The sequence below is a fragment of the Allosphingosinicella sp. genome (genome assembly GCF_059502505.1).
In genome coordinates this window covers 1-55,134 of record NZ_JCACEU010000014.1, presented here as the reverse complement: position 1 = coordinate 55,134, position 55,134 = coordinate 1, and the positions used below count along the sequence as shown (strand labels likewise).

Annotated in this window: 56 protein-coding genes, 2 tRNA genes and 1 pseudogene (1 of these 59 only partly in view); 29 read left to right on the top strand and 30 right to left on the bottom strand. The window is 65.8% G+C overall.

Translation table 11 applies throughout. The features are described 5' to 3' along the window. The 10 genes from metH to AC5JBD_RS02320 form a co-directional block, all read right to left on the bottom strand. On the bottom strand, positions 1 to 180 hold the 5' portion of the coding sequence (gene metH, locus AC5JBD_RS02365; protein WP_495721168.1) for a methionine synthase. It extends 2,469 nt beyond the left edge of the window; 180 of the gene's 2,649 nt are visible here — the first part of the coding sequence; its start codon is at positions 178 to 180; its stop codon lies off the left edge, out of view. 47 nt (positions 181 to 227) lie between these two features. Beyond that, a complete protein-coding gene (locus AC5JBD_RS02360; RefSeq protein WP_495720158.1) occupies positions 228 to 1,280 on the bottom strand; it encodes a homocysteine S-methyltransferase family protein in 1,053 nt (350 codons plus the stop codon). After that, positions 1,255 to 2,181: a methylenetetrahydrofolate reductase gene (gene metF, locus AC5JBD_RS02355; protein ID WP_495720157.1), complete on the bottom strand. Its 927-nt coding sequence runs from the start codon at positions 2,179 to 2,181 to the stop codon at positions 1,255 to 1,257. Before metF ends, AC5JBD_RS02360 begins: the two co-directional genes overlap by 26 nt. After that, positions 2,178 to 3,116, bottom strand: coding sequence for an ArsR/SmtB family transcription factor (locus tag AC5JBD_RS02350; RefSeq protein ID WP_495720156.1), 939 nt, complete (start codon positions 3,114 to 3,116; stop codon positions 2,178 to 2,180). The genes metF and AC5JBD_RS02350 overlap by 4 nt, the downstream gene beginning before the upstream one ends. Before the next feature lie 66 nt (positions 3,117 to 3,182). Then, on the bottom strand, positions 3,183 to 3,422 hold the full coding sequence (locus AC5JBD_RS02345; protein ID WP_495720155.1) for a hypothetical protein: 240 nt from the start codon (positions 3,420 to 3,422) through the stop codon (positions 3,183 to 3,185). A gap of 16 nt (positions 3,423 to 3,438) precedes the next feature. Continuing rightward, a complete protein-coding gene (locus AC5JBD_RS02340; RefSeq protein WP_495720154.1) occupies positions 3,439 to 4,194 on the bottom strand; it encodes a DUF899 domain-containing protein in 756 nt (251 codons plus the stop codon). A 34-nt stretch (positions 4,195 to 4,228) separates the two neighbouring features. Next, on the bottom strand, positions 4,229 to 4,777 hold the full coding sequence (locus AC5JBD_RS02335; protein WP_495720153.1) for an SRPBCC family protein: 549 nt from the start codon (positions 4,775 to 4,777) through the stop codon (positions 4,229 to 4,231). Beyond that, a complete protein-coding gene (locus AC5JBD_RS02330; RefSeq protein WP_495720152.1) occupies positions 4,774 to 5,082 on the bottom strand; it encodes an ArsR/SmtB family transcription factor in 309 nt (102 codons plus the stop codon). Before AC5JBD_RS02330 ends, AC5JBD_RS02335 begins: the two co-directional genes overlap by 4 nt. 151 nt (positions 5,083 to 5,233) lie before the next feature. Further along, positions 5,234 to 5,647, bottom strand: a complete 414-nt coding sequence (locus tag AC5JBD_RS02325; RefSeq protein WP_495720151.1) for a holin family protein — start codon at positions 5,645 to 5,647, stop codon at positions 5,234 to 5,236. 44 nt (positions 5,648 to 5,691) lie between these two features. Continuing rightward, positions 5,692 to 6,231 (bottom strand): glycoside hydrolase family 108 protein, encoded by a 540-nt coding sequence (locus tag AC5JBD_RS02320; protein WP_495720150.1) that lies wholly within the window; start codon positions 6,229 to 6,231, stop codon positions 5,692 to 5,694. Positions 6,232 to 6,354: 123 nt separating this feature from the next. On the opposite strand from AC5JBD_RS02320, the gene AC5JBD_RS02315 reads away from it, so the two are divergent. Beyond that, positions 6,355 to 8,982, top strand: coding sequence for a DUF2339 domain-containing protein (locus AC5JBD_RS02315; RefSeq protein WP_495720149.1), 2,628 nt, complete (start codon positions 6,355 to 6,357; stop codon positions 8,980 to 8,982). Here the strand turns inward: AC5JBD_RS02315 and AC5JBD_RS02310 are convergent. Then, positions 8,969 to 9,133, bottom strand: coding sequence for a hypothetical protein (locus tag AC5JBD_RS02310; RefSeq protein ID WP_495720148.1), 165 nt, complete (start codon positions 9,131 to 9,133; stop codon positions 8,969 to 8,971). The two genes, AC5JBD_RS02315 and AC5JBD_RS02310, sit on opposite strands and share 14 nt — an antisense overlap. Before the next feature lie 224 nt (positions 9,134 to 9,357). Between AC5JBD_RS02310 and AC5JBD_RS02305 the strand changes: the two genes are divergently transcribed. After that, complete coding sequence (locus AC5JBD_RS02305) at positions 9,358 to 9,645, top strand: hypothetical protein (RefSeq protein WP_495720147.1); 288 nt, start codon at positions 9,358 to 9,360, stop codon at positions 9,643 to 9,645. A 54-nt stretch (positions 9,646 to 9,699) separates the two neighbouring features. Here AC5JBD_RS02305 and AC5JBD_RS02300 read toward each other — a convergent pair. Beyond that, positions 9,700 to 9,776 (bottom strand) — tRNA-Pro (locus AC5JBD_RS02300). A 130-nt stretch (positions 9,777 to 9,906) separates the two neighbouring features. Between AC5JBD_RS02300 and AC5JBD_RS02295 the strand changes: the two genes are divergently transcribed. From AC5JBD_RS02295 to AC5JBD_RS02275, 5 genes are all read left to right on the top strand, one after another. Beyond that, positions 9,907 to 10,380 (top strand): PaaI family thioesterase, encoded by a 474-nt coding sequence (locus AC5JBD_RS02295; RefSeq protein ID WP_495720146.1) that lies wholly within the window; start codon positions 9,907 to 9,909, stop codon positions 10,378 to 10,380. A 140-nt stretch (positions 10,381 to 10,520) separates the two neighbouring features. Further along, entirely contained in the window at positions 10,521 to 10,856 is a 336-nt protein-coding gene (gene yajC / locus AC5JBD_RS02290; protein WP_495720145.1) for a preprotein translocase subunit YajC, read from the top strand. Next, positions 10,856 to 12,451, top strand: a complete 1,596-nt coding sequence (gene secD, locus AC5JBD_RS02285; protein WP_495720144.1) for a protein translocase subunit SecD — start codon at positions 10,856 to 10,858, stop codon at positions 12,449 to 12,451. The genes yajC and secD overlap by 1 nt, the downstream gene beginning before the upstream one ends. 21 nt (positions 12,452 to 12,472) lie before the next feature. After that, positions 12,473 to 13,444, top strand: a complete 972-nt coding sequence (gene secF, locus AC5JBD_RS02280; RefSeq protein WP_495720143.1) for a protein translocase subunit SecF — start codon at positions 12,473 to 12,475, stop codon at positions 13,442 to 13,444. 9 nt (positions 13,445 to 13,453) lie between these two features. Then, the gene (locus AC5JBD_RS02275; RefSeq protein ID WP_495720142.1) at positions 13,454 to 13,831 is read left to right on the top strand and encodes an Mth938-like domain-containing protein; all 378 of its coding nucleotides are present in this window, start codon (positions 13,454 to 13,456) and stop codon (positions 13,829 to 13,831) included. Here AC5JBD_RS02275 and AC5JBD_RS02270 read toward each other — a convergent pair. The 4 genes from AC5JBD_RS02270 to AC5JBD_RS02255 all read right to left on the bottom strand — a co-directional run bounded on the left by AC5JBD_RS02270 (position 13,823) and on the right by AC5JBD_RS02255 (position 18,612). Beyond that, positions 13,823 to 14,977, bottom strand: a complete 1,155-nt coding sequence (locus tag AC5JBD_RS02270; protein ID WP_495720141.1) for a glycosyltransferase — start codon at positions 14,975 to 14,977, stop codon at positions 13,823 to 13,825. The two genes, AC5JBD_RS02275 and AC5JBD_RS02270, sit on opposite strands and share 9 nt — an antisense overlap. Before the next feature lie 34 nt (positions 14,978 to 15,011). Then, on the bottom strand, positions 15,012 to 16,841 hold the full coding sequence (gene cobT, locus AC5JBD_RS02265) for a cobaltochelatase subunit CobT (RefSeq protein ID WP_495720140.1): 1,830 nt from the start codon (positions 16,839 to 16,841) through the stop codon (positions 15,012 to 15,014). Positions 16,842 to 16,993: 152 nt separating this feature from the next. Further along, the gene (gene cobS, locus AC5JBD_RS02260) at positions 16,994 to 17,998 is read right to left on the bottom strand and encodes a cobaltochelatase subunit CobS (protein WP_495720139.1); all 1,005 of its coding nucleotides are present in this window, start codon (positions 17,996 to 17,998) and stop codon (positions 16,994 to 16,996) included. A 20-nt stretch (positions 17,999 to 18,018) separates the two neighbouring features. Beyond that, positions 18,019 to 18,612, bottom strand: coding sequence for a J domain-containing protein (locus tag AC5JBD_RS02255; RefSeq protein WP_495720138.1), 594 nt, complete (start codon positions 18,610 to 18,612; stop codon positions 18,019 to 18,021). Between the two features lie 39 nt (positions 18,613 to 18,651). Here AC5JBD_RS02255 and AC5JBD_RS02250 point away from each other — a divergent pair, with 39 nt between their 5' ends. Beyond that, a complete protein-coding gene (locus AC5JBD_RS02250; RefSeq protein ID WP_495720137.1) occupies positions 18,652 to 18,939 on the top strand; it encodes a BolA family protein in 288 nt (95 codons plus the stop codon). Positions 18,940 to 19,125: 186 nt separating this feature from the next. On the opposite strand, the gene AC5JBD_RS02245 is transcribed toward AC5JBD_RS02250, so the two are convergent. Continuing rightward, the gene (locus tag AC5JBD_RS02245; RefSeq protein WP_495720136.1) at positions 19,126 to 19,398 is read right to left on the bottom strand and encodes a hypothetical protein; all 273 of its coding nucleotides are present in this window, start codon (positions 19,396 to 19,398) and stop codon (positions 19,126 to 19,128) included. 205 nt (positions 19,399 to 19,603) lie between these two features. Between AC5JBD_RS02245 and AC5JBD_RS02240 the strand changes: the two genes are divergently transcribed. Together AC5JBD_RS02240 and AC5JBD_RS02235 are read left to right on the top strand one after the other, a co-directional pair. Next, the gene (locus AC5JBD_RS02240; RefSeq protein ID WP_495720135.1) at positions 19,604 to 20,506 is read left to right on the top strand and encodes a pirin family protein; all 903 of its coding nucleotides are present in this window, start codon (positions 19,604 to 19,606) and stop codon (positions 20,504 to 20,506) included. Beyond that, entirely contained in the window at positions 20,503 to 21,399 is an 897-nt protein-coding gene (locus tag AC5JBD_RS02235; RefSeq protein ID WP_495720134.1) for an alpha/beta fold hydrolase, read from the top strand. The genes AC5JBD_RS02240 and AC5JBD_RS02235 overlap by 4 nt, the downstream gene beginning before the upstream one ends. Here AC5JBD_RS02235 and AC5JBD_RS02230 read toward each other — a convergent pair. Continuing rightward, positions 21,383 to 22,375, bottom strand: coding sequence for an LLM class flavin-dependent oxidoreductase (locus tag AC5JBD_RS02230; protein ID WP_495720133.1), 993 nt, complete (start codon positions 22,373 to 22,375; stop codon positions 21,383 to 21,385). The genes AC5JBD_RS02235 and AC5JBD_RS02230 overlap by 17 nt on opposite strands. A gap of 93 nt (positions 22,376 to 22,468) precedes the next feature. On the opposite strand from AC5JBD_RS02230, the gene nusB reads away from it, so the two are divergent. The 4 genes from nusB (at position 22,469) to AC5JBD_RS02210 (ending at position 27,574) form a co-directional block, all read left to right on the top strand. Beyond that, the gene (gene nusB / locus AC5JBD_RS02225) at positions 22,469 to 22,921 is read left to right on the top strand and encodes a transcription antitermination factor NusB (protein WP_495720132.1); all 453 of its coding nucleotides are present in this window, start codon (positions 22,469 to 22,471) and stop codon (positions 22,919 to 22,921) included. 134 nt (positions 22,922 to 23,055) lie between these two features. Further along, positions 23,056 to 24,006 carry a thiamine-phosphate kinase gene (thiL, locus tag AC5JBD_RS02220; RefSeq protein WP_495720131.1) on the top strand — a complete coding sequence of 317 codons (951 nt, stop codon included), beginning with the start codon at positions 23,056 to 23,058 and terminating at the stop codon, positions 24,004 to 24,006. A gap of 173 nt (positions 24,007 to 24,179) precedes the next feature. After that, complete coding sequence (locus tag AC5JBD_RS02215) at positions 24,180 to 26,348, top strand: sodium-translocating pyrophosphatase (protein WP_495720130.1); 2,169 nt, start codon at positions 24,180 to 24,182, stop codon at positions 26,346 to 26,348. A gap of 155 nt (positions 26,349 to 26,503) precedes the next feature. Further along, complete coding sequence (locus tag AC5JBD_RS02210) at positions 26,504 to 27,574, top strand: aspartyl protease family protein (protein WP_495720129.1); 1,071 nt, start codon at positions 26,504 to 26,506, stop codon at positions 27,572 to 27,574. Positions 27,575 to 27,601: 27 nt separating this feature from the next. Here AC5JBD_RS02210 and AC5JBD_RS02205 read toward each other — a convergent pair whose 3' ends face one another. After that, the gene (locus tag AC5JBD_RS02205; protein WP_495720128.1) at positions 27,602 to 28,810 is read right to left on the bottom strand and encodes a chymotrypsin family serine protease; all 1,209 of its coding nucleotides are present in this window, start codon (positions 28,808 to 28,810) and stop codon (positions 27,602 to 27,604) included. Positions 28,811 to 28,934: 124 nt separating this feature from the next. Here AC5JBD_RS02205 and infA point away from each other — a divergent pair, with 124 nt between their 5' ends. The 6 genes from infA to AC5JBD_RS02175 all read left to right on the top strand — a co-directional run bounded on the left by infA (position 28,935) and on the right by AC5JBD_RS02175 (position 32,400). Then, on the top strand, positions 28,935 to 29,153 hold the full coding sequence (gene infA, locus AC5JBD_RS02200) for a translation initiation factor IF-1 (RefSeq protein WP_495720127.1): 219 nt from the start codon (positions 28,935 to 28,937) through the stop codon (positions 29,151 to 29,153). A gap of 16 nt (positions 29,154 to 29,169) precedes the next feature. Further along, complete coding sequence (locus AC5JBD_RS02195; RefSeq protein ID WP_495720126.1) at positions 29,170 to 29,742, top strand: Maf family protein; 573 nt, start codon at positions 29,170 to 29,172, stop codon at positions 29,740 to 29,742. Next, the gene (locus AC5JBD_RS02190; RefSeq protein ID WP_495720125.1) at positions 29,735 to 30,727 is read left to right on the top strand and encodes a ribonuclease; all 993 of its coding nucleotides are present in this window, start codon (positions 29,735 to 29,737) and stop codon (positions 30,725 to 30,727) included. Before AC5JBD_RS02195 ends, AC5JBD_RS02190 begins: the two co-directional genes overlap by 8 nt. Continuing rightward, the gene (locus tag AC5JBD_RS02185) at positions 30,705 to 30,899 is read left to right on the top strand and encodes a DNA gyrase inhibitor YacG (RefSeq protein ID WP_495720124.1); all 195 of its coding nucleotides are present in this window, start codon (positions 30,705 to 30,707) and stop codon (positions 30,897 to 30,899) included. The genes AC5JBD_RS02190 and AC5JBD_RS02185 overlap by 23 nt, the downstream gene beginning before the upstream one ends. Positions 30,900 to 30,938: 39 nt before the next feature. Beyond that, positions 30,939 to 31,014: transfer RNA gene (locus AC5JBD_RS02180), tRNA-Phe, on the top strand. Positions 31,015 to 31,176: 162 nt separating this feature from the next. After that, positions 31,177 to 32,400: a tyrosine-type recombinase/integrase gene (locus tag AC5JBD_RS02175; protein WP_495720123.1), complete on the top strand. Its 1,224-nt coding sequence runs from the start codon at positions 31,177 to 31,179 to the stop codon at positions 32,398 to 32,400. A 93-nt stretch (positions 32,401 to 32,493) separates the two neighbouring features. Here AC5JBD_RS02175 and AC5JBD_RS02170 read toward each other — a convergent pair whose 3' ends face one another. After that, the gene (locus AC5JBD_RS02170; protein WP_495720122.1) at positions 32,494 to 32,727 is read right to left on the bottom strand and encodes a helix-turn-helix transcriptional regulator; all 234 of its coding nucleotides are present in this window, start codon (positions 32,725 to 32,727) and stop codon (positions 32,494 to 32,496) included. A gap of 1,132 nt (positions 32,728 to 33,859) precedes the next feature. Between AC5JBD_RS02170 and AC5JBD_RS02165 the strand changes: the two genes are divergently transcribed. From AC5JBD_RS02165 to AC5JBD_RS02155, 3 genes are all read left to right on the top strand, one after another. After that, positions 33,860 to 42,142 (top strand): cadherin-like domain-containing protein, encoded by an 8,283-nt coding sequence (locus AC5JBD_RS02165; RefSeq protein WP_495720121.1) that lies wholly within the window; start codon positions 33,860 to 33,862, stop codon positions 42,140 to 42,142. Beyond that, positions 42,139 to 42,726 carry a PEPxxWA-CTERM sorting domain-containing protein gene (locus tag AC5JBD_RS02160; protein ID WP_495720120.1) on the top strand — a complete coding sequence of 196 codons (588 nt, stop codon included), beginning with the start codon at positions 42,139 to 42,141 and terminating at the stop codon, positions 42,724 to 42,726. Before AC5JBD_RS02165 ends, AC5JBD_RS02160 begins: the two co-directional genes overlap by 4 nt. Positions 42,727 to 43,395: 669 nt before the next feature. Continuing rightward, positions 43,396 to 43,818 (top strand): SOS response-associated peptidase family protein, encoded by a 423-nt coding sequence (locus AC5JBD_RS02155; protein WP_495720119.1) that lies wholly within the window; start codon positions 43,396 to 43,398, stop codon positions 43,816 to 43,818. Between the two features lie 33 nt (positions 43,819 to 43,851). On the opposite strand, the gene AC5JBD_RS02150 is transcribed toward AC5JBD_RS02155, so the two are convergent. The 5 genes and pseudogenes from AC5JBD_RS02150 to AC5JBD_RS02130 all read right to left on the bottom strand — a co-directional run bounded on the left by AC5JBD_RS02150 (position 43,852) and on the right by AC5JBD_RS02130 (position 46,594). Continuing rightward, entirely contained in the window at positions 43,852 to 44,076 is a 225-nt protein-coding gene (locus tag AC5JBD_RS02150; protein ID WP_495720118.1) for a hypothetical protein, read from the bottom strand. A gap of 126 nt (positions 44,077 to 44,202) precedes the next feature. Continuing rightward, positions 44,203 to 44,963 (bottom strand): annotated as a pseudogene (locus tag AC5JBD_RS02145) (sulfite exporter TauE/SafE family protein). Continuing rightward, positions 44,956 to 45,378: a DUF6356 family protein gene (locus tag AC5JBD_RS02140; protein ID WP_495720117.1), complete on the bottom strand. Its 423-nt coding sequence runs from the start codon at positions 45,376 to 45,378 to the stop codon at positions 44,956 to 44,958. Before AC5JBD_RS02140 ends, AC5JBD_RS02145 begins: the two are co-directional and overlap by 8 nt. Positions 45,379 to 46,065: 687 nt before the next feature. After that, positions 46,066 to 46,254: a hypothetical protein gene (locus AC5JBD_RS02135; RefSeq protein ID WP_495720116.1), complete on the bottom strand. Its 189-nt coding sequence runs from the start codon at positions 46,252 to 46,254 to the stop codon at positions 46,066 to 46,068. Positions 46,255 to 46,333: 79 nt separating this feature from the next. Next, positions 46,334 to 46,594 (bottom strand): hypothetical protein, encoded by a 261-nt coding sequence (locus AC5JBD_RS02130; RefSeq protein WP_495720115.1) that lies wholly within the window; start codon positions 46,592 to 46,594, stop codon positions 46,334 to 46,336. A 91-nt stretch (positions 46,595 to 46,685) separates the two neighbouring features. Here AC5JBD_RS02130 and AC5JBD_RS02125 point away from each other — a divergent pair, with 91 nt between their 5' ends. From AC5JBD_RS02125 to AC5JBD_RS02115, 3 genes are read left to right on the top strand one after another with little or no spacing between them, the layout of a single operon-like run. After that, on the top strand, positions 46,686 to 46,874 hold the full coding sequence (locus AC5JBD_RS02125) for a hypothetical protein (RefSeq protein WP_495720114.1): 189 nt from the start codon (positions 46,686 to 46,688) through the stop codon (positions 46,872 to 46,874). Further along, complete coding sequence (locus AC5JBD_RS02120; protein ID WP_495720113.1) at positions 46,871 to 47,110, top strand: hypothetical protein; 240 nt, start codon at positions 46,871 to 46,873, stop codon at positions 47,108 to 47,110. The genes AC5JBD_RS02125 and AC5JBD_RS02120 overlap by 4 nt, the downstream gene beginning before the upstream one ends. Continuing rightward, positions 47,094 to 47,396: a helix-turn-helix domain-containing protein gene (locus AC5JBD_RS02115; protein WP_495720112.1), complete on the top strand. Its 303-nt coding sequence runs from the start codon at positions 47,094 to 47,096 to the stop codon at positions 47,394 to 47,396. The genes AC5JBD_RS02120 and AC5JBD_RS02115 overlap by 17 nt, the downstream gene beginning before the upstream one ends. Positions 47,397 to 47,539: 143 nt before the next feature. Here AC5JBD_RS02115 and AC5JBD_RS02110 read toward each other — a convergent pair whose 3' ends face one another. Both AC5JBD_RS02110 and AC5JBD_RS02105 read right to left on the bottom strand, forming a co-directional pair. Then, positions 47,540 to 47,779, bottom strand: a complete 240-nt coding sequence (locus AC5JBD_RS02110) for a DUF6894 family protein (RefSeq protein ID WP_495720111.1) — start codon at positions 47,777 to 47,779, stop codon at positions 47,540 to 47,542. A 114-nt stretch (positions 47,780 to 47,893) separates the two neighbouring features. After that, positions 47,894 to 48,190, bottom strand: a complete 297-nt coding sequence (locus tag AC5JBD_RS02105; RefSeq protein ID WP_495721167.1) for a DUF6894 family protein — start codon at positions 48,188 to 48,190, stop codon at positions 47,894 to 47,896. A gap of 291 nt (positions 48,191 to 48,481) precedes the next feature. On the opposite strand from AC5JBD_RS02105, the gene AC5JBD_RS02100 reads away from it, so the two are divergent. Then, positions 48,482 to 48,661: a hypothetical protein gene (locus tag AC5JBD_RS02100; RefSeq protein ID WP_495720110.1), complete on the top strand. Its 180-nt coding sequence runs from the start codon at positions 48,482 to 48,484 to the stop codon at positions 48,659 to 48,661. Between the two features lie 766 nt (positions 48,662 to 49,427). On the opposite strand, the gene AC5JBD_RS02095 is transcribed toward AC5JBD_RS02100, so the two are convergent. The 3 genes from AC5JBD_RS02095 to AC5JBD_RS02085 form a co-directional block, all read right to left on the bottom strand. Beyond that, complete coding sequence (locus tag AC5JBD_RS02095) at positions 49,428 to 49,952, bottom strand: hypothetical protein (RefSeq protein WP_495720109.1); 525 nt, start codon at positions 49,950 to 49,952, stop codon at positions 49,428 to 49,430. Positions 49,953 to 50,034: 82 nt separating this feature from the next. Then, positions 50,035 to 50,631, bottom strand: a complete 597-nt coding sequence (locus AC5JBD_RS02090) for a DUF5946 family protein (protein WP_495720108.1) — start codon at positions 50,629 to 50,631, stop codon at positions 50,035 to 50,037. Between the two features lie 137 nt (positions 50,632 to 50,768). After that, on the bottom strand, positions 50,769 to 51,059 hold the full coding sequence (locus AC5JBD_RS02085) for a hypothetical protein (protein ID WP_495720107.1): 291 nt from the start codon (positions 51,057 to 51,059) through the stop codon (positions 50,769 to 50,771). A 1,100-nt stretch (positions 51,060 to 52,159) separates the two neighbouring features. Here AC5JBD_RS02085 and AC5JBD_RS02080 point away from each other — a divergent pair. Continuing rightward, positions 52,160 to 52,297 carry a hypothetical protein gene (locus AC5JBD_RS02080; RefSeq protein ID WP_495720106.1) on the top strand — a complete coding sequence of 46 codons (138 nt, stop codon included), beginning with the start codon at positions 52,160 to 52,162 and terminating at the stop codon, positions 52,295 to 52,297. A gap of 99 nt (positions 52,298 to 52,396) precedes the next feature. Then, complete coding sequence (locus AC5JBD_RS02075) at positions 52,397 to 52,558, top strand: hypothetical protein (protein ID WP_495720105.1); 162 nt, start codon at positions 52,397 to 52,399, stop codon at positions 52,556 to 52,558. The last annotated feature ends 2,576 nt before the right edge of the window (positions 52,559 to 55,134 follow it).

Genomic DNA, 55,134 nt, shown 5'->3' with positions numbered 1-55,134 from the left:
CTCGACCTGCTGGCGCGCGACCTCGACCGCGGCGGCATAGTCGCCGGCCATGATCAGCTTCTTGAACGCCGCCGACCCGGTAACATTGGTCCGCTCGCCGATATTGACGAAGGTAGAACTGGCGGCTCCGGCCTCTTGCGCAGGAGCGGGCGCGGGAACGTCACGTCGGGCAGTGGCAATCGAAACAGACACTCAAGAATACCTTCGAAGTCGAAACGTCAGCCGGATCAGGCGGCGAGCACCATCGGCGCAATGCCCGCGAGGACAGTGCGGCGGCTGCGCTCTGAGGGAAGCTGGCGCGCCGGATAGTTCTTCACCTGCTCCGCAATGGCGCGGATATGCTCGGGCGTGGTGCCGCAGCAGCCGCCGACGATGTTGACGATGCCCTGCTCGGCCCAGTCGCGCACCTGGGTCGAGGTGGTGTGCGGGCACTCGTCATATTCGCCCAGATCGTTGGGCAGGCCGGCATTGGGATACGCCATGATCAACGTGTCTGCGATGTTGGAGAGCGTCGCGACATGCGAGCGCAACTGGGCGGCGCCGAACGAGCAATTGAGGCCGATCGAAAGCGGCCGCGCGTGGCGGACCGAGGCCCAGAAGGCCTCGATGCAGTGGCCGGAGAGGTTGCGCCCTGAGAGGTCAGTGATCGTCATTGACAGCATGATCGGCAGCTCGCGGCCGATCTTCTGCTCGACGACCTTGGCGGCGTGGATCGCGGCCTTGGCGTTCAGCGTGTCGAACACGGTCTCAATCAGGACGATCTCGGCGCCGCCTTCGACCAGGCCTTCGATCTGCTCGACATAGACGTCGGAGAGGAAGTCGAAGTCGATCTCGCGAAAGCCGGGATCGTTGACGTTGGGCGACAGCGACAGCGTCTTGTTGGTCGGCCCGAGCGCGCCGACCACGAAGCGGCGGCGGCCGTCCTGCGCCTCGAACTTGCGCGCCGTCTCGGCGATGATGCGGGCGGCGGCGGCGTTGATCTCGCGGACGAGATGCTCGGCGCCGTAATCGGCCTGGCTGATGCGGTTGGCGTTGAAGCTGTTGGTGGCGAGCAGCTCGGCGCCCGCCGCGGCGAAGCGGTCGGCGATCGAGCCGACCACGTCCGGCCGGGTGAGGCTCAGGAGGTCATTATTGCCCTTCTGGTCGCGCGACAGGTCGAAGCCGCCGCGATAGTCGGCTTCGACGAGCTTCTGCGCCTGGATCTGCGTCCCGTAGGCGCCGTCCTTGATCAGGATGCGCTCGGCCGCGGCGGCCCTAAGCTGTGAGGCGGTGTTCGACATGGCTTTCCTTCGGCCTCAGGCCCAGCAGGTGGCAGATCGCATAAGCGAGCTCCGCCCGGTTGAGGGTGTAGAAATGGAAGTGGCGGACGCCGCCGGCATAAAGCTGGCCGCAGAGCTCGGCCGCGACGGTGGCGGCGACGAGCTGGCGCGCGGCGGGGAGGTTGTCGAGGCCCTCGAACAGGCGATCCATCCAAGTGGGGATGGCGGCGCCGCACATCGCCGCGAATTTGCGCGTCTGGGCGACGTTCGAGACCGGAAGGATGCCCGGCACGATCTCGGCGTCGATGCCCATTGCCGCGGCGGTGTCGCGGAAGCGGAAGAAGCAGTCGGGCGAGAAGAAGAATTGGGTGATCGCCCGGTCGGCGCCGGCGTCGATCTTGCGCCAGAGATTGTCGAGGTCGGCCGCCTTGTTGGCCGAATTCGGATGGCATTCGGGATAGGCCGCGACCGAGATCTGGAAGGGTGCCACGGCCTTGAGGCCGCGGACCAGCTCCTCGGCATTGGCATAGCCTTGCGGGTGCGGCTGGTAGGGCTCGCCCGGCACCGGCGGATCGCCGCGCAGAGCGACGATGTGGCGGATGCCGATATTCCAATAGTCGCGCGCGATCTCGTCGATCTCGGCCTTGCTCGCGCCGACGCAGGTGAGGTGGGCAGCGGCGTCGAGGCTGGTCTCGCGCTGGATGCGCTCGACGGTCGCGTGGGTGCGCTCGCGGGTCGAGCCGCCGGCGCCGTAGGTGACCGAGACGAAGCGGGGGCCGAGCGGCTCCAGCGTCTTGATCGACTCCCAGAGCGTCTCCTCCATCTTCTCCGTCTTGGGCGGGAAGAATTCGAAGCTGACGTCGATGTCGCCGGCGACATCCTCGAACAGGGGCTTGCCTGAGATGGCGGAAATGGGGCTCATGCGACGACTTTCAGGCGGGCTTCGGTGCGTTCGCCGAGCCAGATGGTGACGGTGAGATCGCCGCCTTCGAGACGGTCGACGACGCGCGCTTCGAGCGCGGCTTCCTCCATCCACTTGCAGACGGCCTCGTCGGCGAAACCCAGGCGGGCATGGGCGTCGCGGATGCGCAGCTCCTCATGGTCGTGCGGCGCGAAGTCGACGATCAGCAGGCGGCCGCCCGGCGCGAGCAGGCGTGCGGCCTCGGCGACCGCGGCGGCGGGCTGCTGAGCGTAGTGGAGCACCTGGTGGAGGATCACCGTGTCGGCGGAGCCGCTGGCGATCGGCAGGGCGTACATGTCGCCCTGGCGAAGCTCGGCCGACTGGATACCGGCCTGGGCGAGCTTGACGCGGGCGAGGCGCAGCATCTCGGGCGAGCGGTCGACGCCGAGGGCGCGGCGGGCGGCGCGGCCGAACAGTTCGAGCATGCGGCCGGTGCCGGTGCCGATGTCGATCAGCTCGCCGACCGGTTTGTCGCCGAGCGCGCGGGCGACGGCGGCCTCGACCTCGCTCTCGGCGATGTGGAGCGAGCGCAGCTCGTCCCAGTCGGCGGCGTGGCTGGCGAAATAGCGCTCAGCGGCGGCGGCACGGTCGGCCTGGACGGCGGCGAGCCGCGCCATGTCCGCCTCTCCGCCGGCGCAGCCCCAGGCGTCGAGAAGGGTGAAGAGCGGCTGGGCCCGCTCGGCGCAGAGGCTGAGGAACACCCAGCTTCCTTCCTTGCGCCGCTCGGCGAGGCCGGCGTCGATCAGGATCTTGACGTGGCGCGACACGCGGGGCTGGCTCTGGCCGAGCACCTGCGCCAGTTCGCCGACCGACAACTCCATCGCCCTGAGAAGGGCGAGGATGCGCAGCCGCGTCGGATCGGCGAGCGACTGGAACATGGCGGGTGCGTTGACCATCGAGATAAGGATATAAAGATATCTTTATATGATGGTCAAGCATTCTCGGCAAAGTGTTAGCGCTGCCTATTCGGCGGGATGAGCGCCGTTTCGACGGCTGGAGATCAGCTTCAGCCACGCCGCCGAATGGAATGCACTCATCAGCAGGTACATCAGTGCCATTCCGTGCAGCGGCGACGCCTCGTGCGCGGGCGAGCAGAGCATGTCGGGCGGGCCGCCCAGCGCCGTGAGCAGCGCGAGCAGGGCAAAGGTCGGCGCTGCGGCAAGGCCGAGCCAGTCGGCCAGGCCGGTACGAAGCTCGGTCATGCTTTCCCTCCTGCGGCTACGCGTCGGCGCGGTCGCGGAACGCGGCCTCTCCGGCGTCCGACACCTCGACCCATTTCCTGTCGGGCGCGGCGCCGTCGACATAGCTGTCGTGCCAGTTCCACCATTTGTAGGTCGGGGTCTGAGGATAGCCTTCGGGCGAGTCCTCCCATACCTCCTGTCGGCCGAGCGCAGTGATGTCGAGGTAGCTCCAGGTGCTGCCCATCGCCTCGTCGCCGCGATTGTTGACGAAGTAAGTCCGAAACACTTGGGCGCCGTCGCGAATGAACGCATTGGTGCCGTGCCACTCGTCGACGTCGAAGTCGGCATCGAACTCGTCCGTTACGGTGTACCAGGGCATCTCCCAGCCCATCCGCGCCTTGAGACGCGCAATGTCCGACTGCGGCGCGCGCGAGACGAAGACGAGGGTCGTATCGCGGGCATTGAGGTGGGCGAGATGGGCGACCTGGTCCGCCACCATCGAGCAGCCGCGGCAGGCCTGGTCGGGCCAGCCGAACACGCCTGGCTCGAAGAAGGCACGGTAGACGATCAGCTGGCGGCGGCCGTCGAACAGATCGAGCAGGCTCGCCTGGCGCTCAGGGCCTTGGAAAACATAGTCCTTCTCGACCGCCAGCCACGGCATCCGCCGCCGCTCGGCCGCCAAGGCATCACGGGCGCGGGTCTGTGTCTTCTCCTTGACCAGCAGCCGCTCCCACGCGTCCTGCCACTCCTGCCGCGATACGACGGGCGGCGCGTTTTCAAATGTTCTGCTCATGGTTTCCAACCTCCGGATGGCGAGGATCTGGGTCTCATTCGGCCGGGATGCGGCGCTCATAGTCCTGCTCGATCCCCTCGTGCGTCTTCCAGAAAGGCGGCGGGTCGCGGCCTTCCAGGCGGGCCTGGAGGATGTCGAGATGCGTGTGCCAGCCGGCGCCGACGCTGAGCATCCCGGCACGGCCGGACAGACGGCGGTGAGTGAGGGTCAGCAGGACCTTGTCGCCCCGCTCCGCCAGCTCGAGCGTCACTTCGTTCGGCGTCGTGCCATATTCGTCGAACGTGTGGACGAGGCGGCGCGGCGGATCGGCTTCGACGACGTGGCCCTTCATTCGGTGCTCGGCATGACCGGCATATTTTTCGGGCGCGGGATCGTCATGCTCGGTGAGCTCGGAATTGCGCCAGACATATTCGAATTCGCCGCCGGGGCGGACGTCCATCGGCCCGTCGGCAAGCCAGGTGCGGCGCTTCTCCGGATCCACCAGATATTCCCACACCCGTTCGATCGGGCCGGGGAGCAGCCGTTCGAAGCGGATCGCGCCGGCTTCGGTGATCACGCCATGTTCCGCCGTGGCCGTCGTCATTTCTCGTCCTCCTTCTTGAGTTCGCGCTCCAGCGCATCGAGGCGGCCGCTCCAGAAGCGGCGCATCTTCTCGAACCAGGCCTCCATCTCCGCGAAGCCGTCGGGATCGAGGCTGTAGAGCCGGCGCTGCCCGTCCACGCGGACGCGGACGAGGCCGGCGTCGCGGAGTGTCTTCAGATGCTGGGAGACGGCGGGCGCGCTCACCGGAAAGTGGGCGCCGATCGCCCCGGCTGCCTGCTCGCCGGCGCCGAGCATCTCGACGATGTGCCGGCGCGTCGGATCGGAAAGGGCTGCGAATCTGTCCATGAAGGAGATATTAAGTTATGACTTAATTAAGTCAACAATGAAATACGGGTGTCATCCCGGCGCAGGCCGGGATCTCGGCGAGCTTCGAGCACGAGCCTTTCACCCGCTGAGACCCCGGCCTTCGCCGGGGTGACGCGAATGAGGGGACGCGTTACTTCTCCACGCCCTTTGCTTTTCCCCAGGCGCGGGCGGCGGTGTAGCCGAGGTAGCCGGTGCCGAAGAGGGCGTAGAGTTCCTCGGGGATGCCGGCCAGGTAGGCGTTCATGCCGCGGGCGATGCCTTGGGCCATGCCGGGGTTCACCGCCGCGATCAGGCCCATCGGGATCGACCAGAGCAGCAGCACATACATGACGTAGAGGAAGCTGGGACGGGCGCGGCTGGTCCAGGGATCCTGGCTGTTCGCCTCGGCGACGATTGCCTTCATCTGGGTCTCGAGCGCCAGCATCTCCTGGCTGCCCTGGACCTTGATCAGCTCGAGCTTGGCGCGGTCGCGCGCTTCGGGATCGGGGATGATCTTGTCGAGCAGCTTGGCGATGGGGCCGATGACGGCTTCGATGAGTGCCATGTCGCTTCTCCGAAGTTGGCAAAGTTGAAACGAGAAGAGGAAAATCAGCCGAGGCGGTTGGCGAGCCAGCCGTAGAGGAAGGCCTCGTTGGCCGGGCGCTGCTCGGCGAGGCGGAGGTAGCGCTCGCCCTGGAGCGCCTCGATCGCCTTGAGGAGCACGGCTTCGCCGCCGGCGCCGCGCCGGGCGATGAAGCCGCGGAGCGCCGCGATTGTCGCGTTGCCGATGCGGCGGTCGATGGCGATGTCGCCATAGTCGCTGGCGCCGCGGTTGAGCGCGTTGAGCGCCCGCTGGAGGAAGCCGGCGGCGACTTCGGGACCCATATTGACGCCGGTGTCGAACAGTTCGGCGGCGACGAGCGGCGCGTGCTCCGCAACCCGGTCGAAACCCGGGCGCAGCCAGTAGAGGCGGCGATAGACGGCGACCGCCTCCTCGCGCGGAAAAGCGCGCATGTCGCCGGCGAAGCCGTGCGCGCGGGCGACGGCTTCGGTGATGCCCCAGCGAGTCGGCCCGCCGCGATCGGCGGGATGGTTGGAATAGCCGCCCTCGCGGCCGATCACGTCGTCGATCAGCTCGTCCACATCCATGTCACGTCTCCTTCGAGGCGCCACTAGATAACCAAACCGGTTATCTGTAGGAAATAGCCTTTACCGGTGGCGCCGCAATTTTTGCGGCATGACAGGGGCGGCGGCGCAGTTTAGCCTTGGGATATGGAGTTCGCTGTCGTTCTCATCCTCCTTGCCGGGCTCCTGTTCGCGATCGCGCCGCTGAGGCGGCTGGAGGCGCGGGTGGATACGCTCGAAGCAGAGGTCGACGCGCTCCGGCGCCGCGCCAGCGAACAGCCGCTGGCCGCACAGCCGCCCGTGTGGACGCCGTCTGAAGCCGCCCGTCCACCCGTCGCGCCGGCCGCGCCTCCGCCGCGAGACGCCGCCCGTTACGTCACCTTCAGGTCCAGTCATGCAGATGCCGCGCCTGCACCGAGCGGCGAGGAGGTCGCGGCCGAAACCGGGCCGATCCCCGAAGCGGAGCCGGAGGCCGCGGACGACACCTTCGCTACTCTTTTCGAGCGGCTGGTCGGCGGGCGGCTGCTGATCTGGATCGGCGGGATCGCGCTCGCCGTCGCCGGCGTCTTCCTGGTCCGCTACTCGATCGAGACGGGGCTCGTCGGACCGCGGGTGCGGATGGGTATGGCGGCGATCTTCGGCCTGCTGCTGGTCGGTGCGGGCGAGGCGGCGCGGCGCCGGAGCGACCTGGCCGATGACCCGCGGATCGCGCAGGCCCTGGTCGGCGCCGGCATCTTCGTCCTCTACGCCGCCACTTACGGATCGCTCTATCTCCACGCTTTGATCTCGCTCGGCACCGCCTCGGCGCTGATGGCGCTGATCACGGCGGCAGCTTTGGTCCTCGCGCTCCGCCACGGCGCGCCGACGGCGGTGATGGGCCTGGCCGGTGGCTTCGTGACGCCCTTGCTGGTCGGCGATCCCGACAGCAGCGCGGTGCCGCTGATCGCCTACCTCGCCTTGCTGAACGCGGCCCTGTTCGCGCTCGCCTATCGCCGCGGCTGGACCTGGCTGGCGGCGAGCGCGGTGCTGCTGAGCTTCCTCTGGACCGGCTATCTGCTGTTCGGGGAGCCCAACGACGCGCTTGCCGCGGGGGTGTTCATCGTCGCGATGGGCATAGCGGGGTCGCTGGTCAGCCCCGGCACCGGGCGGCACCTGAGGCTGATCTTCCCGGCTGCGATCGGGCTGGTGCAGCTCGCCGCGCTGGTCGCGCGCCTCGACCTCGGCCTGCCCGCCTGGATCCTGTTCGGCGCCCTGTCGCTCGGCAGCCTGGTGCTGGCGGGGCTGAGGACCGAGAACCGTCCGCTGCCGGCGCTGGCGCTGATGCTCGCGCTCGTCCTGCTGGCGGGGAAGGCTTTCGGACCGGACGACGCGCAGATGCCGACCATCGCCGCTGGCATCACCTTGCTGTTCGGCGCCTTCGGCTATGCATTCGCGGTTCGGGGGCACGACCGGTTGCTCTGGACCGCGATCGCTGGCGCCGCGACAGCCGGTCCGGCGCTGATCATGCGTCTCGCCGAGCCGCAGTTGATGCCGATCGGCCTGTGGGGCGGATTGATGGCGGCGCTGGCGGCGGGGCCGGCCGCGCTCGTCTGGCTGCAGCGGGCTCATGCCCGCGCCGAGATGGTGGACTGGCCGCTTCTTGTCGCCGGATCAACGTCGGCGCTGCTGCTGCTCGTCGCTGCCGGGGACTGGCTGCCGGGCGGTTTGGAACCGGCTGGGTGGCTAGTCGCGGGAGTCGCCGTTGCCCTCGCGGCTCGACGGCTCGACGATCGCGGGCTCTCGTTCCTCGCCGTCGCGGTGGCGCTGCTGGCGGCGCTCAGTGCCTGGGTGCGGCTCAGCCCGCTCTGGATCGAGCTGCAGGCATCGCTGTTCGGCTCGCCGCCTCTCGTCACGCGGCTGCCGGGGCCGATCGATGCGCTGCAGCTGCTCCTGCTTCCGGCCGTCCTGCTGATGCTGGTCCGCTATCTCCTGCCGGCCTCGCAGCCGAAGCTGCGGCCGATCCTGCTCGTGCCGGCGGCGGTGCTGGCGCTCGGCGGCGGCTACATCTTCTACAAGCAGGTGTTCGCGCTGGGCTCGGGAGAAGATTTCGTGAGCCGGGGATTCGCCGAGCGGATGATTCTCACCCAGCTCCTGTTCGGCCTGGGATGGTTTGCCGGCACGGACCGCCGGCTGTTCGCCCGGCTGGACGCAAAGGTGCTCGCCGCTGTCGGAACGGCCCTGACCGGCCTCGCCGCCGCGCGCTTCGCCTGGTTCGACCTCGCCATCCACAATCCCGCCTTCATCGAACAGCGCGTCGGCAGCCTGCCTCTGCTCAACCTGCTGTTGCCGGCTTATGGCGCCGCGGCGATCTGGCTCTACCTCGCCCGCCGCCGAGCCGCCGCGGTCCAGCAGCAGGGGATCTGGCTAGCCCTCTTCCTCGCCGCGCTGATCGTCGGCACGGCGCTGCTCGTCCGGCAGCTCTTCCAGGGCAGCGTCCTCAGCGGGCCGGGTGTGCCGATCGGCGAATCCTACGGCTATTCGCTGGCCGGGCTGCTGCTGTCGATCGGGCTGCTGGTCGCCGGCGTGAAGCTGCCCGACCGGGCGCTGCGAGTGGCGGGCCTGGCATTGCTCACCGCCACCATTCTCAAGGTGTTCCTGGTCGATGCCTCGGAGCTGGAGGGCGTGCTGCGCATCCTCTCCTTCCTCGGCCTCGGCGTCGCGCTGATCGGGATCGGCAAGCTCTACGGCAAGATCCTTGCGCCCAAGGCGCGCGCCGCCGCCGTCAGTGCTTCCTGACCTCCGGGGGGCGCGCTGAGGCACCCGGTCCGGCCGCGAGCAGGAAGCGGCAGCGCTCCAGGATGAAGCGGGCGCGCTTCAGCGCGGCATCGGCTTCGTCGCGGGCCCGCACGGCCTCGGCGCGGCTGTCGGTATCGAGATGGAAGCTCACGTTGCGCCTTTGTCCAGGTTGGTGTCTCGGGCGCAGAAAGCCCCAGGGGCGGTGGGAAATCACCGGCCGTGCGACAAAGGCGACACCGCCATCGACCAATGGCGAAGGCGGCGGGCGCTTCGCAGCTGGAAGGAGCCGGCGGGCGAGATGGGCGGACGCGCGAATTGACACGCCGCGCTTCCCGCCTCAGTTCGCGCACCGAACCCTGCGATTGAAAGGCGATCATGGAACGGATCACGGGCCGCATCTTTGCGGATCAGGAGGTGCGGCTGGACGGCCGCGAGTTCGTCGGCTGCAATTTCCGGAACTGCAAGCTGATCTACGGCGGCGGACTGCCGTTCCTGCTCGGCGGGAACGAGATCAGCGATTGCAATTTCGAGTTCGTCGGGCCGGCGCTGAACACGATCAACACCCTGCGGATGCTGCAACATTCCGGCATGGATCCGGTCGTGGAGGTGGTCATGGAAACCATCCGCGCACCGCTGGTAGGCGCTGCCGACGCGCCCCAGTGACGATCGAGGAAATGGCGCCGGCGTGACGCCGACCGTTGCCGGCAGGAAAGCGAATGGTCGGGGCGACTGGATTCGAACCAGCGACCCCCACACCCCCAGTGTGATGCGCTACCAGGCTGCGCTACGCCCCGACCAAGAGGCCGCCCGCAGCCAAGCCGCGGGCGAGAGGGCGCATCTAGGCGCACGCCGCAGCCAAGGCAACCGTCTTGACCCGAGGGTCCGCTGAAGCTTAGTTGCGAAAAGCAACTGAGTGGAGGCATGATGGGCGAGCGGACATATGGCGTCGTCGAGCCCGGCGACATGGCAGGCCTGACAGGCCGCGAAATGCTGGACGCGATGATCGCCGGCCGCTTTCCAGCGCCGCCGATCGCGAAGACATTGGGTTTCCTGCTGGTCGAGGCCGGCGATGGCACCGCCGTGTTCGAGGGACGGCCCGGTCCGCATCTCCTCAATCCGCTCGGCAGCGTCCATGGCGGCTGGGCGCTGACCCTGATCGACAGCGCCACCGGCTGCGCGTTGCACACGCGGCTGCCGGCGGGCGTCGGCTACACCACGGTCGAGACCAAGGCGAACATGACGCGGGCAATCCGCCCGGACGACGGTCTCGTGCGCTGCGAGGGGCGGGTGCTCTCGCAGGGGCGCCAGATCGCCACCGCGGACGCGCGGCTGCTGTCCGAGGACGGCAAGCTGCTCGCCCATGGGACTTCGACGCTGATCATCTTGCCGGCGCGCTAGTCCACCACACCTTTTGATGGCCGGTATGGAGCGCCGGTCCCTTCCCCTTAACTTGCGTGGGGAAGGGCCCCATGTTAGTCGCGCCCGCTTCCCGGGCAGGCCCCTCGACCGCGGCCGCCTTTTGTCAGGTAAGTCATCGAATGTTCGCATCACCCGCCTACGCCGCCACCGGCGGAGCCGCTTCCGGAGGAGCAGCCGGCTTCTTCGTCTCGATCTTCCCGCTGCTGCTGATCTTCGTGATCTTCTACTTCCTGCTGATCCGCCCGCAGCAGCGCCGGATGAAGCAGCACCAGGCGATGATCGGCGCGGTCAAGAAGAACGACATGGTGGTGACCGGCGGCGGTCTGGTCGGCAAGGTGACCAAGGTCGATGAAACCGAGGTCGAGGTCGAGCTGGCGCCGAACGTCAAGGTGAAGGCGTTGAAGGGCACGCTCAGCGAGGTCCGGCCGCATGGCGTGAAACCGGCGAACGACTGATGCTCGATTTTCCGCGCTGGAAGGTCTGGGGGGTCACCCTCATGCTGATCGTCGGGATCCTGTTCGCGGTCCCGAGCTTCGTTCCCAAGGAGCAGGTCGCGAAATGGCCGGGCTTCCTGCCCTCCGCGCAGATCAATCTCGGCCTCGATCTCGCCGGCGGCTCCTATCTGCTGCTCGAAGGCGACACGCGCGATGTCGCCGGCCAGCAGCTCGAGCAGATGGAGGAGATCATCCGCACCGAGCTCCGTCGCGCCAGCCCGCGCATCGAGATCGGCGAGATCTCGACCGCCGGCGGCCGGCTGAGCTTCCTCGTCCGTAACCCTGCGCAGGTCGATGCCGCGCGTGAGATCGCCTACAATCAGACGCTGCCGGTGGGCCTTGCCGGCCAGCGCAACTGGTCGGTCAACGTGGTCGACACCAGCCGCGTCGTGATGGAGCCGAGCGCCGCCGGGATCGCCGCGGCGCTCGACAATGCCATGAACACGGCCCGCGAGGTCGTCTACAACCGCGTCGATCCCGACGGCACCCGCGAAGTCACCGTCGTTCGCCAGGGCGAGCGGCGCATCCTCGTCCAGGTGCCGGGCCTCCAGGACCCTGAGGGACTCAAGGCTTTGCTCGGCAAGACCGCGCGGCTGGAGTTCAAGCTGGTCGACGTCACCGCCGATCCCAATGCCGAGCGGGCGCCGGTCGGCAGCCAGTTCCTCCCTTATCCCGACAATCCCGGCGGCGTGCCGCGCATCGCCGTCAACCGTCGGGTGCTCGTCTCCGGCGAGCAACTCGTCGACGCCACTCAGGGCTTCGACCAGACCACCAACGAGCCGGTCGTCAACATCCGCTTCGACAGCGCGGGCGGGCGCCGCTTCGCCAAAGCGACGCAGGAGAACGTCAACCGGCCGTTCGCGATCATCCTGGACGACGTCGTCATCACGGCGCCGAACATCAACGAGCCGATCCTCGGCGGCCAGGCGCAGATCGCGGGCACCTTCACTGTCGAGAGCGCGAACGACCTCGCCATCCAGCTGCGCTCGGGCAAGTTGCCGGTTGCCTTGTCGGTGATCGAGGAACGCACGGTGGGGCCGGATCTCGGCCGGGATTCGATCCGGCTCGGCGTGCTGGCCGGCATCGTCGGCAGCGTTGCGATCCTGATCTTCATGGTCGCGACCTATGGCCGGTTCGGCGTCTATGCCGACATCGCGCTCATCCTGAACGTGGTGCTGATCCTCGGCATCATGGCGATCTTCAACGCGTCGCTGACCCTGCCCGGCATCGCCGGCTTCGTGCTGACGATCGGCGCCGCCGTCGACGCCAACGTGATCATCAACGAGCGGATCCGCGAGGAATTCAGGCGTGGCCGCTCGATCGTCCAGGCGCTCGAGCACGGCTACAAGGAAGCGCAGACCGCCATCTTCGACGCCAACATCACCAACGTGATTGCCGGCGCGCTGCTTTATTACTTCGGTTCGGGCCCAGTGCGCGGCTTCGCCGTGGTCATGCTGATCGGCATCGCGACGTCCGTGTTCACGGCCGTCACCGTCACGCGCATGTTCGTGTCGCTCTGGCTGGGGCGCCGCCGTCCGACGGCCCTGGTCATTTAAGAATCCATCTAGGAAAGCGCCATGCGCCTGCTGAAGCTCGTTCCCGACAACACCAATCTCGATTTCCTGCGCTGGCGGACGATCGCGATCATCGTCTCGGTGCTGCTGATCCTGGCTTCCTACGCGCTGCTGGCAACGCGGGGCCTCAATTTCGGCGTGGATTTCGCCGGCGGTCAGTTGATCCGCGTCACCTTCAGCCAGCCCGTCTCTGTCGACGAGCTGCGTGAGCGCGTCGGCGGCCTCGGCCTCGGCGACCCGAGCATCCAGGAATTCGGATCTCCCCGCGAGGTCGCGATACGACTGCCCTTGCCCGAGGGTGGCGAAGCTGGCGCCAATGCCGCCGCGTCGAAGGTGCGGCAGTCGCTGGTCCAGCAATATCCCGGTGCCCGCATCGATGCGGTGGAGACCGTCTCGGGTAAGGTGTCGGAAGAGCTCATCCGCGACGGTGCGCTGGCGCTGCTGCTCGCGGCGATCGGCATCGCCATTTACATCTGGATCCGCTTCGAATGGCAGTTCGGCGTCGGCGGCCTCTTCTCCCTGTTCCACGACGTCAGCCTGACATTGGGCTTCTTCTCACTGACGCAGATGGAGTTCGACCTCAACGTCATCGCGGCGCTGCTCACGCTGATCGGCTATTCGCTCAACGATACGATCGTCATCTACGACCGCGTGCGCGAGAATCTCCGCAAGTTCCGCAAGATGGAGATCGTGCCGCTGCTCAACCTGACGATGAACGAGACGCTGTCGCGCACGGTGGCGACCAACTTCGCGATGCTGCTGGCGCTGGGATCCTTGATGCTGCTCGGGCCGGACGTGATCCAGAGCTTCACCACCGCTTTGCTGATCAGCGTCGTCGTCGGCACCTATTCCACCATCTATATCGCCGCGCCTTTCCTCATCTGGCTGAAGGTCGATTCCAACAGCTTCCTGCCGAAGACCGCTCTGTCCGGCTCGGCCGAGCGCGTCGAGCATCAAGAGGGCTACACCCGCTAGGGGTGGCCGATGCCGCGCTTCGACCGCGATCCGCAGGCGCGCGGCCCGATCGTCCAGGGCGTCGGGGCCCGCGGCTTCACCGTCGACGGGGGCATTTACCGGGGCCTGTTGCTGACGCCGGAGCGGGCGGACGGCTGGGAGCCGCCGGCGCTCGAGGCGCTGACGGTCGGGGATCTCGAGCCCGTCCTCCGGCTGCAGCCGCAGCCTGAATTCCTGCTGCTCGGCACGGGCGCGACGATGCGGTTCGCTCCTCGGGCGCTGGTCCGGGCACTCGACGAGCGCGGCATCGGTATCGAAGCGATGGACAGCCGCGCCGCCGCCCGCACCTGGGGCGTGCTCCGCGCCGAGGAACGCTGGATCGCCGCGGCTTTGATGCCGCTAGATTAAGCGGGCGAGGTGATCGCGCAGCTCGCGCGCATTCTTCTCCCAGCTGAACCGCTCCGCCGCCGCGCGAACCGCTGAGGGCGCGGGCGGATTGCTCAGGATTTCCCGGACCGCCGTCGCAATCGCGCGCGGCTCTCGCGCTGCCAACCGCCCGGCCTCCGGGCGATCCAGCACCTCTCGCGCGCCGCCGACGTCGCTGATCACGATCGGAGTACCGCAGGCGAGCGCTTCCACCCAGACGTTGGCGAGGCCCTCGGAGAGCGACGGCAGCACCATCGCATCGGCGGCGGCAAGGAGTTCGGGCAGCGCTTCATGGAACCGGGCACCCATGAAATGGATGCGTGGCCCCAGAGCCGAAGCCTGCCGTTCCAAAGCCGTTCGATCGGGCCCCTCGCCGACGATCAGCAGGGTGGCATCGCGCAGGTATTTCATCGCCTCCAGGGTCAATGCCTGACCTTTGCGCGGGATCAGTGCGCCAGCCGTGATCAGCAGCGGACCGCCCACGCCCAGGCGCGCCTTGGCGGCTGCCCGGTCGACAGGCACGAAACGTTCGAGATCGACGCCGGTATAGTGCACCCCGATCTTTTCCCCGACCATGCCAAGGCCGATCATCACGTCGCGGAGCGCCGCGCTGACGGCGAGCAGGCCGCCGGCTGGGTGCGAGGCCTGGACGATCTGCTCCCCGATGCCGGGGCGGCAGCCCCAATATTGGACGTCGGCGCCGCGCGCCTTGATGGAAAAGGGTAGGTCGAGCTCGCGCGCGACGTGCATCGCGGCCGGGCCGTCGGGCCAGAAGAACTCCGCGTCGATCACGTCGAACGGGAAGCGCTCTCGGATTCGCCGCAGGTGGGGAAGGAGGGCCTTTGCCATCGCCTTCGCCGCCCCTGCCTCGTCGACCCGCGGCAGGACCGGGAAGCGCGGCCGGTGCACTTTGAGGTCCTTCCAGACCTCCTCGCGCGGCAATTTCGCTTTCGGGGCGTAATGCGGATGGCGCGACAGCGGCCAGGGCGGCAACCCGAGCGGCGAGACCACCTCCACCTCGACATCGTCGAGCCCGGCGAGGCCCAGCGTCTGGCGCTCGACGAAGACGCCGAGCGTCGGCTGCGCCGCATGGGGGAAGAGCGTCGATAGGGTCAGCACCCGGAGCATCGGCGCTCCCTAGCAGCCCGGGCTTGTCACGCGATTAAGGCGCGGCCTCGAACAGCCCGGCAAGCTGCTCGATCATGGTGCCGCCCAGTTGCTCCGCATCCATGATGGTGACGGCCCGCGCATAATAACGGGTGACGTCGTGGCCGATGCCGATCGCGACCAGCTCGACCGGCGAGCGACCTTCGATCCAACCGATCACCTGGCGCAGGTGGCGCTCCAGATAGGTGCCGCTGTTCACCGACAGCGTCGAATCGTCGACCGGCGCGCCGTCGGAGATGACCATCAGGATCTTGCGCTCCTCGGGGCGGCCGATCAGCCGCTGGTGCGCCCAGAGCAGGGCCTCGCCGTCTATATTCTCCTTGAGCAGGCCCTCCCGCATCATCAGGCCCAGATTCTTGCGCGCGCGGCGCCAGGGTTCGTCGGCCTGCTTGTAGACGATGTGGCGGAGGTCGTTGAGACGGCCGGGATGCGGCGACCGGCCTTCGGTCAGCCATTTCTCGCGGCTCTGCCCGCCTTTCCAGGCGCGGGTGGTGAAGCCGAGGATCTCGGCCTTGACGCCGCAGCGCTCGAGGGTGCGGGCGAGGATGTCGGCGCTGATCGCCGCGATCGAGATCGGGCGGCCGCGCATCGAGCCTGAATTGTCGATCAGCAGGGTGACGACAGTGTCGCGGAAATCCGTGTCGCGCTCGATCTTGTAGGAGAGCGAGTGGGCGGGGTTGACGATGACGCGCGCCAGCCGCGCGGCGTCGAGCAGACCTTCCTCCTGGTCGAAGTCCCAGGAGCGCGACTGCTGCGCCATCAGGCGGCGCTGAAGGCGGTTGGCGAGCTTGGTGACCGTGCTCTGGAGGTGGACGAGCTGCTGGTCGAGATACGAGCGCAGGCGCCCCAGTTCCTCTTCATCGCAGAGCTCGGCCGCCTCCACCGTCTCGTCGAAGCGGGTGGTGAAGACCTTGTAGTCGAATTGCGGCAAATCGGAGAGCGGGCGGTTGGGGCGGACGGGGAGCATGCCCTCCTCGCCTTCCTGACCCATGCCGTCGTCGCCTTCGGTGGCTTCCTCCTCCGAATAGTCGGTCTCGTCGTCGCCTTCGCCGGATTCGCCCTGCTCGACCCTGATCTCGGCCTCGCCCTCGGCGCCCGAATCCTGGTTCTCGTCCTGGTCGTCGCCCTTGTCGCCTTCGTCCTGATCCTCGCCCTCGCCTTCCTCGCCCGTCTCCGGCGCCTTATCGGGCTCGGCATCGCCTTCGACCAGCTCCAGATCCTTGAGCAGCTTGGTCGCGAGCGCGGCAAAGGCGGCCTGGTCGTCGAGCGCGAGGCCGAGCGCGTCGAGATCGGCGCCGCCTTTCTCCTCAATCCAGTCGGAGACGAGCTTGAGGCCCGAGCGAGTCGCTTCGGGCGGTGCTTCGCCCGTCAGCCGCTCGCGGATCATCAGCGAGACGGCGGTCGAGAGAGGCACCTCGGCGCTGTTGCGCGCGCGGGTGATCGGGTCGGTGCGCATCCGCATCTCGACCGCGCTGTTGAGGTTGGCGCGCACGCCCGCCATCGAGCGCGCGCCGAGCGCCTCGACCCGCGCCTGCTCGGCGGCGTTGAACACCGCCCGCGCCGCCTCGTCGAGCGGCGCATTGCGATTGTGCAGCAGGGCATTGTGATGCCGCAGCTTCAGCGCGGCGGCGTCGGCATAGCCCCGCGCCTCCGCCACCTCGCGCTCCGGCAGCGTCCGCCCGGGCATCGGCACCTTGATGCTCTTGCCCTGCGCGGAGGGCATGTCCGCGGTGAAGCCGAGCTCCACCTCGGGCTCGGCCGCAATCGCCCGCGAGGCGCCGGTCAGCACCTGGCGAAAGGCTTCGAGGGGATTGTCGTTCGCCAATTACCCTCTCCCATTTCGGGAGAGGGGGGGACCCATCGCGTCAGCGATGGGGGGGTGAGGGCATTTAGGCCGGAGGCTGGAGCGACATGCCCTCACCCTCCCACCGCCAAGACGGCGGGCCCCTCCCTCTCCCGAAATGGGAGAGGGGCTGTTCACGCCCGCCCCACCACGCTTTCCGGCAGGTCCTTGCCGAACACGCGCTGATAATATTCCGCCACGAGCGGCCGCTCCGCCTCGTCGCACTTGTTGAGAAAGGTGAGGCGGAAGGCGAAGCCGACGTCCCCGAAGATGAGCGCGTTCTGCGCCCAGCTGATCACCGAGCGCGGGCTCATCACGGTCGAGATGTCGCCGTTGATGAAGCCCTGCCGCGTCATCTCGGCGACCTTGATCATCCGCTCGACTTCCTGGCGGCCGCCCTCGTGGTCATATTCGCCCGACTTGGCGAGGACGATCCGGGCCTCCGTCTCGGCCGGCAGGTAGTTGAGCGTCACGACGATGTTCCAGCGATCCATCTGGCCCTGATTGATCTGCTGGGTGCCGTGATAGAGGCCGGTCGTGTCGCCCAGGCCAACCGTGTTGGTGGTGGCGAACAGGCGGAAATAAGGGTTGGGGCGGATCACCCTGTTCTGGTCGAGCAGTGTGAGCTTTCCCTCCGTCTCCAGCACGCGCTGGATGACGAACATCACGTCTGGGCGGCCAGCATCATATTCGTCGAACACCAGAGCGGTCGGCGTCTGCAATGCCCAGGGGAGCAGTCCCTCGCGGAACTCGGTCACCTGCTGGCCGTCGCGGAGCACGATCGCGTCGCGGCCGACCAGGTCGATGCGGCTGATATGGGCGTCAAGGTTGATCCGGATCAGCGGCCAGTTGAGCCGCGCCGCCACCTGCTCGACATGGGTCGACTTGCCGGTGCCGTGATAGCCCTGGATCATGACGCGGCGGTTCTTGCCGAAGCCGGCGCAGATTGCGAGCGTGGTGTCCGGATCGAACACATAGGTGGGGTCGAGGTCCGGCACCCGCTCGTCTGCCTCGGAGAAAGCGGGAACGTCCATGTCGCTGTCGATGCCGAACAGTTCGCGCACGCGCACCATCTTGTCGGGCGCGTCCATCAGCGTGGTGGAGCGGCTGTCGGGTTTCACATTGGCGAGATCGGCCATCTTACGCGTCTTTCCAAAACTCAGGCGAAGGCGGGGCGGGACTTGAGCTGCGTATAAGCCTCGATCACCGCCTGCAACGCTTTCTCGTGCCCGCGGTCGCCGCCATTATGATCGGGATGGTAGCGGCGCAGCAGCTCGGCATAGCGCCGTCTCAGCGCACGCCGGTCGGTATCGGTTCCAAGCCCCATCACGCCCAATGACTTGCGGTCGGTGGCGCTGAGCTCGCGCCCGTCCTGGCGCACGCCGCTGGTGGACGGACGCTTGAAGCGCGCGCCGATCGCGTCGAGCGGATCGGCGAAATCGGCCCATTTGGGCGGCGGCGAGGGATTGCCTGCAAAGGCGCGGGTCTGCCGGTCCCAGCCGCCATAGGGCGTCTGCGCCGCCTCGATCTCCTCGGTGCTCATGCCCTGGAAGAAATTATAGCCGGCGTTGAACTCGCGCACATGGTCGAGGCACAGCCAGCGCCAGTCGCCCGGGCCATCGAAGCCCGAGCGGGGGCCGTCCTCGGCCGGGGCGCGGAACTCGCCGGCCTCGGTGCAGCCGGGGCGCGAGCAGTGGCGCTCTCCCGCTATTCGGCCGTGGAACCGTGTCTCTCTCTTGCCGGCGCTCGCCAACGCACTCCCTTCCGCGATCAAACCATCTATATAGGCGCGATGCAGACCGAGAGTAGCGGCCCGGTGGCCGCGGAAATCACGAGACGCCTGACGGATTCACTCGCCCCAACGCAGCTGCGGGTGATCGACGACAGCGAAAAGCATCGCGGCCACGGCGGCTACAATCCCAATGGCGGCGAGAGCCACTTCACCGTCGAGATCGAGTCGCCCCTTTTCGCGGGCATGAACCGGGTTCAGCGCCAGCGAGCCGTCAACACAGCTCTCGCCGACCTCCTCGTGGAGCGCGTGCACGCCATGGCGATCAAGGCGAGCGCACCGGGCGAATAGAGCCTGTCGCCGCTTATCGAGCGGCGCCAGGCGCGAGCGGAGCCAATCTCCAGTGGGCCTTGGGGCCTAACCTGAAGCGCCGGTTCCGAGGCAGCGACCCCTCGACTGGAACGACAAAGGGAGCGCTCGCGAGGGGTCGAGCGCTCCACGGAGCTGCCTACGTGGGAGCAGCTCCAGACCGATTCCCTACATGCCGTTGGCTAGATTGGTGTCCGGGTCGTTGGTGTTCATGTCCTGCTGCATCATGTTCTGGGTGGCCGGATCGACGCCATTGGTCGTCCCGTTCATCATCGGGTCCATCGCCATGTTGGCGTCGACGTTCATCATGGGATCCATGGCCATGTTCTGATCCATCATCATGTTGTCCGTGGCGGCCATGTTGGCCTCGTCGGACTGCGTCTCGCCACCTCCACAAGCACACAGCGCCAAGGTCGCACCAATAACGAGAATTGCGCGCATCTAACTTCCTCCTGTTGCGAAGCGTCCGAGGCTAAGCGCTTCTGAGTGGATTTCGCTCCATAAAGTTAGCTCAGCCGCGAAATCCCCGTCGATCTTCCAGGAGCGAGAGCAATTTTATTCCGGCCCGAACGCTCCGGCTTCTGGCAGCTCGCGCCAGGCCCGTCATGCGAGTGGCGTGACGCGACAAAAGCGCTAGGTTAGAGCCATGACCGACGATACGATCATCCAGACGCTTCGCCCCGCCACTCACGATCTCGGCGGCTTCAAGGTTTACCGGACGCTGCCGCACAAGGAGCGGACGACGATCGGCCCGTTCATCTTCTTCGACCAGATGGGGCCGGCGCATCTGCCGGCCGGCCAGGGCCTGGACGTCCGGCCGCACCCGCACATCAACCTCGCCACCGTCACCTATCTGTTTGCCGGCGCGATTGACCATCGCGACTCGCTCGGCACCTTTCGGACGATCGAGCCGGGCGCGGTGAATTTGATGACGGCGGGGCGGGGCATCGTTCATTCGGAGCGCTCGCCGACGGGCTTGCGCCCGGACGGGCCGGAGCTCAGCGGCATCCAGACCTGGCTCGCTCTGCCGAGCGCCAAGGAGGAGATCGACCCCGCCTTCGAGCATGTGGCGAAGGATGCGCTGCCCGTCATCGAGGCCGGCGCAGCGACAGTGCGCGTGGTGATGGGCAGCCTCTACGGCGCGACCTCCCCCGTCACCCAGCATAGCGAGACGATCTACGCCGACATCGCGCTGCGGCCAGGTGGCAGTGTTCCGATCGACTCTCCTGCCGACGAGCGGGCGGTCTACCTTGCAGAGGGCGATGCAACCCTCGATGGACTGAGGCTCGAGCCGCAGGTGCTCTATCTCCTGCGCCCCGGCATCAGCGCCACCCTCCGCTCGGAGCGAGGCGCGCATGTCATGCTGTGCGGCGGGGCGCCGCTCGACGGGCCGCGCTACGTCTGGTGGAACTTCGTCTCCTCGCGCCGCGATCGCATCAACCAGGCCAAGGACGACTGGCGGGGCGAGCGTTTCCCGGTGGTGCCGGAAGATAGCCACGAGCGCATCCCGCTGCCGGTGGTGACGCCGAAGACGGTCAGCTATCCGTGAACGAGGTCCAGACCACCCGCATCGGCCTCCCGACTGGTGTGACGCTGAAGGTCGCGCTCGGCGGCCCGGAGGGTGCGGAGCCGATCATCTTCCTCCACGGCTTCCCGGAATCCCACCGCACGTGGCGGCACCAGCTCCACAGCCTTGCCCCCGACTTTCGTGTCGTCGCGCCGGACCAGCGCGGCTTTGGCGGGTCGGACAAGCCGGAAGCTGTCGAGGAGTATGAGACGAGCAAGCCGGTCGCGGACCTGCTCGCGCTCGCGGACGCGCTCGGCATCGGCCAGTTCACATTGGTCGGCCACGATTGGGGCGGCGCGGCGGCGTGGCTGGCGGCGCTGAAGCATCCGGACCGCGTGAAGCGGCTGGTAATCGTCAACGCGCCGCACCCGCTGATCTTCCAGCGCAGCCTGATCGATCATGAGGCGCAGCGGGCGGCGTCGCAATATATCCGCGCCTTCCGCACCCCCGGCTTCGAGAAGGCGATCGAGGCGATGGGGTGGGAGACCTTTCTCGAAAAGTCGCTGAGCCCGCATGTCGATATTCGCCTGCTCTCCGAGCGGGAGCGGCAGGCCTATGTCGACGACTGGTCGCAGCCGGGCGCGATGGCGGCGATGCTCAACTGGTATCGCGCATCGACGATCGAGGTGCCGGAGGTGGGCGAGAAGGCGCACAAGCCGATTTGGACGCATGCGCCATTTCCGAAGCTCCACATGCCCGTGCTCGTCATTTGGGGGCTCAAGGACAAGGCGCTGCTGCCCGTTCAGCTCGAAGGGCTCGACGGCCTGATCGAAGACCTCCGCATCGTCCTCGAGCCCGATGCGGGCCACTTCATCCCCTGGGAGAAGCCGGAGGTGGTGACCAGCGCGATCCGGGACTTCATGGCCGAGGCATGAGCCGCTCCGCGAGCAGCGCGTAGGAGCGCAACCGCGCCTCGTGATCGTAGATCTGGGACGTGATCATCAGCTCGTCGGCGCCGGTCTCCGCGATGAAAGCCTCGACCGCGGCAGCGACCGTCGCCGGCGATCCGATCGCGGAGCAGGAGAGCATCTGGTCGAGGCTTGCGCGTTGCGGCCCCGCCAGGGTCTCGAGGTAGCCCGGGATCGGCGGCTTGAGCGCAGTCGGTTGGCCTGTCCGCAGCTGGACGAACGCCTGATAGAGAGACGTGGCGAGCGTCGCCGCCTCCTCGTCAGTGTCGGCGGCGAAGACGTTGTAGCCGAGCATGACATAGGGCTCGGCGAGCTGCTCGGAGGGCTTGAACGTCTCCCGGTAGACGCGGATCGCATCAATCATCTGCCCGGGCGCAAAATGGGAGGCGAAGGCGTAGGGCAGGCCCAGCATGGCGGCGAGCTGCGCGCCGAACAGGCTGGAGCCGAGGATCCAGAGCGGGATCCGCAGGCCCTCGCCAGGGATCGCGCGAACGCGCTGCCCCGGCTCGGCGGGCTGGAAGTAGGCCATCAGCTCGACGACATCGCGCGGGAACTGGTTGGGGTCGGAGTTCAGGTTCCTTCGCATCGCGTAAGCGGCGGCCTGGTCCGTGCCGGGCGCGCGACCGAGGCCGAGGTCGATGCGGCCGGGATAGAGCGACGCGAGCGTGCCGAACTGCTCGGCGACCTGCAGCGGCGAATGATTGGGCAGCATGATGCCGCCGGCGCCGATGCGGATGCTGGTGGTCCCTTCGCCGACATAAGCGAGTGCGACGGCAGTGGCGGCGCTGGCGATGCCGGGCATCGAATGGTGCTCGGCCATCCAGAAGCGCTTGTAGCCAAGGCGCTCGCCATGCTGAGCAAGGCTGCGGGCATTGCGGAACGCCTGGCCGGCGTCGCCGCCTTCGACGATGGGTGCGAGATCGAGAATGGAGAGGGGTATCATCCCCCTCATATGGGGATGCCGGCGCGTCCGGGCACCACCGGCCGCGGATTAAGCCTTGGGGTCCTTGGCTCGCCCGGCTATGCCCCGCCTCCCATGCCGACTCCCACGCGTTCCCGATCCCGTTCCGCCGCCCGCCTCGCCGCGGTCCAGGCGCTCTACCAGCAGGAGATGGAGCAGACGCCGCTGCCGCTGCTGCTCCACGAGTTCCACCATCACCGCCTCGGCGCGACGATCGAGGATGTGGAATATGAGGATGCGGAGGTCGATTTCTTCGACGACGTGGTGAGCGGCGTCCATGCGCGGAGCGAGGAGCTCGACCGGCTGATCGAAGGCAAGCTCGCCAAGGACTGGTCGCTGGCGCGCCTCGACAAGCCGATGCGCCAGATCCTGCGCGCCGGCGCCTATGAGCTGGTCGCGCGGATCGACGTGCCGACCGGCAGCGTCATCTCCGAATATGTCGACGTGGCGAAGGCCTTCTACGACAAGAAGGAAGCGTCCTTTGTGAACGGGCTTCTAGACGCCATCGCCAAGGACGTGCGGCGGTGACCTCCATTCCTCCCCGGGACGGGGAGGGGGACCAGCCACAGGCTGGTGGAGGGGGCCCTGAGGCCTGCTGTGCGCGTGGAGGGCCCCCTCCACCGCACTTCGTGCGGTCCCCCTCCCCGTTCAGGGGAGGATGAGTGGAAGCCGATTTCATCGCTTCGCTTCGGAAGCTTGCTTCTCACCCCGCTGCGCGCGACCTCGCCGACGACGCCGCGGTGCTGGAGATCGGCGGAACCACCCTCGTCCTCACCCACGACATGATCGTGGAGGGCGTTCATTTCCTCTCCTCCGACCTGCCCGAGGATGTGGCGTGGAAGCTGGTGGCGGTGAATCTGTCCGATCTCGCAGCAAAGGGCGCCAAACCGGTCGGGCTGTTGATGGGCTACACCCTCGGCGAGGCGGAGTGGAACCGGCGTTTCGCCCGCGGCTTTGCCGAGGCCGCCGGGGCGTTCGGAGTGCCGCTGCTCGGCGGCGACACGGTGTCGGTGCTGCCCGGTGACCGGCGCTCCTTCGGCCTCACCGCAATCGGCAGCGCGGCAGGCATGGTGCCCTCCCGCGCCGGCGCCAAGCCGGGCGATGCGCTTTGGATCAGCGGCACCATCGGTGATGCCGGTGCCGGCCTCAGGGTCGCGCTCGGCGAAATCGAGGGCGCCCAGGCGTTGGTGACCGGCTATCGCCGACCAGCGCCTCGCCTCGCCTTGGGGCAGGCGCTCGCACCTTTGGTCTCGGCGATGATGGACGTGTCGGACGGACTGCTGATCGACGCTGCCCGGATGGCGGAGGCGAGCCAATGCGCCTTCAGCATCGAGCTGGGGGCGGTGCCGCTCTCGGGCGACTACGTGGCGGCCTGTGGCGATACGCAGCGCGCCCGCATCGACGCCGCGATTGCGGGCGACGACTACGAACTGCTCTTCACCCTTCCCGCGGAAGGTGGGGAGGCGATCGAACAGATGGCGGCAGTGATCGGACTTCGACTGACGAGGATCGGAACCATCGAAGCCGGTGACGGCATCCGTCTCTTCGACGGTGGCCGCGAAGTCGCGCTGCCGGCAAGTCTCGGCTGGCAGCATGATGTAGATCAAAGCTGAGACGACACAGCTGGCCCGCAAGCGTCTGCGGCTCTTCTCAGCCTGTTGAAACCTTTTCCTAACCAACCTAAGACCTGCGCCACATTCGGGCGCGTCCGCCTTGGGGGCTCAAGGTCCTGCTCGAAGGGACTCATCTTGCCGGTGAGTATCCCGCAAACAGGGAAGGAAGATTCATGAACGTGGTGCTCATCGCCATAGCCTGCGGATTGGTCGCAGTGCTCTACGGCATCTTCACCAGCCGCCAGGTGCTCGCCTCTTCGGCCGGCAACGAGCGGATGGTCAGCGTCGCCGAAGCCATCCAGGAAGGCGCCAAGGCCTATCTCGGCCGCCAATATACCACCATCGCCATCGTCGGCGTCGTCGTCGCGGTGCTGGTCGGCGTTTTCCTCGGCCTCACCGAGGCGATCGCCTTCGTGATCGGCGCGTTCCTCTCGGGCGTCGCTGGCTATATCGGCATGAACATTTCGGTCCGCGCCAATGTCCGCACTGCGGAAGCCGCACGCACCAGCCTGCAGCGCGGCCTCACCGTCGCCTTCCGCGCCGGCGCGATCACCGGCATGCTGGTGGCGGGCTTGGCTCTGCTCGCGATCGCGGGTCTCTTCTATTATCTCGTTGAGGTCGTCGGACGGGAGCCGTCCAGTCGCGAGGTCGTCGACGCCCTCGTCAGCCTCGCCTTCGGCGCCTCGCTCATCTCGATCTTCGCCCGTCTCGGCGGCGGCATCTTCACCAAGGCCGCAGACGTCGGCGCGGACCTGGTCGGTAAGGTCGAGGCCGGAATTCCCGAGGACGACCCCCGCAACCCGGCCGTGATCGCCGACAACGTCGGCGACAATGTCGGCGACTGCGCCGGCATGGCCGCCGACCTGTTCGAGACCTATGTCGTCACCGTCGGCGCCACCATGGTGCTGACCGCCCTGCTGGTCGCCGGCACGACCGAGCAGCTGACGGCGCTGATGGCGCTGCCGCTGATCATCGGCGGCGTCTGCATCATCACCTCGATCATCGGCACCTACCTGGTCCGCCTCGGCTCCAAGCAGTCGATCATGGGCGCGCTCTACAAGGGCTTCTGGACCACCGCGATCCTGTCGGTTCCGGCCATTTACTATGTGATGGCGCAGACCCTGCCCGACATGAATGCGGTCATCGGCGGCGCGCAGGAAGCGGCCGGCTTCGACGTCGAGACGCAGGTCGCCCGCACCGCGGTGTCGGACGGCTTCACCGGCATGGACCTGTTCTGGTGCACTCTCGTCGGTCTCGGCGTGACCGGGCTGCTGGTCTGGATCACCGAATATTATACCGGCACCAACTACCGGCCGGTGCGCTCGATCGCCAAGGCGTCGGTCACCGGTCACGGCACCAACGTCATCCAGGGCCTCGCCATCAGCCTTGAATCGACGGCGATGCCGACGATCGTGATTTGCGTCGGCATTATCGTCTCCTATCAGCTTGCCGGCCTGATCGGCATCGCCTTCGCCGCGACCGCGATGCTGGCGCTCGCCGGCATGGTTGTGGCACTCGACGCCTATGGCCCGGTCACCGACAATGCCGGCGGCATCGCCGAAATGTCGGGCATGGAGGACGAAGTGCGCACCCGCACCGACGCCCTCGACGCGGTCGGCAACACCACGAAGGCGGTGACCAAGGGCTATGCGATCGGTTCGGCCGCACTCGCCGCCCTGGTGCTGTTCGGCGCCTACACGACCGACCTGCAGGAGTTTGCCGGCGAGCTCGGCATCGGACCGGCCGGCGTCGATTTCTCGCTGTCGAACCCGTACGTGGTCGTCGGCCTGCTGCTCGGCGCGCTTCTGCCTTACCTGTTCGGCGCGATGGGCATGACCGCCGTCGGCCGCGCGGCGGGCGACGTGGTGATCGACGTTCGCGACCAGTTCCGCAACAATAGCGGCATCATGGACGGCACTTCGCGGCCGAATTACGCCCGCACCGTCGACCTCGTCACCAAGGCGGCGATCAAGGAGATGATCGTTCCCTCGCTGCTGCCGGTGCTGGCGCCGATCGTCGTCTACTTCGCGATCGCCGCGATCGGCGGCCGCGAGCAGGGCTTCGCGGCCTTGGGCGCCCTGCTGCTCGGCGTGATCATCTCCGGCCTCTTCGTCGCCATCTCGATGACCTCGGGCGGCGGCGCGTGGGACAATGCGAAGAAGTATATCGAGGACGGCAATCACGGCGGCAAAGGCTCGGAAGCCCATAAGGCGGCGGTGACCGGCGACACGGTCGGCGATCCCTACAAGGACACGGCCGGCCCGGCGGTGAACCCGATGATCAAGATCACCAACATCGTCGCCCTGCTGCTGCTGGCGGCACTGGCGGGCGGCGGCGCCTGATTCAGGCTACGCCCGTCGGGCAAAGAGAGCGCCCCGGCCCCGGCCTGGGCGCTTTCTTTTGTGCTCTGTCGAATGCAGCGGCCATATGTCGATGAAGCGTGGAACGGAGGGGCTGCTGAGGATAGCCTGAAATCGGCGCATTCGGAGGAAGCGGCATGTCTCGCCACACTCTCGTCCTGGCATGGGTGCTGGCATGGTCGGCGATCGCCGGCGGCGCCGGATCGGCGGCGGAACCGCCCCGGATCGGCAAGCCCAGGCCTGCTCCATCCGAGGTCTCGACCCTGCCCCCGCTCCCGCCGGCGGCAATCGACAACACACTCGCCGTCGAGGGGGACGAGATCGACGCTCGCAAGGTGGAGACGCGCCTGAGCGTCGAAGTGCGGGTGAATGGTCGCGGCCCCTATCATTTCGTCGTCGACAGCGGCGCCGATACGTCCGTGGTGGGGCTGCGCATCGCGCGCGAGCTGGAATTGCCGCTCGGCACGCCCGTCATCCTCAACGGCATGACCGACCGCAACATCGTGGACCGGGTCAAGGTCGACGCGCTGACGCTCGGTCCCAGCACGATCAGGGACCTGCAGCTGCCTGCGTTGCGCGAACAGGATATTGGCGGCGCGGGCATGATTGGCATCGACGCGCTCGTGCGCCAGCGCCTGATGATGGATTTCGAGAAGCGTCTGATCAAGGTCGAGGACGCTGCCACGCCGGCGAAGGCGCTTCCCGGCGAGATCATCGTCACGGCGCGCCTAAAGCGCGGGCAATTGATCCTCACCGAAGTGAAAGCTGCCGGCTTGTCGCTCGACGCCGTGATCGACACCGGCACCCAGGTCACGATCGGCAATCTCGCCCTCAGAGACAAGCTCGTACCTCGCCACCGCAAGAAGACCATGACGGTCGCTACGACTGGTGTGACCGGAAAAACGATCGATCTGGAATATGCGGAAATCCCGGAGCTTCGGCTCGGCTCGATCACCCTGCGCAATGTTCCGATGGCCTTCGCCGACGTGCCGCCGTTCAAGGTGTTCGGTCTTGCCGACCGTCCGGCTTTGCTGCTGGGGACGGACCTGCTGGAGGCGTTCCGGCGGATCTCACTCGATTTCCGGGCGCGTAAGGTGCGGTTCCAGCTGCGGCGCTGCGCGCCGGAGGCTGTGGGGATCAGCACGTCATTCCGGTCTTCCTTGACGCGCCTGTCGTCGACACGCGCAGCCGAGGTGTGCGGGAGATAAGCTGTCCGCAGTGATGATCGACGGTGGCTAGTGCAGCAGCGACCAGCCTTCGGGCAGGAAGTCGGTCGACATGTAGTAATAGAAGTTGCAGCGCCCGTTGCGGCTGTAATTGCCGCCCTTGACGATGCCGAACGCGATGGTTCCGTTGAAGATCGGGCCGCCGCTGTCGCCGCCGCGGCAGGTGGGGCCGGTGACGGTGATCCAGGTCGGGTCGCAGGGGCCGCCGCATAGCTCGCCTGGCGGGGCGAAGTCGGTGAGCTCGACCTGGGAGCAGCTGTAGCCGGTGCTCTCACCGCGATGGCAGACGGCGTCGCCGGCGCGGGTGCTGGTGCGGTTGCGCCAGCTGGTCAGCCTTCGCAGCGCATTGCGGCCTTTATCGGCATGGAAGAGCGGCTGCTCGGCACGATCGCTGACATGGACCTGCACGTCCTGGTAGCGCGCACCCCACTGGCCGACAAATTCGAGCGGGATGTCCGTGCCCGCGGGGTCGCGATAGCTAAGCATGTCGGGACAATGGGCGGCGGTGACGATCCCGGTCCGCGCCTGATCGGTCACGACGAAGCCGGTGGTGCAATAATAGAGGCGGCCGTTGCCGGGATCGGCGCCTTCGACGCGCGAGCCGCCCTCCACGGCAAGATCGGCATCCATTCCATCGAGGATGCGGATGCGCACGGGCACCTGCATCAGGCTTTCGAGCTCTTCCTCCAGGCCTTCGCGGCTGTCGTTCGCGTGGAGGAGCAGGACGAGCTCTCCGGTTCGTTGATCCAGGCCCATGCCTCTGGCGCGCGGAGTGAGATCCCGAACGCCTGTGCGATGCTCCGCCATCGTCGCGAGCATCTGCTCCCGCGTCGCCGTCGCGCCGGTGCGGAAGACGATCGGCACAGCCATGCCGCCGGCCTGGATCGTCTCGTTCGGAACGGGGGTGGAGCCGGTCAGCAGCACGACGATGCGATATTGCGGCTGATGCTCGATCGAGATGCCGGCGAGCCGGTCACCGTAAGCCGCCTGGATGCGGTCCGTGGCGGCGACGCTCTCCTCCTGCGCGCGGAGGCGCCGCATCGCCTCGTCGAGGCCGACGCCGTTGAGACGCGCATATTCGGCCGCGTCCTGCGCCAGCGCCTCGACCGCCGTCTGCACGCGCGGGAGCGCCGGCGTCTCCTGCGCGCCCACGGGGGCCGCGCCGGCCGCGAGGGCGAGCGCCGACATCACGAAACGTAAGGGAAGGACCTTTTGCACCACCGCCTGTTCTACCCGATCCGAGCTTGCCGCAAGCTGACCATGACTTTCCTTTACGACCAAGTGACGCTAAGGGCGGCCTCCTGCGGCGCCCTGGCGCTTCTTCGATCCCTATGAGGTTTGTTTGGCCAAGGAAGAACTTCTGGAAATGCGCGGGCAGGTGGTGGAGCTTCTGCCCAACGCCATGTTCCGCGTGAAGCTGGAGAATGAGCACGAGGTCCTCGGCCACACCGCCGGCAAGATGCGCAAGAACCGCATCCGCGTGCTGGTTGGCGACGAGGTGCTTGTCGAGCTGACGCCCTATGATCTGACCAAGGGTCGGATTACCTACCGTTTCAAATAAGGGAGCCGCCCGCGCGATGCGGCTCGTCCTCGCCTCCGCCAGCCCCCGTCGGCTCGATCTGCTGAAGCGGATCGGGGTCGAGCCTGAGGCCGTCGTCCCTGCCGACATCGACGAGACGCCCCGCAAGGGCGAGCTGCCGGCTCGTTATGCCGCGCGCATGGCGGCTGAGAAGGCGCAGGCGGTGCATGCGCTGGAGGACGGCGCGATCATCCTGGCCGCGGACACCGTCGTCGCCGCGGGTCGGCGCATCCTTCCCAAGACCGAAGAGGAGGAGGAGGCGCGGGCTACGCTCGGATTGCTCTCGGGTCGACGTCATCGCGTGCTCTCGGCAGTGACGGTGATCGGCGCCGACGGTGTGGCGAGGCACAGGCTCTCGACCACAATGGTGTCGTTCAAGCGGTTCAGCGACGACGAACTCGCCGCCTATCTCGGCAGCGGCGAGTGGCGCGGCAAGGCCGGGGGCTATGCCATCCAGGGCCGCGCGGAGGCCCTGGTGCGGTCGATCTCCGGCAGCCATTCCGGCGTGATCGGCCTGCCGCTCTACGAGAGCCGCGCGCTGCTGCGGGCGGCGGAATATCCAATTGGCTGAGTGGCTCTACGAGGAGGGAATCGGCGAGAACCGCGCCGCCCTCGTCGAAGCCGGCCGCATCCTCGAAGCCGCCATCGAGCTGCCCGGCAGCCTGCGCACCGGCAGTGTCCTTGCCGGGCGCCTGACTTCGATCCTCGAGCCTGGGCGGCGCGGGATCGTCACGCTGCGCGACGGCCATGAGGTGGTGGTGGAGCCGCTGCCCAAAGCACCGACCGACGGCGCCGCCGTGCGCGTCGAGATCGTGCGCGAGGCGATCTCCGAGATGGGACGGGAGAAGGCGCCCAAGGGCAGGATCAGCGAGGATGAAGAGCGGGAGGGCCCGACCTTGCTCGAGCGGCTGGGGGGCACAGGTTGCGCGATCGTGAGACTGAGCGCGGCGCAACCTGATCGGCTAGAGGAGGCCGGCTGGTCGGAGCTCCTGGAGGAAGCGGCTACGGGCGAGATCGGCTTTTCGGGCGGCGCGCTCCGGATGAGCCTCACGCCCGCGATGACCCTGTTCGATGTCGACGGCGGTCTTCCGGCGCCGGCGCTTGCCGTGGCGGGCGCGGAGGCGGCGGGACGCGCGATCCGGCGGTTCGGGATCGGCGGCTCGATCGGCATCGACCTGCCGACGCTCCCTGCGAAGGCGGACCGGCAGGCTGCCGCGGCGGCGCTGGATGCGGTGCTGCCGCAGCCCTTCGAGCGGACGGCGGTCAACGGCTTCGGCTTTCTGCAGATCGTGCGCAGGCGGCAGCGCGCCTCCCTTCCCGAGCTGCTTCAGGGCGACCCTGTCGGGGCGGCCGCCCGGGCGCTGCTGCGGCGGGCGGAGCGGGCGGCGGGCAGCGGCACGCGGACGCTCGTCGCGGCGCCGGAGGTCGTCGCGCGGATCGAAGCCAATCGGCAATGGATAGAGGCGCTTGAGCGGCGGATCGGTGCCCCGGTCCAGTTGCGCGGCGAGCCGGGGCTCGCCATATCGGCCGGGCATGTCCACAGCCAGTTCCCCTGACCGACGGCAAGGCTGCCCGCTTTGCGGCAAGCCCGCCTCGGCCGCGCAGACGCCCTTCTGCAGCCAGGGCTGCCGTGATCGCGACCTCCTCAACTGGCTCGGCGACGGCTATCGCGTGCCCGGCCCGCCCGCGGACGAGGCGCTGCCGGAAGGGCTGGACAGCGAGCATTAGCGCCTTCTATAGGCGCCTCCTTCCCGCACATGCGGCGATGCCCAGGTAGCTCAGTTGGTAGAGCATGCGACTGAAAATCGCAGTGTCGGTGGTTCGATCCCGCCCCTGGGCACCAGAACCCTGTTTCAGGGCCCTCCAAACAGCTTCAGACAGTCCTAAAAACGGCAGTTTTCTGCGGTTTTGATGTCCCGAGTTGCGTCGGAGCGTCGCTTTGCATCCGACAGAGGTGAGGGTACTTTTGGGGGTATGTCCGAAATGCCCTCCGGGAGATACCCCCATGCCCCTGTCCGCCGTGGCCGTAAACAACGCTAAACCAAGGGAAAAACCTTACAAGCTCACCGACGATAGGGGGCTCTTTCTGCTCGTGACGCCGAAGGGCCACCGCTACTGGCGCTTCAAGTATCGGTTCGATGGAAAGGAGAAGATCCTCGCGTTCGGCGTCTATCCGGACGTGAGCCTCGCCGACGCGCGCGAGAAGCGCGACGCAGCCAGGAAGGTCGTCGCGGCGGGAGAGGACCCCGCAGCCAACAAGAAGCGCATTGAAGCAGAGAAGCGCGCGCGCTCGCGGGAGACATTCAGCATCATTGCCGACGAATGGCTCGAGCGATTGGAGAAAGAGGGCCGCTCGGCCTCGACTCTCTCGAAGCTTCGGTGGCTGACGGACTTCGCGCGCCCCGCGCTCGGCGATCGTCCGATCGCGGAAATCACCGCACCCGAGCTCCTGGAGGTTCTTCGCAAGGTCGAAGCCAGGGGGCGCTATGAGACTGCGAACCGGCTGCGGAGCACCTTCGGCACGATCTTCCGGTACGCGATCGCCACCAGCCGCGCCCAGCGCGACGTGGCTTACGATCTCCGAGGCGCCTTGATCACCCCGAAGGTGAACCATCGCTCCGCCATCACCGCCCCCAAGGAGGTTGGGGCGCTTCTTCGCGCGATCGAAGGACATGAGGGCCAGCCGGCGGTCCGCCACGGCTTGCGGCTCCTTCCGCACGTCTTCGTGCGGCCTGGGGAGCTGCGGCTCGCGCAGTGGCGGGAGCTCGACCTCGACGACCGCCTTTGGACGATCCCGGCGGAGCGCACCAAGATGAGGCGGCCTCACCGCGTGCCGCTCTCAACGCAATCGGTCGGCATCCTGCGGGAGCTTGAGGCGATTACCGGCGACGGGAAGCTGCTATTCCCAAGCATCCTGTCGAGCGAGCGCGCGATCTCGGACAACACCATGAACGCGGCGCTGCGCAGGCTCGGCTACGAGAAGTCGCAGATGACCGCCCACGGCTTCCGCGCGATGGCCAGCACGCTCCTCAACGAAAGCGGGAAGTGGCATCCGGACGCCATCGAGCGGCAGCTGGGCCACGTGGAAGGAAACGATGTTCGACGCGCCTACGCCCGGGGCGAGCATTGGGAGGAACGCGTCCGGATGATGCAGTTCTGGTCGGACTACCTGGACGAGCTGCGCCTCGGACCGAAGGTGGTGAAGGGCCGACTTCGCCGCGCCGCCTGAGTTGCATAGCCCGACGCCACAGGACCACTCCGCGAAGTACATTGGCTCTAGCGACGCTGCTCGCCGCCGCCTTTTGCCGGAATCCGGAGGACTTCAGTCGAGCTCCGCGAGGCCGAGACAATCGACCGGTTTCGCGCGGGTGGGATCCGCCCAGTGTCCACGCAGCCACGCTTCGACGGCTGCTTCCCGCCACCCGACGCACCTGTCGGCAATCTTGAACTGCCGCGGGAAGGTGCCTTGCTCGATCTTCCTATAGAGGGTTGAGCGGCTGAGGCCTGTCCGCTCGAGAACGGTCCTGATGCGTAAGATCCTGTTGTAGCTGTCCATGGTCGTTCCTTTCCGGCTGCTTCTGGTTGCTCCTTACGAAAAGTGAGAGAGCCGCGGACGATCAAGAGGCGCGGTACCTCGCTGCCGCAGAGAGGTAGGTTCATGCGCGTAGGAGGGGTGGGCGTCTCCGCGTCACGGCCCCCGGGGGTGGTGCAGGTGCGCAGCATCCTGAGGAACGCCGTAAGCCAGAGCCGGGATCGGGACAGCCGATGAGTAACTCGCAATGGGCCTCGCTCCTACCGCCAGTGAGGTGCCCGCTTCCTCGCATTCGACATTCGGCGAGGCGGCGGCTTTGCGCCAATGTCGGCCGTCCAACACTGTCGATGGGAGTCCCGGAAGCGGACCTTCGGCTTCCAGCTGCGATGTCTGCTCTCGACCCAAAGCGGAGGTTAGGCGCGATTGAGGTCGATCACCTGCTGCTCGCGCCGAACGGGCGAGTTTCTGTCCTGTGCGAGTATATCAGCAATCCAGCCCACGAGAGACGGGATGACAATGGTCTCCATGCGGTGCGGGCATCGGCGGCTCGTTCCGTCGGCACTGACCCTGCGCGAACGTATAGCCGTTCGTGCGGCACATTGTGGTTGGGCGGCCAGAAATGGGCATCGAACAACTCACCCGGACTTCTGATGAGGTGCAGGTCGATGCTGATCCCGGCCCTCGCCAGCGCGGCCTCAAGCGCCGTTGGCTTGAGAGGGTAGCTTTGCCCTTTCGGCAGTTTGGCAGTCTCTGAGCGCATAGCCGCACACTGCCCGCCGCGCCTCGATGCCGCAAAGTCGGCTTTCCACCCATTGCGGACGTAAAGTGCGAGCGTCCGTTTTCGACCCATTGCGGACATTTGGCTGCGGCAGCTTAGCGGCCATTCCCGACGTAAGCTGCCGCAGCCCGACGCCCAAAACGGCCGGTGCGCGGGGCTACCAGTGCAGGGTGGGTGAGGTTCAGCGGCGGGTCGGAACGTATTCGTCGCAGAATATGTAAATTTTGTCCAAATGAGCGCGCCGCGGCGGCCGATGGGCTCCTAACGGGCCGCCTCGAGGGGTTCTGAACGGGGCCGTCCGGCCGCGTCTCTCACCATAAATCGAAAGAATCATGCAGCGCGCGCCGGGGGGCGCCGCGCATTTTGGGGGGCTGACACATGGCTGAGCAAACGGGCGACAACGGCAACAACATCATCACCGGCAGCGAGGCTGCCGACATCCTCAACGGCCTCGGCGGCAACGACACGCTGAACGGAAACGGCGGCGACGACACGCTGAACGGCGGCGAGGGCAATGACACTCTGAATGGCGGTGCGGGCAACGACACGCTCAACGGCGGCGACGGCGCCGACACGCTCAACGACGACGAGGGCACCAACACCCAGGACGGCGGCGCAGGCGACGACATCTTTCAGAACGTCTCCCGCGGCAGCGGCGTCGACACGCTGATCGGCGGAGAGGGCCGCGACACGTTTAAGCTGTCGAGCCAGACGGTGCGCCAGTCGCCCAGTACCCACGTTGCCGACATCATCGTCGACTTCCAGGCCGGCACGGGCGGCGACATCATCGATCTCACCGACGTGATCAGCCAGCTCATCGGCGTTCCCACGGGCGAGAACCCGTTCCTCACCGGCCATCTGCGTCTCGTCGCCGACGGCACGGACACCCTGCTCCAGCTCGACAATAACGGCGCCACCGGGGGCGTGAGCTTCACCACCCTCGTGCGCCTGCAGAACGTCACGCCCGAGATGCTGACGGTCGCCAATTTCGTGCCCAGCTACGCGCCCAGCAACGTCGGCGTCACGCTGAACGGCACCGAGGCCGGCGAGACCCTGGCCGGCACGGAGAGCGAGGACGTGCTGAACGGCCTCGGCGGCAACGACACCCTGAACGGCCGCAACGGCAACGACGTGCTGAACGGCGGCGAGGGCACCGACACGCTGAACGGCGACAATGGCAGCGACACGCTGAACGGCGGCGCGGACAACGACACGCTGAACGGCGGCGCCGGCGCCGACGTGCTGAACGGCGACGACGGCAATGACAATCTGAGCGGCGGCACCGGCAACGACACGCTGAACGGCGGCGACGGCAATGACAGCTTCGACGACCAGGACGGCGCCAACATCTTCGACGGCGGCGCGGGCGACGACGTCTTCATCGGCGTTTCCAAATCCGGCCAGAGCGCAGGCGGCGTCGACACCTTCACTGGAGGCCTTGGCCGCGACACGTTCAAGATCGACGGCTCAACCGGGCGGTCCTCGCCGGGAAGCGTGTTCGTCGACGTGATCACCGATTTTGCGGGTGGCCCGGACGGCGACGTCCTCGACCTTACGGACGTCGTGAACCGCCTGATCGGCTACACAACCGGCACCAACCCGTTCCTCACCGGCCATCTGCGGCTTGTCACCGACGGCGCCGACACCTTGCTCCAGGTGGATTTCGACGCGGGCGGCGCGCTCGCCTTCCAGACCCTTGTGCGCCTCAGGGACATCACGCCGGCCGAGTTCGAGGCGCTGAACTTCTCGCCGAGCTACGCACCGAACGGCGTCGGCTACACGGTCTCCGCCTCGGCGCTGGACGAGACGGTGACCGGCTCGGCGAGCGACGACGACATTTCGGGCCTTGGCGGCAACGACACGCTGAACGGCGGCTTCGGCGCCGATCGGCTCGACGGCGGCACCGGCGCGGACATCCTGAACGGCGCCGACGGGCAGGACATGCTCGTCGGCGGCGCCGGCAATGACGAGCTTAACGGCGGCAAGGACAATGACACGCTGATCGGCGGCGACGGCGCCGACAAGCTCGACGGCGGCTCGGAGGACGACCGTCTCGAGGGCGGCGCGGGCGACGATTATTTCGGCGACGCCAAGGGCTCCAACGTTCAGATCGGCGGCGACGGCGACGATGTGTTCGATTTCATCGCGACTGCCTTCAACGGCTCGTCCAACAGCATCCCGGGCGGCTCGGATACGCTGACCGGCGGCGCCGGCCGCGACGTCTATCGCGTCAGCGGCTTCGACGCCCGCATCAACCCGACCACTCTCGCAGTCGACACCATCACGGACTTCCAGACCGGGCCGGGCGGCGACGTGCTCGACCTGATGGGCATCCGCGGCCATCTCACCGGCTTCAGCGGCAACGATCCGTTCGCGACCGGCCACGTCCGCTTTATCGCCGACGGCAACGACACGTTGCTCCAGATCGATCTCGACGCGGGCGGCAGCGCGCGCACCTGGCAAACACTGGTGCGTCTGGAGGGCGTGGCGCCCGGCAACATCACCACCGACAATTGGTCGGCGCTGACCAGCAACTTCGACAGCCGGGCAGGCGTGACGTTCAACGGCACCGCGGGCCCCGACGTGCACAATGGCAGCCGCGGCCATGACAAGCTGAGCGGCGGCGCCGGTGTCGACATGCTCTCGGGCGGCGAGGGCAATGACCAGCTCGAGGGCGGAGCCGAAGGCGATACCCTAATCGGCGGCGACGGCGACGACACGTTCAGCGACACCAGCGGCGCGAACAGCCAAGATGGCGGCGCGGGCGACGATCGCTTCAAGCTCGTATCCTCCGGCAACGGCGTCGACACGCTGACCGGCGGCAGCGGGCGCGACTTCTACGAGCTGACCAACACGACGATCCGCTTCAACCAGGCCCATGTGGCGGACGTCATCACCGACTTCGCGACCGGCCCGGAAGGCGACGTCCTCCAGCTTGGGTCCGCGCTGGCGTCGCTTACCGGATATGCTGACGGCCAGAACCCCTTCCAGACCGGGCATCTGCGGCTGGTCGCCGACGGCTCCGACACCCTGCTCCAGCTCGACGTGGATGGCACCGGCTCGGCGCGCGGCTTCGTCACCATGGTCCGGCTCCAGAACGTCACGCCGGGTCAGCTCACCATCGACAATTTCGACCCGAGCTATGCGCCGAACGGCGTCGGCTATACGGTCTCGGGCACGATCTTCGACGACGTGCTGACCGGCACGCGCAGCGACGACTCGCTGTCGGGCGGCTTCGGCAAGGACACGCTCAACGGCGGGGCCGGCAACGACATCCTGTTCGGCGAACAGGGCGACGACAAGCTGGTCGGCGGCGCCGGCCAGGACATGATGAACGGCGGCGTCGGCAATGACGAGCTCGACGGCAGCGACGGCGACGACATCGGCTATGGCGAGGAGGGCAATGACAGCTTCGTCAGCGGCGGCGGCAACGACATCTATTATGGCGGCGCCGGCAACGACACCTTCAACGACGCCGCCGGCAGCAACCAGCATTATGGCGAGGAAGGCGACGACAAGTTCAACAACCTGGGGCTGGGCTCCGAGACGGACATCGTCAGCGGCGGCAGCGGGCGCGACACGTTCGACTTCGACGCGCTCGCGATCGTCAATACGCCCAACACCTACACGCCCGACATCGTCACCGATTTCGAGGCGGGTCCGGCCGGCGACATCCTCGATTATCAGGGGGTGCTGGCACGCCTAACCGGTTACACGACCGGGCAGAATCCGTTCACGACCGGGCATCTCCGCTTCGTGCAGCAGGGTGACGACGCGCTCTTCCAGGTCGATCTCGACGGCCCTGGGACGGGCCACGAATATCGGACCCTCGCGGTCTTCCAGAACCTCAACGTCGCCGACCTGGTGCCGCAGAATTTCAGCCCGCAATTCGGGCTGAGCGGCGTCGGCCTGACGATCACCGGCACGGAAGGCGCAGACACGCTCACCGGCGGCTCGGATGCGGACACGATTAGCGGCCTCGGCGGCAGCGACACGATCAGGGGCCAGGGCGGCCACGACGTGATCGACGGAGGCCTCGGCAGCGACAATATCGAGGGCAATGACGGCAACGACCAGATCGACGGCGGCGGCGACGACGACACGATCGACGGCGGCAGCGGCAACGACGCGCTGATGGGCGGCGCCGGTCAGGACACGCTGCGCGGCAGCACCGGCAACGACACGCTGATCGGCGGCGACGGCAACGACACCCTGATCGACACGCAGGGGAGCAACGTCTTCAACGGCGGCGACGGCAACGACCGCCTGGAGTCCGTCTCCCAGAACGACGCATTCGACAGCTTCACCGGCGGCACCGGGCGCGACACCTTCAAGCTCGACGCGGATCCGACCGCGGCGGTGGTGGTCGACACGATCACCGACTTCGAAAGCGGCGCCGGCGGCGACGTGCTCGAGATCACTGAGACGCTCGCCAACCTGACCGGCTATGTAAACGGCTCCAACCCCTTCACCGCGGGCTTCATGCGGCTGGTGCAGGACGGCGCCGACACGCTCGTGCAGTTCGACGCGGACTCGGTCGGCACCGACGACACCTGGCAGACGGTCGTCCGGCTGCAGAACGTCGACGCATCGACGCTCACCGCCGACAATTTCAGCCCGGCTTTTGCAATCGGCGGCAACAGCGCGCCGGTCGCGGGCAACGACAGCGGCTTCACGATCTTCGAGGACGGCGCGGCCATCGCGATCGAAGTGTCGGCGCTCCTCGCCAACGACAGCGATCCGGACCTCAACCAGGCCTTCAGCTTCGACGGGCTGACCAGCCTGGTCACCGACAAGGGCGCGACGCTCAGCATCGTCGACGGCAAGGTCATGGTTGATCCGGGCAGCGCCTATCAGTCGCTGCGTGAAGGCCAGACGACAACGGATACCTTCACCTATCGCATTCGCGACGAGGCAGGGGCAACCGACACCGCGACGGTGACGCTCACGGTCGTCGGCAAGAACGATGCGCCGACCGCCGATGCGGACAGCGTGACGGTGGACGAGGACGCCACTTCGGCCAACCTCGTCTCGACCCTGCTGACCGGCGACACCGATCCGGATATCGGCGACAGCCGCACGATCGTGGCGGTCGACACGACCGGCACCAAGGGCAGCGTGCTGTTCGACCAAGCCGCCCAGACCCTCGTCTTCGTCGCCGACGACGACAGCTATGAGGGCCTCAACGCCGGCGAGACCGCCACCACGACCTTCACCTACACGATCGAGGACGGCGCCGGCGCGCGCAGCACGGCGACTGTGACGGTGACGATCAAGGGCGTGACGGACAATGCCAACCGCGCACCGGTGGCAGGCGACGATGCCCTCGCCGGCACCGAGCATGGCGTGATCACGGTGTCCGCCGACAGCCTGCTCGCCAACGATGTGGATGCGGACGGCGATCCGCTCACCATCACCGGCATCGGCACCTCCGCGCGCGGCGTGACCCTGAGCTTCGTCGACGGGCAGCTCCGCTACGATCCGGGCAACCGCTTCAACAGCCTCAGGGCCGGCGAGACGACGACCGACAGCTTCTCCTACACCGTCAGCGACGGCAAGGGCGGCAACGACACGGCGGTCGTCACGGTGATGATCACCGGCGAGAATGACGGTCCGGCCGCGGCCAACGACACGGGCGCAGCCGTTGAGGACGGCGGTCCGGTCGAGCTCGGCGGAGCGTCGCTGCTCGCCAACGACACCGATCCCGACGCGGGCGACACCAAGACCATCCTGTCGGTTACCCAGAGCCAGGCTGGCGCCAGCGTGACGCTCAATGAGGCTGGCAACGTCGTCTATAATCCGGGTGCGCTGTTCCAGTCGCTCGGCCAAGGTGCGACCACCACCGACAGCTTCACCTACAGGATGGTGGACGGCTCCGGCGCCACCTCGACCGCCACGGTCGTGATGACGATCACCGGCGTCAACGACGCGCCGGCCGCGGTCGACGACATGGCCGCGGCGGTGGAAGACGGCGGTCCGGTCACGATCCTCGCCGCGGACCTGCTCGGCAACGACACGGACGTCGATGCCGGCGACACCAAAGCGATTGCGGCCGTGACCACCAGCGTCGGCGGTGCGGCCGTCACGATAAATGAGGCCGGCAACGTCGTCTACGATCCGGGCGCGCTGTTCCAGTCGCTCGGCGCAGGCGCGACCTTCACCGACAGCTTCACCTATCAGGTGGTCGACAGCGCCGGCGCGGTGGACACGGCGACGGTGTTCGTCACCGTGACCGGCGTCAACGACGCTCCGGTGGCGGGCGCCGACGCGGTCGCGCTCGGCGAGGATGCGGCGGCGACCGACCTCACCGCCTTGTTGCTGGCCAACGATACCGACGTCGATGCAGGCGACACCCGTAGCATCGTAGGCGTGGACGCCACGGGCGCTGCTGGTAACCTGGCCTTCGACCCGGCGACTGGCACGGTCAGCTACGTCCCGTCCGCGGCGGCCCAGGCGCTGCGCGAGGGCGAGACGGCGACCGACACGTTCACCTACACGATCGCGGACGCGGCGGGGGCCACTTCGACGGCCACGGTCACGGTGACCATCGTCGGCGCGAACGACGTGCCGGTGGCGGTGGCCGAGGCGGTCGAGATCGGTGAGGACGCGGCGGCGACCGACCTCACTGCTCTGTTGCTCGGTAACGACACCGACGTCGATGCGGGTGATACTCGCACCATCGTCGGCGTGAATGCCTCGAGCGCGGAGGGCACTCTGACCTTCGATCCCGAGACCGGCTCAGTCAGCTATGCACCGCCCGCCTCAGCGCAGGCGCTCGGCGCCGGCCAGACCGCGACCGACACCTTCACCTACACGATCGCGGATGCCTCCGGGGCGACCTCGACGGCGACGGTGACGGTGACGATCGTCGGCGCCAACGATGCGCCGGTGGCCGTGGCGGATGCGGTCGAGATCGGCGAAGATGCTGCGGCAACCGATCTCACCGCCTTGCTCCTGGCCAATGACACTGACGTCGATGCGGGCGACACGCGCAGCATCGTCGGCGTGGACGGCACGGGTGCGCAGGGCATGCTGACCTACGATGCGGCGACCGGCTCGGTGCGCTATGCGCCGTTGGCCGCTGCCCATGCGCTCGGTGCCGGCCAGACCGCGACCGACACCTTCACGTACACGATTGCGGACGCCCTCGGGGCGACCTCGACGGCCACGGTGACGGTGACGATCGTCGGCGCCAACGACGCGCCGGTGGCGGTCGCCGATGCGGCGAGCGTGGACGAGAACGGCTCGATTGATCTTGCGGCCTTGCTCCTCGCCAACGACACCGACGTGGATGCGGGCGACACAAGCAGCATCGTCACGGTCGACACGACCGGGCTCCAGGGGACGCTGATCTTCGATCCGGAGACGCAGACGCTGCGCTTCATCGCTGACGCGTTCGACGCGCTCGGTGAGGGCGAGACGGCCACCACTTCGTTCAGCTACACGATGCGCGACTCCGCAGGCGCGGAGAGCGTCGCGACGGTGACGCTGACGATCAACGGCCACATCGAGCTCATCCGCGGCACCGAAGGGGACGACGTCCTCACCGGCACGGCGTTCGACGATCGCGTCGAAGGCCTCGGCGGCAACGACGCGATCACCGGCGGCGCGGGCGAGAACGAGCTGCTCGGCGGCGAAGGTGACGACCGCTTGGGCGGCGACGCCATCACCCAGCGCAACCGCATCGAAGGCGGCGGCGGCGTCGACACCCTCGTCACGATGTCGGCGGGCGGTGAGGTCGTGGTCGACCTGATCTCCGGCTTGGTCGGCGGCGGCTATTATGACGGCAGCCTCCTCTTCGACGTGGAGAACCTGACCAACGGGTCGCCCGACACCGCAGTCAGCTTCTTCGGCAGCGACGGCGTCAACCGGCTGGAGGGCGGCGACATGGCCGACTTGCTCTCGGACCGGGGCGGCAGCGACCAGGTCTTTGCCGGCGGCGGCGATGACCGGATCCTCGCCGGCACGGGCGCGGACTTCTATGACGGCGGGCTCGGCACCGACACGCTGAGCTTCGCCGACCGCACCGCAGGGGTGAACGTCAACCTGCTCCAGAACACGACGAACGAGGGGGATAGGCTCGCCTCGATCGAGAATGTCGAGGGCGGCGCCGGCTATGACACCCTCACCGGCAATGCCGCGGACAACCTGCTCACCGGCAACGGCGGCGCCGACAGCCTCGTTGGGGGGGGCGGCAACGACACCCTCCTCGGCGGCCAGGGCAACGACAACCTCAACGGCGGTGCGGGCACCGACCGGCTGGAGGGGGGCGCGGGCGACGACATCCTGTTCGCCATCTCCGGTCTCGACACATTGATCGGCGGCGACGGCAACGACAAGCTGTTCGGCGGCATCGATGGTGACGTTCTGATCGGCGGCGTCGGCAATGACGAGATGACCGGCGGCCGCGGCGCGGACCTGTTCGTGTTCGAAGGTGGCCAAGATCGGGTCACCGACTTTGCCAATGGCGTTGACAGGCTCGACGTGTCTTCCATATTCGCCAGCGTCGACGAGGCCTTAGCGTCTGCCAAGTCGGTGACCGGGGGTGTCCTGTTAACGGCCGACGATGGTTCGACGCTGCTGCTTTCGGGTCTGCAGCTGAGTCAGCTCGACGCCTCGGACTTCACCGCCGCGGCTGTTCAGTCTCAACTTATCGCATGATCTTGGGGGAAAACGTGGTGTTCAAGAAAATGGTGCTAGCCGCGGTTGCGGCCCTGAGCCTGGCTGCGGTCAATGCCGAAGCCGCGACGATCCTGCAGACTAAAGTCACCGGCACGATCAACAACAGTAACGAGGCCACCCTGCCGTTAGATTCGGTGTTCACGGTGATCGCGCGCTATGACAGTGAGCTCGTCTCCGCCACCGGCCAGACCGTGCTGACGCCGCTGGAGGGGATCACCCTGTCGCTCACCGCAGGCGCGTTGTCCTTCGACCAGAACGACGACATCGCGTTCCCGTCCTTTCCGTGGCTGACCTTCACCGACGGCGTTCTCAGCGGCTTCGATTTTACGGCGTTGGGCGGCGACCAGGTCGTGTCCTTGTCGGGCGGACAGTTCATCTTCGCCAGCAATGCGAACTTCGCGGTCGGCGAGCTGGACTTTGCCAACGCCATCACCACGCCGGTCGGCGCGGGCGCCGTGCCGGAACCGGAGCAGTGGGCGCTGCTGATCGTCGGGTTCGGTGCGGCGGGAGCTGCGCTTCGGCGCTCGCGCAAGACGAGCGTGACAGCCTGCTTGACGAGCTAGGCCCGTGACTTCGGACAGGTCGGCCGTTCTTTTATGCTTCCGGCATAGGACTTGCGTTGTCCGGACCCGTTCATGGCACGCTGCCACTTCGCTTCGGGTCTTAAGGGCAGAGCAACCAGCTGCTTAGTTGACCATCCAGAGCCCTGCCCCATCTACGCAGCATGATGATCGTCCCGATCCCGCGGATCGCCCCGCCATCATCTTCGTCACTGCCTACGACCAGCATGCGGTGGATGCTGGACCCGCGCCCACGTTGGCTGAGTGCTCTACTAGCGTCACCGGCTCGAATGATGAGGCCTGACGGTCTCCTGCCCATGGTCTTGCCGGTCAAAGTGTTGCAGATATGGGGCTACACGTGGCCTCATTATGGTCGGAGACGAGACAAACGTCTGCTGTATCTCCGAGCTGCACCGGGCAGGCAGTCCTTCGGGCATGAGCTGCCCTTCGCAGTGCTCACCTGAAGGAGCGTGGACTAAAAGGCGGCCTCTGCCTACTTTGAGGCATGTGCAACCGCTACCGCGTCACCGCCAAGCAGCTCGAGATTGCGAAGCGCTATGGCCTCGATCCGGCGACGCTGTTTCCGGAGCCAGAGCGACTACCGCCCCCTGAGCTATTCCCGAAACGCCTCGGGTGGATCGTCCGGGGGGCGGGGGAAGGCGGCTCGACGCGATGAAGTGGGGCATCCCGCTGCCACCTACGGGAAAGCCGGTCACCAACGTACGCAACCTCAGCAGCCCCTTCTGGCGATCAATGTTGAAAGACCCGGCACGGCTCTGCCTCGTGCCGGTGACGGACTTCTGCGAGTGGTCTGGGGAGAAAGGGTCGAAGCGCGAGCATTGGTTCAGCCTGCCGTCCGCTCCGATCTTCAGCTTCGCCGGCATCTGGAGGCCAACCCTCGACGGAAATGCCTACGCATTCCTCACCTGCGGCTACGATGGGGATTCCTCGACACATATTGTCGGCGCCATTCACGAGAAGGCTTGTCCCGTGATCCTGCACGAAGAGGACGAAGATCGCTGGCTGTCTGGCGAGGTGGATGATGTGTGTTCGCTAGCGACTCCGTTTCCGTCGCAGCTCATGGCCGTCGCCTAGCCCGAACGTCTGCAATGGGTGGAAAGCGGACGCTCAGGCGAGTGGGAAATCGCGTTCCTCTGGCGTCGCCGCTGCTTCGGCGGCCTCGTTGTGGACCTTCAGAAATGACCCGCGCTCGCCGCCATCCAGGATCGAAGCGTCTGGGTCATAGTTCTGGATAAGCGGTAGCAGCTTGCTGGCTTCCACTACCGTTCCAGCGACGGGGATCAGCTTGGGATATTCAGGTCGTTCGACCTTCTGGCGATTGTTCCATCTCATGACAGAGCTTCACCAGAAAGGCCGTTGCCGCGCAAGCTCGCCAAAGTCCGCGTCAGAGTTAGTAAAGGGTGGAAGCGGGCCGTGGCTCAATGTCCGCACTGGGTGGAAAGTGGACGGTCGACGCAGTTACGACAAAGCTGTCACAACTCCATAGAGGCTGGTGATCGTCAGCACCGCTCCCACCAGGATCATGAGCTGCTTAGCTGGCAGGCGCTTGGCGACCACGGCACCTAGCGGGGCTGCGAGGATCCCGCCGGCAAGGAGGCCCAATGTTGCAGTTGTGAACGCCTCAAGTCCGAGTGCCGCAATGAACGTGGCCGAGATCGTGATTGTCAGGAAGAACTCGGCAGTATTGACGGTGCCGATCACTTTTCTCGGGCTTGCTCCCTGCACGAGCAGGTTCCCCGTAACGATAGGTCCCCAGCCGCCGCCTCCGGCAGCGTCCAAGAAGCCTCCGGCCAGGCCCAGCGCCGAGACAAATCGGGGCTTTCTCTCCTCCGCCGGAAACTTAAAGCCGCGCCACAAGAGGTAGGCGCCTATTGCAGCTAAATAAGCGAGGATGAGCGGGCGAGCCGTATCGGCATCCAGCTGCGTGAGCACATAGGCGCCAAGCACACCTCCGATCACACCGGGCAGGACGAGACGGGAAAACAGCCGCCAATCGACGTTTCGATGAAGCACGTGGCTGATGCCCGAGGCGCCTGTCGTGAAGCTCTCCACAACGTGTACCCCTCTGAAGCTGCAGCGGGTGGTACGCCCAATGTCACAAGAAGGGTGCTGGAAATGACCCCAAAGGCCATCCCCAGAGCGCCGTCGACGAGCTGCGCAAGGAACCCAATGAGGATGAAGAGCAGCAAATCTCCAGGCACAATGCCCAAATCAGGCACGAAGCGGCGACTCTTCCGGCGGCTGGAGCTGAGGGTTGCTGAGCAGGAAGGCGGCTGGAAGGCCGAGAGCCATCAGCGAGAGAGGCAACGCAATCAATGGAGCCGCTCCGGCCAGCCAGACCGAAGCGGCGGCTGCGACCGACATCATTAGCAGGGCGCTGAAGCTGGTTGCCTCCTCGGCGCCTTCTGCGGCTTCAAGGATGCGATCCCGGTCACTCATAACGAGCTGGAGGCGCCGAATCGTATCACTCGCAGTGGTGGTGCACACGCCCGGTATCAGCGCGTGCAGCAAGCAGGCGATGGCCGCAGCCACTAGCATGCACCCAACCGCGCCAGCGAAGCGCATGTGCTGGAAATAGGTCTCGCCAGCGCCCGATAGATGCCGCCGGCTTGCCTGCACAAGTGATCCCAACATCGACGCGCTCCAATGTGGCAGCGGAATATGCTTGCTAGATGACGTTACAACAAGATGCTGTGAGAGGTGGAACGCTGTCGGCGGTGGCGAGTTCGGCAGGAGCTTCCAAAGCATGACTCTCCCGGCGCCCCGGCTGCTTACCTGCCGGGGCGCTTTTCAAAAAACGCTGATCAAAAGGCAGCCATGCCGAACCCTTCGAGCAATCACCGTTCGTGTCTGCTTCTACTGCTTTTAGCGATCGCCATGATCGCGGCAGCCGCTTGGTATCTGACAGACTTCGTCACCACCCCGAGCACTGGCACGATGCCGGCGCCGCCGACCTCTAACTGAGCTTCTGCGCGGTCGAGATACTGGCCCACCAAGCCGCATAGGGCGAGTTCTTCACGAGCGTCCTGTTTAGATCTGGAGCGCCATCGGTCCACCAGACGGGTCCCCGCTCACCTAGCGCGCGCTTCGCCTGATCGACTGCGGCTCTTGCTTGTGCCAGAGCGGCAACGTCGCCGTAAGCTCTCCTGACAGCACTTCGCGCCAGGGCTAGCTCGCTAACGAGCCGCACGCGCTCCGCTTCATCAATGTGCGGGTTGCTGGCCCTCCAGAGGCGCGGGCCTGCCGAACCCTGAATCGCGATATAGCGACCATCAGGGGTCCGAGGCAGGCCCTTCACGGTTCCCTTCGACGCCGCGTCGCTCAGCGCTCTTCCTTGTCGGCTATCACCTTCTGACCCTGCGCCGTGACCGCCGCTTCGTGCAGCCGATCGCTAGTCTCGAGTGCAGCATCCGGCGTCAGCAGCACTGCCACGCCGTCGGGACCATCCACTACCACGCGGCCATCCAGAGCTTCGACGTCACTCGCTTCGTCATGCACTTTGTCATTCATGGTGCCGGCAAGCGCATCAATCGGCGTTCGGTTCCTCCACCTTCCTGTCCTGCACCGGTCGGCGCTGAGGATCATGCCTTCAAACGTCCTTGCGGGGCGGCGATGATCCAGGATGGTGCGCCTTCGGATGGGTCACCTCCCAGTCGAGCTGAGTCATCTCGGCCGCGACATGCTCGGCGATCTGCATCTCCAGCGTCGTCGCCTGCAGGCTCTGGCGCTTGTAGAACTGCAGCACCTTGTGCTCGATGAACTGCTCCCAGACCTTCTTCGGAACGTGCCTCAGCCAACCTGCAATGGCCGCGGCGAGTTGGCGTTCATTCATCTTGATTCGATCGCTCATTCGAGAACAGATATAGAACGTGGCTACCTGCCGCCAGATGCCGGGAAACAACTTTCTTCCGGGGCGGTTGCGCTGCCGAAGGAGTGCAGCGGTGGCTGAGAACGATGAGCTGGAGCAAGGAGCCCTCTTCGAGATCGAAGGTCCCGATGAGGACGAGTGCGTGTGGCTCGTGAGCGGGTCGGGACCTTCGGCCACCGTGGTCAACCTGGGCCCCCGGCCGGCCGTCGCTGAGAAGCTAGCCGACTGGCTCGCTGAGATCGACTTCGGAGAGCGGCCGTGATCCCCCGTTCCGTCTTGCTCCGCGACTTCGTGGGCGAGACGCTCCACATTCCAAAGGATTGGACGCCGACAGAGGCGAACATCAACGCGCTGCCGGCGCCCCTCAGGCTATTCTTCCACGACGTCGTCAACGACTGCGATCCCGCCGGCACGATCCGCGAGAATGTGTTGCTCAAGGATGAGAACTACGCTCTGCGGCTGAAGCTCAAAGAGCTGACCGATGCGCCTGCCGCCTGACCAGTGCGACCGCATCTTTGCAGGCGAGGCGCCGCTGAAGGTCTGGCGCGAGTTTCGGCAGCTCGCGGTCAGCGACGTGCGGCGGGACACCGGGATCCGGGTTGAGCGGCTGGAGAAGCTCGAGCGCGGGCTGGTGAAGCCAACGGGCGCTGAGATCCTTAAGCTGGCGCGCGTGCTCGATATAGCAGCTCACAACCTGGAGCCGCACGGGTCTCACCCACCTGAAGTGACGACCATCCTCCGCCAGCCCATCGCATCAATAGTACACTGCGCCGCGAGCCGCTAACCGCTTTCCTACAGGTTCGGCCTTGTGCTTCACGCTGGTGGATGAAGCGAGAAAACATGCGAAGCGATCGAAAGGTGGTTGGCAACCCTGCTGGTGAGCGGCGCTTTTGTGGCCGGAGCGGTCGAGGTGTTGAGAATGCTTGGTTAGCCTGCAGCGGCTGAAGCGTTCCCATCCATCATGATCTCCCACAGAACCAGTCCGTCCGGATCCGTGACGGTCACGTGCCAAGGGCGGCTGCCCCAGAAGCCTTCAGGAGCATCCCGCATCATCTCACCGCACGTGATGATGGCTTGGCGGCGGGCTTCAACGGGTCCGTCCAATTCAAAGCCGTCTTCATCGGTGAAGCGGGTGCCGGTTTGGGTATTGAAGAAATACCGGGGCATGAAGCTCTCCGCAAAGGTTTGGCGGGAGCTAGGCCGGGGTAAAATGCTCAATCTGCGCCTTACTTACCGGCGCCACACGCCCTCTTCAAGGGTGGGTTGTCAGATGCATAGACGCTAAGCAGACGCCAGCGGGGAATGCGGGACCGAAATAGATGGCGCCTCGGTCGCCATGAAAACCAGTGTGAACAGGGTCAGGTCAGCATGGTCTGTAACCCGCATCTTCCACTCTTCGCCAGTCCAGAACTTGTTGTCCCGCTCCTTCAACAGGGCAGCGGCGAAGCGAAGCGCTTCTGATATCGCGGCCTCAAGGCTTGGCAGCTCAGTCCCCTGAAGGTCGGATAATCCCGGCCATCTGCAACGTGGAAGAAAAACCGGTCCATGAGACGCTCCAGCAACGAGGCGGAGCGCAATGGTCTCTCAGCCGTCAGCGCCTAGGTCCGGCTAACGATGTGCACGCTGTAGCCTTTTGGAAAGCTGCTGTCGCAGCTTGTTTCGGTTACCCTACAAATTATGGTGTTGAAGTAGGAGGTGGTCATCGCCGCACTCGAGCGTGGCGAGCCGCTTTCTATCAGGCGGGCGCCAGCGCCGCTGCGATCGCCGACAAGCAGGCCAATTCAGCACCAGATTTGGCTCGGAGCGAAACAATTGGCACCTGAACCGCTTACGGCCGTTGTCAAACCCAAATCAGCATTGGAGCGAACCATGAGCGACGACAACTTCGTTGCAGTGGGATTGCTCACACGGCGCGACCTAGACGTATTGGGCAGCGGCTTCCGTCGAGCATTCCTGCTGGAGAAGAATACTGACTTCACAACATTGCTTGACCTAATCGACGAGGTCGATGGCAAGAGCCGGGTGGGACCACCTCCGCGGGCACACTGAAGGCACTGCGGGAGCAAGGTGCTGATGCCGGCGGCCACGAGGGAGAGGCGGCGGCCAAGCCTCGCTCAACGGGCTCTTCATCCCTTCGAAACTTCCAAGGTGACCGGCTGTAGCATCCTTTCACCCGCCATCGAGCCGCTTTTGGAAGCGCTGCGACAGGATCTCCGATCCTAATTGACTATCATTCCGCTCCCCGGGACGGAGCAACGAAACTGTGCGAGAAGCCCGACGCCCCTCGGGACTGGTCGGAAGCCAAATTCGTAGTAGTTGTACCACCCGTCTCAGCCGAGCCTGCCTCGATCCAACGAACTTCGGGCTTGCGCCGTTGAGCGCGTGCGGCGGGTTTCGTTTGATCGGTCAAAGCACCTCTCCCTGATGACCAGAGGCCGATGCACGTAATGTGGTGAAGGTTGCAAAACCACGAATAGACCGACCGCGGTTTACCAGCGCATGAAAATCAACGAGGCCGAAACCGGCTTGGTTTAGCCGACAGCGCGCTGGTGAAGCGGCGAGTGCATGAGTCCAAGCGCCTGTTTCGCCCCACGAATTTGATCATTGGGCCGATGCACCTCCTCTGCCGCTTCAAAGGCCATAGACCTGCTCCACATGCAGTCCTGCTGGTGGGACGGGCCGTGACCCCATGCCTTCGCTGCGGCGGACATTTAGTCTCGGACGGCGGTGATTGGGCTGAACTGAAAGGCGATAGGAGCGAGCGCCTTAGGCAGATAACGCAGATGCTTCAGCAAGAGTGAAAAAGATGCGCGCCTTAGTAGTCGAAGCGCATTCCGCGACATGAAGCGGAGCGCAGATGGTAATCTGCGAATATTGAGGTGGGCTTGTCCTTGGTCTGCTCAGTGATCGTCCAGCGCCAGCCAGACCCGGTGCGTGTGAAACGATTAAGGTACACCGCGCCTGAGAAGCGGTAGCGTTGCACGAAGCCGCCTTGTTCAAGCTCGCCGAGACCCAGCGAGGGTTCGTACAGGCCACCAGTTACATCGAGGAAGACTGACCCGATGGCTCGGGGCTGCTCGCCAGCACCATAGGTTATCGATGCCTCATATGGGTCTGACCCGATCGTTCGTAGTTGCAGATTGAAATAGCGGCGGCCTAGATGCCACTGACCGCGCGCAATTGCGGGAGTGTCTTCGCCGAGCGTTTTCCCGCTCACTCGCCAGCAACCTTGCAATTCGGCCACCCCGGCCAAACCAGGCGGCACGGTGTAAGCTGGCGTAGCCAGCATGATCAGCACCGTGAACACGTTGCCCGCTCCAGTGATCAGCTTGAGCAGCAAGTTGGCAGGATCACCTTACGTCCGCAATGGGTCGAAAGCGGATGTTCAGGCCGCCGAGCAACCGGCGAACGCGAATGCTTCACTAGTGGCGATTGAGCGCCGACTGGGCCCACCAGCGGATAAAGCTGTGATGGGCGTGCCAAGCCGCCCATGCCGCTTGGGCCCAAGCTCGCACCGCCCGAACATGATCGTCGCTGGATCCGTCGAGGGGAATGTCTGCAACGGTCACATCAAATCTCTCGGGGGGCTCGAGGAAGGGAATGCCGGCCTTCGACTTCGAGAGCCCAAGCATGACGTCGTTCGTTTCCCGAGGCGTCACAGGCCGTTCCAGCTGAAGCATCAACCGCGCGAGGTGAAGACCTACAGACTGTATCGCCCTTCGTTCGAGCGAGCCCGGGTGCTGAACCGCATAGACATCGACGCTCAGGCGGTGCGTGGGGAGCAGTTCCGCGTGCGAATACTCGCGCGCCAGGACCTCCCCGAACCGCGCCCAGCAGCCGGTGGAAGAGAGCATGTAAAGATGCGTCGGGCCATTGCCTTCAGCGAAGAAGGCTCCGCAACCGTGACATCGTTCCAGTCCCACCCACGCCGAATAGCCGAGCGACCCATGTCTGCAATGGGTGGAAAACGGACATTCAGGTATCGTCTCGTTCGAGCGCCTACTGCCCCAGGGACCCATCCGCAACGGGAGGAGGACGGCTGGCGCGTTCTAATCAGAGTGGCCGGGGCAGTCTCATCTCACCGCCAGGAGCATAAACAACAGCATGGCTGATGATACAGCAGGCGGTCGACGGCCGTTTGGAGGAACAGGCATCTTCACGCTTTTCTCACCGACCCATTCTGGTCGAGCTTGAGCGCTGCCCTCCATTCCGCCTCAGCGCGGGCTCGCAACTGTTCAAAGGTGTCATTCGGACGTTCGATCAACAGCGCTCGGTTCGTCCAGCTTAACGCGCTGGACTCAAGGCGACGCCGTGCGTTCGACGTGTCCATCAAACAGGCCCGGGCGAGGTCGGCTGCGGCAAAATCGCGACATCCCGCCGCGGTGTCCACGACAAACTCGTCGGTTTGCCCCGGAACCTGAGACTTCGCCTTTGGAGCACGCTTCATTGCTGCGTCTTGCCACGATCAGGATTCTCGTTTGGCTCATCCCATAAGGGGGGCGGGGGAGCCGTGGTCACGCCATCGCGGCCCGGGTCGAAATCCCGGAGAATGAGCATTGCTTCGGCAATCGTGGCACGTCGAGCCATCATCGCGGACACGTTTCTCATGATTGGCTGGAGAGCCGTGCGAGGGTCTGCCGTAAGACGCGGGATTGGTGCTGATAACTTCCTTGGCGAGGGCCATAGCTGCCGTCAGCGAAACGATCCGCATGACGCTGGGTCAGCCGACGAGCTTCGTCGGCCTGCGCGGGTTCTTGGCTATTTGCGGCGGGCATCGGGGATCACCTTCTCGAGTGCAAGCGAGAGCGCGGAGTCTCTCTGTCACAGGATGCTTGCTGGCGGATCAGGTGATCGTCTCTTCTACCACATTCGTAAGCCATCCGGAACCGGTGATGAAAATAAACTTATGTGCGCGGAATTGGGCGGGGTCATTTACCGCGACGCGCCAAAGATAAGCCTAGCTAAATATATCGACCGGTGTTATGCACAATCATCACCTGATCTTTTTGCAAGCTTCCTGTGACTGAGAGACGTTGTTGTGCTCTCGCTTGAAGATCATGGTGATGCTTATGGAAACCCAATATTGGCTCGACAGAGAGAGCTCGTCCGTGGAGATGGCGCGGACCGCAACAAGCTCCCGCGCTAGGCTTGCCCATTATCAACTCGCCGGCATGTATAGCGTGAAGGGGGCGCGAGCGGCTGAAGCGACGCGGGTGGCGCGACGTTTGACCGCCTCACTCATCATCGCTTCGACGCGGCCTCCGGGCCCCCTCAACGACAAGACATCCGATCACTTCTATTATTCGTGTTTGGAGCAGGGGGCGAAATACCTGGCCGACCGAGCCACGGACGCAGCCGAGCGGGCGAAGCACCTCGAGGCCGGCGCCGCTTATGCGTTGAGAGCCGAAGACGCCGCAGCGGACCATCAAGCCAAGAGACTTCTGACCAGATGCTCACATTAGCCGGGCGAGAAAAGGGACCACGATGAGAGAAGGAATGGGAAAACATCGAACGCGAGGCATTGGCGGCCGATCGGATACAGCCTTTGTGAAGGACCGCAGCATTTCGTTCGACATCGAGGAGCGGCTCTATCGCGACCGCGGCTATCTGCCGGATTTTGACGAACTGCGCTGGCAGACGCTGGAGGACGTGCCCGCCGCCGAGAGAGCTCAGTCATTGTTGTAGCGCGCGGACGCCGGGTGGCTTCCAGTTAGAACGAGGCACTCTGCCCATCCTAAGGCTCGTGATCTATTCGCCTGCCTCAGCCTCGTCGCACTCCTTTCGATGACGCTGTATCATCACTTCAGCCTCATCAACGAGTCGTTTGCTCGTCGAGATGCTTGCGCGAAGGTCGCGCTGATTCTTCTCTATCTCGGCGGCTTGGCGATTGCGGCGGTCGAGACGGGTTTGCGTGTCCGGGATCGGAGCTTCCTCTCTTGGGCTTGAACCGTTCAGAACGCGGTTCGATCCAAGCCACTCAACGGAGCCACTTTACCCTCCTCGTGCCATGCGCTGCAAAGGGAACAGTCGACCTCGTTGGCGGCGAACTCCTGCACGTGTTTTGCATCGCTACCGCCCTGTCTCAGCGACCTTGGCGATCCGGCAATACCGGACTGCCGCCGTCGTTCGATGCGACGCTTGGCGATGGCGCCAGGTCCGCTGGCGAACCGGCTGACCGATCGAACTCTTCGCTCCGTTGGTCGGCCCAGCGCAGGTCGGACTGTGCCTGTGCGGCACCGCGCTCCTGCGCCTCAACTCTTCGCGAGCGTGCCGCGACGACCTCGTCCGCAGCCTTGCCGTCCGCAGCGACCATCGCAGCGACACTCTCTGGCGACGATGCCTGTCCACAGCCGGCGGCGAGCAGGGCAATTGCAAGAACCCAGGGGTTCACGGCCCGCCTGCGAGATAACGCGATCACAGACGGCTCATGGCGTCTGCACGCGTTGTTGCTCGCCAAGGCTGTCCAGGAAGCTTGACCATGGTCTTCCTGCATATCGTGCAGTCGGTTACGAAGCGGCCATACTGCCAATGGCTGTTCTGAAGGTCCGGATTATGGCGGCCGAACAGGGAGTGGAGGCTCATGCTGGCGAGCTCTCACGATCAGCCCGGACGAAAGCCGGATTGACGGATTGGAGGCAACTAAGCCGAACGCTCATGGACATTCACCCGATTTGCAAGCGAGAGCACACAAAGTCTCTCTGTCACGGGATGCCTGCGGGAAGATCAGGTGATGAACACGATATGGGGAGCCGGGCTTCCGAATACGAGGACTGCTGGATAGTTCGGGGCGACAATTACAAGGAATGAACCTGCCCCGGCATCTTAAAACGAGAAGGCAAGGCGGGCTACGGCTGGAACATCCGCAACGGGTGGAAGGCGGACGTTCCGCTGAACGTGCGCAATAGCGGAGAGCGGACGCTATACGCTGGGATCGTTCCGAACGCCGTTCGCGCTGTTCTGATAGTTCGTCTCGTCGGAGGCATAGCTGCACCCGCGCACCAATCCGACCACTCCGACCACAATCACAGCTGCCACGGCAACCGAGGGGATCACTCCCCAGCGCTGCCTAGGGCGAGGTCCGTCGTCCGACATATTGCTCTCCTCGTGTAGGCTACGTCCATATGTGCGACGTTTGGGTCTCGCACCCAAATGGATCAGGTTCGGTCCACTTGCGTCGAGAGCTGACCCCAACCTGGTGTTCCGCAAGGGGTTTCGAGACGGACGTCAGCCGAACGTCCGCTTTGGGTCGGAAGCAGACTCTCGTCCGAACGTCCGCAATGGGTGGAAAGCGGACGTTGAGCATCGGCTGAGGTCGACCGCTCCTTCATTGAGCTTCGGTAAGGCAAACTGATGTGGAAGCCTTGGCCAATATTGATTCTGATGCTCGTCGCTTCCTGCACAATCGGGCCGCGCGCTATTCACCCCAGGGGACATCCTGCCTGGATGGTAGGGAAGTGGGGGTGGGTTGATGCTTCCGAAGAGTCCAAACTGCAGGGGGATTGTTCACCAGAAGTCGAATTCTACCGACGCGACGGCTACGTGGTGAGTGGTCAGACCTCGGTGCGATGGTGGATCGACGGCGACGAGCTCGTCAGGGTCGGCATGGGGAAGCTTACGGAGAGAACGCTGACGGGAAGGTCTACAGGAAGCGCTTCACCCGGATCGCTCCCGGCGTGCTGCTGTTCGACAGCGCCGAAACCACGCAGAAGCTGGTGCGCTGTGGAGACGTTCCACCGGAGTGGGAGTTTCGACCCATAGAGTAGCTGCTGGGTCCACTGATTTCTCCCTGGAGTGACTGATCGTGCAACGGCACACCGCATCGTCCGCAATGAGTCGAAAGCAGGCCTAGTCCACTGAGAGTCCGCTGATGGTGGTAAGCGGACATCAAGGGTGGCCAGGAGAGGCTAAGATTGAGGCTTCGCACGGTTGATGACAGCGAGGAAGAGAATGAAAGCCGTAGGATTACTTCTCGCGATCGTCGCAAGCCCTTCTTGGGCCTGTCCGCCCCCGCCTCCGCCGCCGCCCTCTCAGCCAAACTATTGGGTAGAGGTCACAGCTCGCGATTGGGTGAACCGTGCAACTCACATCGTCTATGGCCAACTTGTCGATGATCATGATGGACATGAATGGATGCACGACGTCAGACGCCTAAAGGTTCTGCACGTCTACAAGGGAAGCCTTACAAACGGAGCGCGCATCAAGGTCGAACTAGCCAGGCCGCAATGCCCAGAAGGTAAGCTCTCAATCAATGTATCGCGTGGAGCTTTCGGAGTGCTCCTGCTCAACAGATCCCGCGAGCCGTATGGAGCTTCCCCCTTTTTCACAGAAGCCGCTGTCGACGCGATGATACGGGCCGGGTTGATTAGTAGCTCGCGTGCTCCTGCTCTCCTCGAGAAGTAGCTGGCAAATGATCTTCGGCCACAGTCCGCAATGGGTCGAGAGCAGACGCTCCCACTGAATGACCGCTAAGGGTGGGAAGTGGACATTGCCGTGTTGGACATGGGACATGAGGAGGGCCGCGG

Bases quoted from the DNA above. Each gene is read 5' to 3' on its own strand.
- AC5JBD_RS02345 (WP_495720155.1), bottom strand. From the start codon at position 3,422: ATGACCGAGCTTCGTACCGGCCTGGCCGACTGGCTCGGCCTTGCCGCA.
- AC5JBD_RS02250 (WP_495720137.1), top strand. From the start codon at position 18,652: ATGCAGACCGAGAGTAGCGGCCCGGTGGCCGCGGAAATCACGAGACGC.
- AC5JBD_RS02090 (WP_495720108.1), bottom strand. From the start codon at position 50,631: ATGGGTCCCTGGGGCAGTAGGCGCTCGAACGAGACGATACCTGAATGT.
- AC5JBD_RS02210 (WP_495720129.1), top strand. From the start codon at position 26,504: ATGTCTCGCCACACTCTCGTCCTGGCATGGGTGCTGGCATGGTCGGCG.
- AC5JBD_RS02335 (WP_495720153.1), bottom strand. From the start codon at position 4,777: ATGACGACGGCCACGGCGGAACATGGCGTGATCACCGAAGCCGGCGCG.
- AC5JBD_RS02245 (WP_495720136.1), bottom strand. From the start codon at position 19,398: ATGCGCGCAATTCTCGTTATTGGTGCGACCTTGGCGCTGTGTGCTTGT.
- AC5JBD_RS02140 (WP_495720117.1), bottom strand. From the start codon at position 45,378: ATGTTGGGATCACTTGTGCAGGCAAGCCGGCGGCATCTATCGGGCGCT.
- AC5JBD_RS02325 (WP_495720151.1), bottom strand. From the start codon at position 5,647: ATGGCACTCATCGAAGCCGTCATCGGCCCCATCGCCAAGCTGCTCGAC.
- AC5JBD_RS02295 (WP_495720146.1), top strand. From the start codon at position 9,907: ATGGGCGAGCGGACATATGGCGTCGTCGAGCCCGGCGACATGGCAGGC.
- AC5JBD_RS02350 (WP_495720156.1), bottom strand. From the start codon at position 3,116: ATGGTCAACGCACCCGCCATGTTCCAGTCGCTCGCCGATCCGACGCGG.
- nusB (WP_495720132.1), top strand. From the start codon at position 22,469: ATGCCGACTCCCACGCGTTCCCGATCCCGTTCCGCCGCCCGCCTCGCC.
- AC5JBD_RS02270 (WP_495720141.1), bottom strand. From the start codon at position 14,977: ATGCTCCGGGTGCTGACCCTATCGACGCTCTTCCCCCATGCGGCGCAG.
- AC5JBD_RS02150 (WP_495720118.1), bottom strand. From the start codon at position 44,076: ATGAGATGGAACAATCGCCAGAAGGTCGAACGACCTGAATATCCCAAG.
- secF (WP_495720143.1), top strand. From the start codon at position 12,473: ATGCGCCTGCTGAAGCTCGTTCCCGACAACACCAATCTCGATTTCCTG.
- secD (WP_495720144.1), top strand. From the start codon at position 10,856: ATGCTCGATTTTCCGCGCTGGAAGGTCTGGGGGGTCACCCTCATGCTG.
- AC5JBD_RS02085 (WP_495720107.1), bottom strand. From the start codon at position 51,059: ATGAAGCGTGCTCCAAAGGCGAAGTCTCAGGTTCCGGGGCAAACCGAC.
- AC5JBD_RS02305 (WP_495720147.1), top strand. From the start codon at position 9,358: ATGGAACGGATCACGGGCCGCATCTTTGCGGATCAGGAGGTGCGGCTG.
- AC5JBD_RS02360 (WP_495720158.1), bottom strand. From the start codon at position 1,280: ATGTCGAACACCGCCTCACAGCTTAGGGCCGCCGCGGCCGAGCGCATC.
- AC5JBD_RS02175 (WP_495720123.1), top strand. From the start codon at position 31,177: ATGCCCCTGTCCGCCGTGGCCGTAAACAACGCTAAACCAAGGGAAAAA.
- AC5JBD_RS02215 (WP_495720130.1), top strand. From the start codon at position 24,180: ATGAACGTGGTGCTCATCGCCATAGCCTGCGGATTGGTCGCAGTGCTC.
- AC5JBD_RS02230 (WP_495720133.1), bottom strand. From the start codon at position 22,375: ATGATACCCCTCTCCATTCTCGATCTCGCACCCATCGTCGAAGGCGGC.
- metF (WP_495720157.1), bottom strand. From the start codon at position 2,181: ATGAGCCCCATTTCCGCCATCTCAGGCAAGCCCCTGTTCGAGGATGTC.
- AC5JBD_RS02315 (WP_495720149.1), top strand. From the start codon at position 6,355: ATGGAGTTCGCTGTCGTTCTCATCCTCCTTGCCGGGCTCCTGTTCGCG.
- AC5JBD_RS02185 (WP_495720124.1), top strand. From the start codon at position 30,705: ATGTCCACAGCCAGTTCCCCTGACCGACGGCAAGGCTGCCCGCTTTGC.
- AC5JBD_RS02340 (WP_495720154.1), bottom strand. From the start codon at position 4,194: ATGAGCAGAACATTTGAAAACGCGCCGCCCGTCGTATCGCGGCAGGAG.
- AC5JBD_RS02165 (WP_495720121.1), top strand. From the start codon at position 33,860: ATGGCTGAGCAAACGGGCGACAACGGCAACAACATCATCACCGGCAGC.
- AC5JBD_RS02075 (WP_495720105.1), top strand. From the start codon at position 52,397: ATGACGCTGTATCATCACTTCAGCCTCATCAACGAGTCGTTTGCTCGT.
- AC5JBD_RS02115 (WP_495720112.1), top strand. From the start codon at position 47,094: ATGCGCCTGCCGCCTGACCAGTGCGACCGCATCTTTGCAGGCGAGGCG.
- AC5JBD_RS02160 (WP_495720120.1), top strand. From the start codon at position 42,139: ATGATCTTGGGGGAAAACGTGGTGTTCAAGAAAATGGTGCTAGCCGCG.
- yajC (WP_495720145.1), top strand. From the start codon at position 10,521: ATGTTCGCATCACCCGCCTACGCCGCCACCGGCGGAGCCGCTTCCGGA.
- AC5JBD_RS02275 (WP_495720142.1), top strand. From the start codon at position 13,454: ATGCCGCGCTTCGACCGCGATCCGCAGGCGCGCGGCCCGATCGTCCAG.
- AC5JBD_RS02110 (WP_495720111.1), bottom strand. From the start codon at position 47,779: ATGCCCCGGTATTTCTTCAATACCCAAACCGGCACCCGCTTCACCGAT.
- AC5JBD_RS02130 (WP_495720115.1), bottom strand. From the start codon at position 46,594: ATGAGCGATCGAATCAAGATGAATGAACGCCAACTCGCCGCGGCCATT.
- AC5JBD_RS02170 (WP_495720122.1), bottom strand. From the start codon at position 32,727: ATGGACAGCTACAACAGGATCTTACGCATCAGGACCGTTCTCGAGCGG.
- AC5JBD_RS02195 (WP_495720126.1), top strand. From the start codon at position 29,170: ATGCGGCTCGTCCTCGCCTCCGCCAGCCCCCGTCGGCTCGATCTGCTG.
- AC5JBD_RS02135 (WP_495720116.1), bottom strand. From the start codon at position 46,254: ATGAATGACAAAGTGCATGACGAAGCGAGTGACGTCGAAGCTCTGGAT.
- AC5JBD_RS02240 (WP_495720135.1), top strand. From the start codon at position 19,604: ATGACCGACGATACGATCATCCAGACGCTTCGCCCCGCCACTCACGAT.
- AC5JBD_RS02330 (WP_495720152.1), bottom strand. From the start codon at position 5,082: ATGGACAGATTCGCAGCCCTTTCCGATCCGACGCGCCGGCACATCGTC.
- AC5JBD_RS02155 (WP_495720119.1), top strand. From the start codon at position 43,396: ATGAAGTGGGGCATCCCGCTGCCACCTACGGGAAAGCCGGTCACCAAC.
- AC5JBD_RS02320 (WP_495720150.1), bottom strand. From the start codon at position 6,231: ATGGATGTGGACGAGCTGATCGACGACGTGATCGGCCGCGAGGGCGGC.
- AC5JBD_RS02100 (WP_495720110.1), top strand. From the start codon at position 48,482: ATGAGCGACGACAACTTCGTTGCAGTGGGATTGCTCACACGGCGCGAC.
- cobS (WP_495720139.1), bottom strand. From the start codon at position 17,998: ATGGCCGATCTCGCCAATGTGAAACCCGACAGCCGCTCCACCACGCTG.